This is a genomic window from Enterobacter sp. JMULE2 (assembly GCF_013337145.1).
Lineage (GTDB): Bacteria > Pseudomonadota > Gammaproteobacteria > Enterobacterales > Enterobacteriaceae > Enterobacter > Enterobacter mori.
Genome location: NZ_SGWD01000011.1, coordinates 338,861 through 396,531, shown reverse-complemented (window position 1 = coordinate 396,531; position 57,671 = coordinate 338,861). Strand labels below are relative to the sequence as shown.

At 55.5% G+C, this 57,671-nt stretch carries 51 protein-coding genes and 1 pseudogene (1 of these 52 cut by a window edge); 25 read left to right on the top strand and 27 right to left on the bottom strand.

The genetic code is table 11. The features are described 5' to 3' along the window. From EXW94_RS10545 to EXW94_RS10535, 3 genes are all read left to right on the top strand, one after another. A protein-coding gene (locus EXW94_RS10545; RefSeq protein ID WP_174340070.1) for a valine--tRNA ligase crosses the window boundary here: on the top strand, nucleotides 1-514 show its final stretch. 2,342 nt of this gene lie to the left of the window's left edge; the window shows 514 of its 2,856 coding nt (coding positions 2,343-2,856); its start codon lies beyond the left edge, outside the window; its stop codon occupies nucleotides 512-514. 123 nt (nucleotides 515-637) lie between these two features. After that, nucleotides 638-1,141: a GNAT family N-acetyltransferase gene (locus tag EXW94_RS10540; RefSeq protein WP_010436090.1), complete on the top strand. Its 504-nt coding sequence runs from the start codon at nucleotides 638-640 to the stop codon at nucleotides 1,139-1,141. 83 nt (nucleotides 1,142-1,224) lie between these two features. After that, the gene (locus EXW94_RS10535; RefSeq protein WP_029739607.1) at nucleotides 1,225-2,244 is read left to right on the top strand and encodes an NAD(P)-dependent alcohol dehydrogenase; all 1,020 of its coding nucleotides are present in this window, start codon (nucleotides 1,225-1,227) and stop codon (nucleotides 2,242-2,244) included. A 90-nt stretch (nucleotides 2,245-2,334) separates the two neighbouring features. Here the strand turns inward: EXW94_RS10535 and EXW94_RS10530 are convergent, their stop codons facing one another. Beyond that, nucleotides 2,335-3,972: a dihydroxyacetone kinase subunit DhaK gene (locus EXW94_RS10530; protein WP_174340069.1), complete on the bottom strand. Its 1,638-nt coding sequence runs from the start codon at nucleotides 3,970-3,972 to the stop codon at nucleotides 2,335-2,337. A 137-nt stretch (nucleotides 3,973-4,109) separates the two neighbouring features. On the opposite strand from EXW94_RS10530, the pseudogene EXW94_RS10525 reads away from it, so the two are divergent. Then, a pseudogene (locus EXW94_RS10525) lies at nucleotides 4,110-5,595 on the top strand (helicase HerA-like C-terminal domain-containing protein). On the opposite strand, the gene EXW94_RS10520 reads toward EXW94_RS10525, so the two are convergent. Further along, the gene (locus tag EXW94_RS10520) at nucleotides 5,575-6,516 is read right to left on the bottom strand and encodes a TIGR01212 family radical SAM protein (protein ID WP_120159725.1); all 942 of its coding nucleotides are present in this window, start codon (nucleotides 6,514-6,516) and stop codon (nucleotides 5,575-5,577) included. The pseudogene EXW94_RS10525 and the gene EXW94_RS10520 sit on opposite strands and share 21 nt — an antisense overlap. Before the next feature lie 687 nt (nucleotides 6,517-7,203). Between EXW94_RS10520 and gltB the strand changes: the two genes are divergently transcribed. Together gltB and gltD are read left to right on the top strand one after the other, a co-directional pair. After that, entirely contained in the window at nucleotides 7,204-11,664 is a 4,461-nt protein-coding gene (gltB, locus tag EXW94_RS10515; RefSeq protein ID WP_108416117.1) for a glutamate synthase large subunit, read from the top strand. A 9-nt stretch (nucleotides 11,665-11,673) separates the two neighbouring features. Next, nucleotides 11,674-13,092 carry a glutamate synthase subunit GltD gene (gene gltD, locus EXW94_RS10510; RefSeq protein ID WP_061716409.1) on the top strand — a complete coding sequence of 473 codons (1,419 nt, stop codon included), beginning with the start codon at nucleotides 11,674-11,676 and terminating at the stop codon, nucleotides 13,090-13,092. A 34-nt stretch (nucleotides 13,093-13,126) separates the two neighbouring features. Here gltD and nanQ read toward each other — a convergent pair whose 3' ends face one another. The 10 genes from nanQ to zapE form a co-directional block, all read right to left on the bottom strand. Then, complete coding sequence (nanQ, locus tag EXW94_RS10505; RefSeq protein WP_126815468.1) at nucleotides 13,127-13,594, bottom strand: N-acetylneuraminate anomerase; 468 nt, start codon at nucleotides 13,592-13,594, stop codon at nucleotides 13,127-13,129. Beyond that, a complete protein-coding gene (locus EXW94_RS10500) occupies nucleotides 13,591-14,451 on the bottom strand; it encodes an N-acetylmannosamine kinase (protein WP_174340068.1) in 861 nt (286 codons plus the stop codon). The genes nanQ and EXW94_RS10500 overlap by 4 nt, the downstream gene beginning before the upstream one ends. Further along, entirely contained in the window at nucleotides 14,448-15,932 is a 1,485-nt protein-coding gene (locus EXW94_RS10495; RefSeq protein WP_174340067.1) for an MFS transporter, read from the bottom strand. Before EXW94_RS10495 ends, EXW94_RS10500 begins: the two co-directional genes overlap by 4 nt. A 71-nt stretch (nucleotides 15,933-16,003) precedes the next feature. Beyond that, nucleotides 16,004-16,897 carry an N-acetylneuraminate lyase gene (nanA, locus tag EXW94_RS10490; protein ID WP_108416113.1) on the bottom strand — a complete coding sequence of 298 codons (894 nt, stop codon included), beginning with the start codon at nucleotides 16,895-16,897 and terminating at the stop codon, nucleotides 16,004-16,006. 122 nt (nucleotides 16,898-17,019) lie between these two features. Continuing rightward, on the bottom strand, nucleotides 17,020-17,802 hold the full coding sequence (gene nanR / locus EXW94_RS10485) for a transcriptional regulator NanR (RefSeq protein ID WP_120159704.1): 783 nt from the start codon (nucleotides 17,800-17,802) through the stop codon (nucleotides 17,020-17,022). Nucleotides 17,803-17,904: 102 nt separating this feature from the next. After that, complete coding sequence (gene sspB, locus EXW94_RS10480) at nucleotides 17,905-18,402, bottom strand: ClpXP protease specificity-enhancing factor (protein ID WP_108416522.1); 498 nt, start codon at nucleotides 18,400-18,402, stop codon at nucleotides 17,905-17,907. A gap of 5 nt (nucleotides 18,403-18,407) precedes the next feature. After that, the gene (gene sspA / locus EXW94_RS10475) at nucleotides 18,408-19,046 is read right to left on the bottom strand and encodes a stringent starvation protein SspA (protein WP_010436114.1); all 639 of its coding nucleotides are present in this window, start codon (nucleotides 19,044-19,046) and stop codon (nucleotides 18,408-18,410) included. Between the two features lie 306 nt (nucleotides 19,047-19,352). Next, the gene (gene rpsI / locus EXW94_RS10470; RefSeq protein ID WP_003860436.1) at nucleotides 19,353-19,745 is read right to left on the bottom strand and encodes a 30S ribosomal protein S9; all 393 of its coding nucleotides are present in this window, start codon (nucleotides 19,743-19,745) and stop codon (nucleotides 19,353-19,355) included. A 15-nt stretch (nucleotides 19,746-19,760) separates the two neighbouring features. Then, entirely contained in the window at nucleotides 19,761-20,189 is a 429-nt protein-coding gene (rplM, locus tag EXW94_RS10465) for a 50S ribosomal protein L13 (RefSeq protein ID WP_006178824.1), read from the bottom strand. 348 nt (nucleotides 20,190-20,537) lie between these two features. Next, nucleotides 20,538-21,662 carry a cell division protein ZapE gene (gene zapE / locus EXW94_RS10460; RefSeq protein WP_010436123.1) on the bottom strand — a complete coding sequence of 375 codons (1,125 nt, stop codon included), beginning with the start codon at nucleotides 21,660-21,662 and terminating at the stop codon, nucleotides 20,538-20,540. A gap of 189 nt (nucleotides 21,663-21,851) precedes the next feature. Between zapE and zapG the strand changes: the two genes are divergently transcribed. The 3 genes from zapG (at nucleotide 21,852) to degS (ending at nucleotide 24,948) form a co-directional block, all read left to right on the top strand. Continuing rightward, nucleotides 21,852-22,250: a Z-ring associated protein ZapG gene (zapG, locus tag EXW94_RS10455; RefSeq protein ID WP_010436126.1), complete on the top strand. Its 399-nt coding sequence runs from the start codon at nucleotides 21,852-21,854 to the stop codon at nucleotides 22,248-22,250. A 170-nt stretch (nucleotides 22,251-22,420) separates the two neighbouring features. Beyond that, entirely contained in the window at nucleotides 22,421-23,788 is a 1,368-nt protein-coding gene (gene degQ, locus EXW94_RS10450; protein WP_010436128.1) for a serine endoprotease DegQ, read from the top strand. A 92-nt stretch (nucleotides 23,789-23,880) separates the two neighbouring features. Further along, nucleotides 23,881-24,948 (top strand): outer membrane-stress sensor serine endopeptidase DegS, encoded by a 1,068-nt coding sequence (degS, locus tag EXW94_RS10445; protein WP_089598450.1) that lies wholly within the window; start codon nucleotides 23,881-23,883, stop codon nucleotides 24,946-24,948. Nucleotides 24,949-25,035: 87 nt separating this feature from the next. On the opposite strand, the gene mdh is transcribed toward degS, so the two are convergent. Continuing rightward, on the bottom strand, nucleotides 25,036-25,974 hold the full coding sequence (mdh, locus tag EXW94_RS10440) for a malate dehydrogenase (RefSeq protein WP_010436131.1): 939 nt from the start codon (nucleotides 25,972-25,974) through the stop codon (nucleotides 25,036-25,038). 398 nt (nucleotides 25,975-26,372) lie between these two features. On the opposite strand from mdh, the gene argR reads away from it, so the two are divergent. Both argR and yhcN read left to right on the top strand, forming a co-directional pair. Continuing rightward, nucleotides 26,373-26,843, top strand: coding sequence for a transcriptional regulator ArgR (argR, locus tag EXW94_RS10435; RefSeq protein ID WP_010436133.1), 471 nt, complete (start codon nucleotides 26,373-26,375; stop codon nucleotides 26,841-26,843). A gap of 374 nt (nucleotides 26,844-27,217) precedes the next feature. Next, on the top strand, nucleotides 27,218-27,481 hold the full coding sequence (gene yhcN / locus EXW94_RS10430) for a peroxide/acid stress response protein YhcN (RefSeq protein WP_010436136.1): 264 nt from the start codon (nucleotides 27,218-27,220) through the stop codon (nucleotides 27,479-27,481). A 57-nt stretch (nucleotides 27,482-27,538) separates the two neighbouring features. Here the strand turns inward: yhcN and EXW94_RS10425 are convergent, their stop codons facing one another. From EXW94_RS10425 to aaeX, 5 genes are all read right to left on the bottom strand, one after another. Continuing rightward, nucleotides 27,539-27,811 carry a barstar family protein gene (locus EXW94_RS10425; RefSeq protein ID WP_010436138.1) on the bottom strand — a complete coding sequence of 91 codons (273 nt, stop codon included), beginning with the start codon at nucleotides 27,809-27,811 and terminating at the stop codon, nucleotides 27,539-27,541. 45 nt (nucleotides 27,812-27,856) lie between these two features. After that, on the bottom strand, nucleotides 27,857-29,311 hold the full coding sequence (locus EXW94_RS10420; RefSeq protein ID WP_042715202.1) for an NAD-dependent succinate-semialdehyde dehydrogenase: 1,455 nt from the start codon (nucleotides 29,309-29,311) through the stop codon (nucleotides 27,857-27,859). An 88-nt stretch (nucleotides 29,312-29,399) separates the two neighbouring features. Then, nucleotides 29,400-31,367, bottom strand: a complete 1,968-nt coding sequence (aaeB, locus tag EXW94_RS10415; protein WP_126815464.1) for a p-hydroxybenzoic acid efflux pump subunit AaeB — start codon at nucleotides 31,365-31,367, stop codon at nucleotides 29,400-29,402. Nucleotides 31,368-31,372: 5 nt separating this feature from the next. Next, complete coding sequence (aaeA, locus tag EXW94_RS10410; protein ID WP_042715204.1) at nucleotides 31,373-32,305, bottom strand: p-hydroxybenzoic acid efflux pump subunit AaeA; 933 nt, start codon at nucleotides 32,303-32,305, stop codon at nucleotides 31,373-31,375. Nucleotides 32,306-32,312: 7 nt separating this feature from the next. After that, nucleotides 32,313-32,516, bottom strand: a complete 204-nt coding sequence (gene aaeX / locus EXW94_RS10405) for a p-hydroxybenzoic acid efflux pump operon protein AaeX (RefSeq protein WP_003860416.1) — start codon at nucleotides 32,514-32,516, stop codon at nucleotides 32,313-32,315. 180 nt (nucleotides 32,517-32,696) lie between these two features. On the opposite strand from aaeX, the gene aaeR reads away from it, so the two are divergent. Together aaeR and EXW94_RS10395 are read left to right on the top strand one after the other, a co-directional pair. Further along, entirely contained in the window at nucleotides 32,697-33,623 is a 927-nt protein-coding gene (aaeR, locus tag EXW94_RS10400; RefSeq protein ID WP_042715199.1) for an HTH-type transcriptional activator AaeR, read from the top strand. A gap of 219 nt (nucleotides 33,624-33,842) precedes the next feature. Next, a complete protein-coding gene (locus EXW94_RS10395; RefSeq protein WP_010436150.1) occupies nucleotides 33,843-34,457 on the top strand; it encodes a YagU family protein in 615 nt (204 codons plus the stop codon). Between the two features lie 46 nt (nucleotides 34,458-34,503). Here the strand turns inward: EXW94_RS10395 and tldD are convergent, their stop codons facing one another. The 8 genes from tldD to csrD all read right to left on the bottom strand — a co-directional run bounded on the left by tldD (nucleotide 34,504) and on the right by csrD (nucleotide 46,758). Next, on the bottom strand, nucleotides 34,504-35,949 hold the full coding sequence (gene tldD, locus EXW94_RS10390; protein ID WP_108416109.1) for a metalloprotease TldD: 1,446 nt from the start codon (nucleotides 35,947-35,949) through the stop codon (nucleotides 34,504-34,506). Between the two features lie 84 nt (nucleotides 35,950-36,033). Beyond that, the gene (yhdP, locus tag EXW94_RS10385; RefSeq protein WP_174340066.1) at nucleotides 36,034-39,834 is read right to left on the bottom strand and encodes an AsmA2 domain-containing protein YhdP; all 3,801 of its coding nucleotides are present in this window, start codon (nucleotides 39,832-39,834) and stop codon (nucleotides 36,034-36,036) included. A 42-nt stretch (nucleotides 39,835-39,876) separates the two neighbouring features. Continuing rightward, nucleotides 39,877-41,346 carry a ribonuclease G gene (gene rng, locus EXW94_RS10380; RefSeq protein ID WP_010436156.1) on the bottom strand — a complete coding sequence of 490 codons (1,470 nt, stop codon included), beginning with the start codon at nucleotides 41,344-41,346 and terminating at the stop codon, nucleotides 39,877-39,879. After that, nucleotides 41,336-41,929, bottom strand: a complete 594-nt coding sequence (locus EXW94_RS10375) for a nucleoside triphosphate pyrophosphatase (protein ID WP_089598445.1) — start codon at nucleotides 41,927-41,929, stop codon at nucleotides 41,336-41,338. Before EXW94_RS10375 ends, rng begins: the two co-directional genes overlap by 11 nt. Nucleotides 41,930-41,938: 9 nt before the next feature. Beyond that, complete coding sequence (mreD, locus tag EXW94_RS10370) at nucleotides 41,939-42,427, bottom strand: rod shape-determining protein MreD (protein WP_010436160.1); 489 nt, start codon at nucleotides 42,425-42,427, stop codon at nucleotides 41,939-41,941. Next, complete coding sequence (mreC, locus tag EXW94_RS10365) at nucleotides 42,427-43,431, bottom strand: rod shape-determining protein MreC (RefSeq protein WP_010436162.1); 1,005 nt, start codon at nucleotides 43,429-43,431, stop codon at nucleotides 42,427-42,429. Before mreC ends, mreD begins: the two co-directional genes overlap by 1 nt. 61 nt (nucleotides 43,432-43,492) lie before the next feature. Beyond that, the gene (gene mreB / locus EXW94_RS10360) at nucleotides 43,493-44,536 is read right to left on the bottom strand and encodes a rod shape-determining protein MreB (protein WP_000913396.1); all 1,044 of its coding nucleotides are present in this window, start codon (nucleotides 44,534-44,536) and stop codon (nucleotides 43,493-43,495) included. 281 nt (nucleotides 44,537-44,817) lie between these two features. Further along, nucleotides 44,818-46,758 (bottom strand): RNase E specificity factor CsrD, encoded by a 1,941-nt coding sequence (gene csrD, locus EXW94_RS10355; RefSeq protein ID WP_174340065.1) that lies wholly within the window; start codon nucleotides 46,756-46,758, stop codon nucleotides 44,818-44,820. Nucleotides 46,759-46,943: 185 nt separating this feature from the next. On the opposite strand from csrD, the gene EXW94_RS10350 reads away from it, so the two are divergent. The 12 genes from EXW94_RS10350 (at nucleotide 46,944) to fis (ending at nucleotide 57,305) form a co-directional block, all read left to right on the top strand. Next, entirely contained in the window at nucleotides 46,944-47,918 is a 975-nt protein-coding gene (locus tag EXW94_RS10350) for an MDR family oxidoreductase (RefSeq protein ID WP_126815460.1), read from the top strand. 77 nt (nucleotides 47,919-47,995) lie between these two features. Continuing rightward, nucleotides 47,996-48,997 carry a protein-methionine-sulfoxide reductase catalytic subunit MsrP gene (msrP, locus tag EXW94_RS10345; RefSeq protein ID WP_174340064.1) on the top strand — a complete coding sequence of 334 codons (1,002 nt, stop codon included), beginning with the start codon at nucleotides 47,996-47,998 and terminating at the stop codon, nucleotides 48,995-48,997. After that, nucleotides 48,998-49,597: a protein-methionine-sulfoxide reductase heme-binding subunit MsrQ gene (gene msrQ / locus EXW94_RS10340; RefSeq protein ID WP_126545360.1), complete on the top strand. Its 600-nt coding sequence runs from the start codon at nucleotides 48,998-49,000 to the stop codon at nucleotides 49,595-49,597. It begins immediately after the preceding gene. A gap of 233 nt (nucleotides 49,598-49,830) precedes the next feature. Further along, the gene (gene aroQ / locus EXW94_RS10335) at nucleotides 49,831-50,283 is read left to right on the top strand and encodes a type II 3-dehydroquinate dehydratase (protein ID WP_108416103.1); all 453 of its coding nucleotides are present in this window, start codon (nucleotides 49,831-49,833) and stop codon (nucleotides 50,281-50,283) included. Between the two features lie 21 nt (nucleotides 50,284-50,304). Next, the gene (gene accB, locus EXW94_RS10330) at nucleotides 50,305-50,766 is read left to right on the top strand and encodes an acetyl-CoA carboxylase biotin carboxyl carrier protein (protein WP_010436174.1); all 462 of its coding nucleotides are present in this window, start codon (nucleotides 50,305-50,307) and stop codon (nucleotides 50,764-50,766) included. Nucleotides 50,767-50,776: 10 nt separating this feature from the next. Further along, nucleotides 50,777-52,126 (top strand): acetyl-CoA carboxylase biotin carboxylase subunit, encoded by a 1,350-nt coding sequence (gene accC / locus EXW94_RS10325; protein ID WP_023333644.1) that lies wholly within the window; start codon nucleotides 50,777-50,779, stop codon nucleotides 52,124-52,126. A gap of 108 nt (nucleotides 52,127-52,234) precedes the next feature. Beyond that, nucleotides 52,235-52,477, top strand: coding sequence for a YhdT family protein (locus EXW94_RS10320; protein ID WP_006178860.1), 243 nt, complete (start codon nucleotides 52,235-52,237; stop codon nucleotides 52,475-52,477). Next, on the top strand, nucleotides 52,467-53,918 hold the full coding sequence (panF, locus tag EXW94_RS10315) for a sodium/pantothenate symporter (protein ID WP_126815556.1): 1,452 nt from the start codon (nucleotides 52,467-52,469) through the stop codon (nucleotides 53,916-53,918). Before EXW94_RS10320 ends, panF begins: the two co-directional genes overlap by 11 nt. Nucleotides 53,919-53,929: 11 nt before the next feature. Then, nucleotides 53,930-54,811 carry a 50S ribosomal protein L11 methyltransferase gene (gene prmA / locus EXW94_RS10310; protein ID WP_089598437.1) on the top strand — a complete coding sequence of 294 codons (882 nt, stop codon included), beginning with the start codon at nucleotides 53,930-53,932 and terminating at the stop codon, nucleotides 54,809-54,811. 137 nt (nucleotides 54,812-54,948) lie between these two features. Beyond that, a complete protein-coding gene (locus EXW94_RS10305; protein WP_174340063.1) occupies nucleotides 54,949-55,689 on the top strand; it encodes a carbonic anhydrase in 741 nt (246 codons plus the stop codon). 330 nt (nucleotides 55,690-56,019) lie between these two features. Next, on the top strand, nucleotides 56,020-56,985 hold the full coding sequence (dusB, locus tag EXW94_RS10300) for a tRNA dihydrouridine synthase DusB (RefSeq protein ID WP_010436190.1): 966 nt from the start codon (nucleotides 56,020-56,022) through the stop codon (nucleotides 56,983-56,985). Between the two features lie 23 nt (nucleotides 56,986-57,008). Beyond that, on the top strand, nucleotides 57,009-57,305 hold the full coding sequence (gene fis / locus EXW94_RS10295; protein ID WP_000462905.1) for a DNA-binding transcriptional regulator Fis: 297 nt from the start codon (nucleotides 57,009-57,011) through the stop codon (nucleotides 57,303-57,305). 112 nt (nucleotides 57,306-57,417) lie between these two features. On the opposite strand, the gene EXW94_RS10290 is transcribed toward fis, so the two are convergent. Continuing rightward, on the bottom strand, nucleotides 57,418-57,630 hold the full coding sequence (locus EXW94_RS10290) for a hypothetical protein (protein WP_174340062.1): 213 nt from the start codon (nucleotides 57,628-57,630) through the stop codon (nucleotides 57,418-57,420). Nucleotides 57,631-57,671: the final 41 nt, after the last annotated feature.

Genomic DNA, 57,671 nt, shown 5'->3' with positions numbered 1-57,671 from the left:
CCCGGAATTCGATGCGGCGAAGGTTGATGAAGCGGCGTCTGCGGACACCGAGTGGCTGAAACAGGCGATCGTTGCGGTACGTAACATCCGTGCTGAAATGAACATTGCCCCAGGCAAACCGCTGGAGCTGCTGCTGCGCGGCTGCAGCGAGGCTGCTGTGCGTCGCGTCAGCGAGAACAACACCTTCCTCAAGACCATGGCGCGTCTGGACAGCATCACCGTGCTGCCTGCTGATGAAAAAGGTCCGGTTTCCGTGACCAAAATCATCGACGGTGCCGAGCTGCTGATCCCGATGGCGGGCCTGATCGACAAAGACGCCGAACTGGCGCGTCTGGCGAAAGAAGTGGCGAAAGTCGACGTGGAAATTGGCAAAATCGAAAGCAAGCTGGCGAACGAAGGCTTTGTCGCCCGCGCGCCGGAAGCGGTCATCGCCAAAGAGCGTGAACGTCTGGTTGCTTTCGCCGATGCGAAGACCAAACTGATTGAGCAGCAGGCGGTTATTGCCGCTCTGTAATGCTTTTACCCCTTACGCTTCAGGGCGTAAGGGGTAACCTTCCTGAAAACTCCTCGCTTGCACTCCCCTTTCTGCGGTGCTATTAACAGCAGTTGTGTGTCAATTTTTGTCATGAGTAATGCTATGAGCGTGATTACCCCCGTCGCGACGACAATGCGTCGGATCACTGAGCAGGACAACCCGGCCATTGCCGCTGTTATCCGCACGGTTTCCGCCGAATATGGCCTGACAGCCGATAAAGGCTACACCGTGGCCGATCCTAATCTCGATGAGCTTTTCCATCTGTACAACCAGCCGGGCCATGCCTACTGGGTTATCGAGCAGAATGGCAAGGTCGTGGGCGGCGGCGGCGTGGCGCCACTGAGCTGCAGCGAGCCGGATATTTGTGAGCTGCAGAAAATGTATTTTCTGCCGTCGGTTCGCGGACAGGGTCTGGCGAAAAAGCTGGCGCTGGTCGCCCTGGAGCACGCGCGCACGCAGGGTTTCAAACGCTGTTACCTCGAAACCACCGCCTTCCTCAAAGAGGCCATCGGCCTGTATGAGCATCTTGGCTTTGAGCATATTGATGCGCCACTGGGCTGTACCGGCCACGTTGATTGCGAAGTCAGAATGCTGAAAAGTCTGTAACTTCCGTTCCTGCCCTCTTCTGTTAAGCGGCTGTAAACCGGATGCTCTACACTCACAGTTCACACCATAACAGGGGAAACACGATGTCGAAGATAAAAAGCTACGCCGCACCGCAGGCGGGTGCAGAACTTGAGCTGTACGAGTACGATGCGGGCGAACTAAAAGCAGAAGACGTCGAAGTACAGGTTGATTACTGCGGGATCTGCCACTCGGATCTCTCGATGATCGACAACGAATGGGGCTTCTCCAGCTACCCGCTGGTTGCCGGGCACGAAGTCATTGGCCGCGTCGTGGCGCTCGGTAGCGCCGCGCAGGACAAAGGGCTGAAGGTAGGCCAGCGCGTGGGCATTGGCTGGACGGCACGCAGCTGTGGTCACTGCGACGCCTGTATCAGCGGCAACCAGATCAACTGCCTCGAAGGCGCCGTTCCCACCATCCTGAATAAAGGCGGTTTTGCCGACAAGCTGCGCGCCGACTGGCAATGGGTCATCCCGCTGCCGGACAGCATTGATATCGAATCCGCCGGTCCGCTGCTGTGTGGCGGTATCACCGTCTTCAAACCGCTGCTGATGCACCATATCACCGCCACCAGTCGTGTGGGCGTGATCGGTATTGGCGGCCTGGGCCATATCGCCATCAAGCTGCTGCACGCGATGGGCTGCGAAGTGACGGCATTCAGTTCTAACCCGGCGAAAGAGAAAGAAGTGCTGGCGATGGGTGCGGATAAAGTGGTGAACAGCCGCGATCCGGAAGCACTGAACGCACTGGCGGGTCAGTTTGATCTGATCATCAACACCGTGAATGTCGATCTCGACTGGCAGCCGTACTTTGAAGCGCTGGCCTACGGCGGTAACTTCCACACCGTGGGTGCGGTAATGAAGCCGCTGCCGGTTCCGGCGTTTACCCTGATCGGCGGGGATCGCAGCGTGTCAGGCTCCGCGACCGGTACGCCGTTTGAGTTGCGCAAGCTGATGAAGTTTGCCGGACGCACCAAAGTGGCTCCGACCACCGAACTGTATCCGATGTCGAAAATCAACGAAGCGATCCAGCACGTGCGTGACGGCAAAGCCCGCTACCGCGTGGTGTTGAAAGCGGATTTCTGATGTGACAGTGCCGGGTGGCGGCTTCGCCTTACCCGGCCTGGATCTGATTTTGTAGGCCCGGTAAGCGCAGCGCCACCGGGCTATTCTCACCTATCGCACCAGTGCAGAAAACACCTCTGCCACCGCGACCGCCCCCGGGTCCATTACCCCGTCCAGGTTCTCTTTATTCACATACGACGAGCGCCCCGCGCCCGCTTTCATCATCTTCGCAGTCGCTTCAGCCCCCAGCTGTGCGGCCTTCGCCGCTGACTTGATATCGCCTTTCCGCAACGCCTCCAGCGCCGGCTGCAGCGCGTCGATCAGGGTACGGTCGCCGAGATCTGCGCCACCGTATTGCTTCATCTGCGCCAGCCCGCTGAGCAATGCCTCGGGCAGCGGCTGGCCATCGTGAAGCTTTTGACCGGCCGCGGTAAAGAAGATCGACATCAGCACGCCACTCGATCCGCCCATCACCGTGGCCAGACGCTCGCCCACCAGCAGCAGCAGCGTCGACACGTTATCAAGCGGGAGCTTATGCTCTTTCAGGCGCTGCGCAATATCCCGCGCGCCTTGCGCAAAGGTGGAGCCCGTATCACCGTCGCCCACTTTCGCATCCAGCGCGTTCAGGCGATTTTCAAGTTCGATCAGCGTCCCGGTTACCGAGGAGACATACTCACTCACCCGCGGGTTTTCCGACGGGGTGTATTCCACGCGATCGTGAATGGCACTATGCGCAACGGTACGTAAAGGTGCGAACGGCACGGGCTTCTGCCAGCCCAGCGTCTCGACCTCGGCGTGAATCGCCTTTTCGAAGAAATCGTTGAGCTTCAGCAGCGTCAGAGAAAAGCCTTTCATGTCCAGCGCGCTCACCAGCGGCGCCGGCCCAATCAGGTACGCAATGTTCTCTTTCAGCGCCGAATGCGCCAGCTCTTTGGTCAGCAGCGCCATTTCGAGCGCAGAAACGCCGCCGAGGTTGTTAATCAGTACCGCAAAGCGCCCCTCACCGGCCTGCGCCTTAAGCGGCGTGACCAGCGTGTCGATAATCGCTTTGCTGTTTTGCGTATCCACCACGGACGCCCCCGGCTCACCGTGAATGCCAAGACCCAGCTCGACGTGGCCTTGCTTAATCCGCCCCTCTTCCTCGTCGCTGCCGGGCAGGTTACAGGTTTGCATCGCAACGCCCAGGCTCCAGAGGTTGTCGCAGGCCTGTTGCGCAATATCCCGCACCTCACTCAACGATTTCCCGTGCTCCGCCGCATAGCCCGCAATCTTATGCACCAGCGCCGTACCGGCAATACCGCGCGGCTGCTTGTTGTCCGGCAGCGCGATATCGTCCGCCACAATCACCATCTCCACCTTCAGGCCGTAGCGTTTGGCCTTTTCTGCCGCCAGACCAAAATTCAGGCGGTCACCGGTGTAATTTTTGACGATCAGCAGGCAGCCGCGATCGCCCGTGACCGCCACAATGGCATTCAACACCGCATCCACACTCGGCGAGGCAAACAGGTCGCCACATACCGCCGCCGTGAGCATCCCTTTTCCGACAAACCCAGCGTGCGCCGGTTCGTGGCCGGACCCCCCACCGGAGATCACCGCTACGCGGCTTTTATCCCAGTCACCGCGCGCGACAATTCGAATGGCAGGATCAACATCAAGCTTGACGAGGTTTCCGTGCGGAGCAGAAATCAGAATGCCTTCAATAGCATCGTTGACCAGTTGTTTGCGATCATTAAAAAAGAATCTGGACATACATTCCCAAAATGTTGTGAACCGTATGAAAAAGCATAGTCCGCGCTGGATAATGCGCCGCAAAGTCAGGAATTTACTCAACCAAATTGCGGCCAGGTTGCCTATACTCCACCCAGGACAAAGAGAGGAAGCGCATCATGAGTACACCATTGTTAATTGCCCGGACGCTGGAAAAAGAGCTGTATTTACTGCCCGCGATGGCGAACCGCCACGGTCTGATCACCGGCGCGACCGGGACGGGGAAAACCGTCAGAGTCGCTTTCGGAGATTGGCGTACCGGTCTTTATGGCTGACGTGAAGGGCGATTTAACCGGTGTGGCTCAGGAAGGGACGGCCTCTGAAAAACTGCTCGAACGGCTGAAGAATATTGGCATCACGGACTGGACGCCGCACAGCAATCCGGTGGTGGTGTGGGATATCTTTGGTGAAAAAGGCCACCCGGTGCGCGCCACCGTCTCCGATCTCGGCCCGCTGCTGCTGGCCCGTCTGCTTAACCTCAACGACGTACAGTCCGGCGTGCTGAATATTATCTTCCGCATTGCCGACGATCAGGGACTGCTTCTGCTTGATTTCAAAGATCTGCGCGCCATTACCCAGTACATCGGCGATAACGCCAAATCTTTCCAGAACCAGTACGGCAATATCAGCAGCGCCTCGGTAGGGGCCATTCAGCGTGGGTTGCTGACCCTGGAGCAACAGGGGGCCGAACACTTCTTCGGCGAGCCGATGCTGGATATCAAAGACTGGATGCGCACCGACAGCAGCGGCAAAGGCATCATCAACATTCTGAGTTCAGAAAAGCTCTACCAGATGCCAAAGCTCTACGCCGCCAGCCTGCTGTGGATGCTCTCCGAACTGTACGAACAGTTACCCGAAGCGGGCGATCTGGAAAAACCGAAGCTGGTCTTCTTCTTTGACGAAGCGCACCTGCTATTTAACGACGCGCCGCAGGTATTGCTGGATAAAATTGAACAGGTCATTCGCCTGATCCGCTCCAAAGGCGTTGGCGTCTGGTTTGTGTCGCAAAACCCGTCGGATATCCCGGATAACGTGCTCGGTCAGCTTGGTAACCGCGTGCAGCACGCCCTGCGAGCCTTTACGCCAAAAGATCAGAAAGCGGTGAAAGCCGCCGCGCAAACCATGCGCGCCAATCCGGCCTTTGATACCGAAGCGGCGATTCAGGCGTTAGGCACCGGTGAAGCGCTGATCTCGTTCCTGGATGCGAAGGGCAGCCCGTCCGTGGTGGAACGCGCTATGGTGATCGCGCCCTGCTCGCGCATGGGGCCGGTTACCGACGATGAACGCAACGGCCTGATTAACCACTCTCCGGTTTACGGAAAGTACGAAGACGAAGTGGACCGGGAGTCCGCGTTCGAGATGCTGCAAAAAGGGGTTCAGGCGACAACGGAATCGCAGGATGCGCCTGCCGCAAAAGGGCAGTCTGTTGCCGTGGATGACGGTATTCTCGGGGGGCTCAAAGACATCCTGTTCGGCAGCACCGGGCCGCGCGGCGGCAAGCGCGACGGCGTTGTACAAACCATGGCGAAAAGCGCCGCACGACAGGTCACCAATCAGATAGTGCGCGGCATGCTGGGAAGCCTGTTAGGCGGCCGTCGCCGGTAGACGGGGAACCCACGGGCGGCCAAGCGCCGACCCCTGTACACCGTTCTCTTGTAGATAGCGGTCGATTTCCACCATCCCCGTCCAGCGGTTCTCACACCATAGCGGTGCCAGAAGCGTTGGACGGCGGGCGCTGGCGGAGATGCGGTGGTAGACAATTTCCGGCGGCGTGTGGCGAATCATCTCCCCTGCCGTCACCGTATAGTCGTCGAGCTCAATACCGCTTAACCGCCCTGCTTCCCAGGCTTTCGCCATAATGCTTCCCGTAACGATATGCAGCGGATGCAGCTTAATGCCGTCCACGCCGGTCTCAACCACCTTTTCCAGCGTTTCAAGACCATGCTGTTGACCTTCGCCGGGTAACCCAACAATCAGATGCGAACAGACTTTCAGCCCACGCTCACGGGCCAGCCGCGTGGTGTGCTGGTAGCAGGCGAAATCATGACCGCGATTGATGCGGTGCAGGGTTTTGTCGTGCGCGGTTTGCAAGCCCAGCTCCAGCCAGATCTCGTAGCCTTGTTCTTTGTACTCGCTGAGCAGGTCCAGCACCGCGTCCGGTACGCAGTCCGGGCGCGTCCCCACGCACAGCCCTACGATGTTAGCCTGGCTGACCGCCTGCTGATACATCGAGCGCAGCACCTGCACCTCCGCCCATGTGCTGGTGTAGGCCTGGAAATAGGCCAGATACTGCTTCGCGCGGTTCACCAGGCTCGCCTGATGCGCGAGCTGTTCCGCGATAGAGTGATGCTGCTGAGCTTCGTCAGCAAAGGACGCAACGTTACAGAAGGTGCAGCCGCCGCGCCCGATGGTACCATCGCGATTCGGGCAGCTAAACCCGCCGTGTAGCGTCAGCTTATGAACCTTTTGTCCGTATCGCTGCAAAAGATCCCCACCAAACATATTGACTAATTTCTGTAACTGCATAATCTGATAGACCGTCCCGGAGAAAGGGGACAAGCCTGCCATTTTTAGCCTCTGTCGGCGATGACCTGGATCAATCGCCCTGGACGGCCTTTATCCATATGAATAAATACTCAAGATTACTGCAATTTCATTCACGCCATTCGTGATTACTTTTCCTTATGTTCTGATTGTTTTTTTCATTTATAGCGCCACCACTGAAAAACAGTGGGTTTATTCGGGTTTGCAGTCATTGCCAGATTATTATTCTGCTATAAAACGGCTATTCAGCACGCTACATCGATAATACCGCTTTCATATAGTGAGTCAGATCACACTCCGCTGCGTCCTGCCAGGGCATACAATCAATGTAAAAATAGTTAAATACCCTTTAATTACAACCAGATAAACTCTCTTTAGCACATTTTTGTATAAATAAGATTGCCATTTGACCTGTGTACCAATTCCCGATAAGTTGGAAATCCGCTGGAAGCTTTCTGGATGAGCGGCCTGCTCATCATATTTATGCAGTAATTGAGATTCCCTCTGAAGCAAGTCCTCAAACTTGTTTACCTGCGCGAAAGGATGAAAAAGAGGGCGAATGCGAGGTCCGCGTATGAAACGCAAACCCCGTCGCCATGCTCTTTCTGTGCCTGTGCGCCACGGTAAAGTTCAGTGGGAAGCCCGACGAGCCTGGGGAGGTTCACTGATATGTTGTACGATAAATCCCTTGAGAAGGATAACTGTGGTTTCGGCCTGATCGCCCACATAGAAGGCGAACCTAGCCACAAGGTAGTGCGTACTGCTATTCACGCACTGGCCCGAATGCAGCACCGTGGCGCCATCCTTGCCGATGGTAAAACCGGCGACGGTTGCGGCCTGCTGCTGCAAAAACCGGATCGTTTCTTCCGTATCGTGGCGGAAGAGCGCGGCTGGCGTTTAGCCAAAAACTACGCTGTCGGCATGCTGTTCCTGAACCAGGATCCTGAAAAGGCTGCCGCCTCACGCCGCATCGTCGAAGAAGAACTTCAGCGTGAAACCCTGTCTATTGTCGGCTGGCGCAATGTGCCAACCAACGAAGGGGTGCTCGGTGAAATCGCCCTCTCCTCGCTGCCTCGTATTGAACAGATTTTCGTTAACGCGCCTGCGGGCTGGCGTCCGCGTGATATGGAACGCCGTCTGTTTATCGCCCGCCGCCGCATTGAAAAACGTCTCCAGGACGATAAAGAGTTCTACGTTTGTAGTCTCTCTAACCTTGTGAACATCTATAAAGGTCTGTGTATGCCGGCTGACCTGCCGCGCTTCTACCTGGACCTTGCGGACCTGCGTCTGGAATCGGCCATTTGCCTGTTCCACCAGCGCTTCTCCACCAACACCGTTCCTCGCTGGCCGCTGGCTCAGCCGTTCCGCTACCTGGCGCATAACGGCGAAATCAACACCATTACCGGTAACCGCCAGTGGGCCCGCGCCCGTACCTATAAGTTCCAGACGCCACTGATCCCTGACCTGCACGATGCCGCGCCGTTCGTGAACGAAACCGGCTCTGACTCCAGCTCCATGGATAACATGCTGGAACTGCTGCTGGCAGGCGGGATGGACATCGTGCGCGCCATGCGTCTGCTCGTGCCACCGGCGTGGCAGAACAACCCGGATATGGACCCTGAGCTGCGCGCGTTCTTCGACTTTAACTCCATGCACATGGAGCCGTGGGACGGCCCGGCGGGCATCGTGATGTCCGACGGCCGTTTTGCCGCCTGTAACCTGGACCGTAACGGTCTGCGTCCGGCGCGCTACGTCATCACCAAAGATAAGCTCATCACCTGCGCGTCTGAGGTCGGGATCTGGGATTACCAGCCTGACGAAGTGGTCGAGAAGGGCCGCGTCGGTCCGGGCGAGCTGATGGTTATCGACACCCGCGGTGGGCGTATCCTGCACTCCGCCGAAACCGACAACGATCTGAAAAGTCGCCATCCGTACAAAGAGTGGATGGAGAAAAACGTCCGTCGTCTGGTGCCGTTCGAAGATCTGCCGGACGAAGAAGTGGGCAGCCGCGAGCTGGACGACGATACCCTCGCAAGCTTCCAGAAGCAGTTTAACTACAGCGCGGAAGAGCTGGACTCCGTCATCCGCGTACTGGGTGAAAACGGTCAGGAAGCGGTCGGCTCCATGGGTGACGATACCCCGTTTGCCGTGCTCTCCAGCCAGCCGCGCATCATTTACGACTACTTCCGTCAGCAGTTCGCGCAGGTCACCAACCCGCCGATCGATCCGCTGCGTGAAGCGCACGTGATGTCGCTGGCAACCAGCATCGGCCGCGAGATGAACGTCTTCTGCGAAGCAGAAGGCCAGGCGCACCGTCTGACCTTTAAATCGCCGATCCTGCTGTACTCCGATTTCAAACAGCTCACTACGCTGAAAGAGGATCACTACCGCGCCGACACGCTCGATATTACGTTCGACGTGACCGAGGCGACCCTCGAAGAGACGGTGAATGCGCTGTGTGATAAAGCTGAACAGATGGTGCGTAACGGTACCGTTCTGCTGGTGCTGTCTGACCGCAATATCGCGAAAAACCGTCTGCCGGTACCCGCGCCAATGGCGGTGGGTGCTATCCAGACGCGTCTTGTCGATAAGAGCCTGCGCTGCGACGCCAACATCATTGTTGAAACCGCCAGCGCCCGCGACCCGCACCACTTTGCCGTGCTGTTAGGCTTTGGCGCGACGGCGATCTACCCGTATCTGGCCTACGAAACGCTGGCCCGTCTGGTGGATACCCGCGCGATCGACAAAGATTACCGCGCGGTAATGCTGAACTACCGCAACGGCATCAATAAAGGCCTGTACAAGATCATGTCCAAAATGGGCATCTCGACCATCGCCTCTTACCGCTGTTCGAAGCTGTTTGAAGCGGTCGGCCTGCATGACGATGTCGCAAATCTCTGCTTCCAGGGCGTGATCAGCCGTATCGGCGGCGCCGGTTTTGCTGACTTCCAGCAGGATCTGGTGAACCTGTCAAAACGCGCCTGGCTGGCACGTAAGCCGCTGGATCAGGGCGGTCTGCTGAAATACGTTCACGGTGGCGAATACCACGCCTATAACCCGGACGTGGTGCGCACGCTGCAGCAGGCGGTTCAGAGCGGCGAATACAGCGATTATCAGCAGTACGCTGAGCTGGTAAACAACCGTCCGGCGGCAACGCTGCGCGACCTCATTGCCCTGAACCCGGGTGACGAAGCCGTCAGCATCGACGACGTAGAACCTGCAACCGAGCTGTTCAAACGCTTCGATACCGCGGCGATGTCCATCGGCGCGCTAAGCCCGGAAGCCCACGAAGCGCTGGCGGAAGCCATGAACAGCATCGGCGGCAACTCCAACTCCGGCGAAGGCGGTGAAGACCCTGCGCGTTACGGCACCAACAAAGTGTCACGCATCAAGCAGGTGGCATCCGGTCGCTTTGGCGTGACGCCTGCGTACCTGGTCAACGCCGACGTGATTCAGATTAAAGTCGCTCAGGGTGCTAAACCGGGCGAAGGCGGTCAGCTGCCGGGTGATAAAGTTACCCCATACATCGCCAAACTGCGCTATTCCGTACCGGGCGTGACGCTGATCTCCCCGCCGCCGCACCACGATATCTACTCTATCGAGGACTTAGCGCAGCTGATTTTCGACCTGAAACAGGTCAACCCGAAAGCGATGATCTCCGTGAAGCTGGTTTCCGAACCGGGCGTCGGCACCATCGCTACCGGCGTGGCGAAAGCCTATGCTGACCTGATCACCATCGCCGGTTACGACGGCGGTACCGGCGCAAGCCCGCTCTCCTCCGTGAAATACGCGGGCTGCCCGTGGGAGCTTGGCCTGGTGGAAACCCAGCAGGCGCTGGTGGCGAACGGCCTGCGTCACAAGATCCGTCTGCAGGTGGACGGTGGTCTGAAAACTGGCCTCGACATTATCAAGGCGGCAATCCTCGGCGCGGAAAGCTTCGGCTTCGGTACCGGCCCGATGGTTGCGCTGGGCTGTAAATACCTGCGTATTTGCCACCTGAACAACTGCGCAACCGGCGTAGCTACCCAGGACGAGAAGTTGCGTAAGAACCACTATCACGGCCTGCCGTTCAAAGTGACCAACTACTTTGACTTCATCGCCCGTGAAACCCGCGAGCTGATGGCGCAGCTGGGCGTGAAACGCCTGGTGGACCTGATTGGCCGTACCGACCTGCTGAAAGAGCTGGAAGGCTTCACCGCGAAGCAGCAGAAGCTGGAGCTGTCTAAGCTGCTGGAAACCGCACAGCCGCATCCTGGCAAAGCGGTGTACTGCACCGAGAACAACCCGCCGTTCGATAACGGCGTGCTGAACGCGCAGCTGCTGCAGCAGGCGAAACCGTATGTGGACGACAAGCAGAGCAAAACGTTCTGGTTTGATATCCGCAACACCGACCGCTCCGTGGGTGCCTCCCTCTCCGGTTATATCGCGCAAACGCACGGTGACCAGGGGCTGGCGGCGGATCCGATTACTGCGCACTTCAGTGGTACCGCGGGTCAGAGCTTCGGCGTGTGGAACGCAGGCGGCGTTGAGCTGTACCTGACTGGTGATGCCAACGACTACGTCGGTAAAGGCATGGCGGGCGGTCTGCTGGCGGTGCGTCCTCCGGTCGGCTCAGCCTTCCGCAGCCATGAAGCGAGCATCATCGGTAACACCTGCCTGTACGGCGCGACCGGCGGTCGTCTGTTCGCAGCAGGTCGTGCGGGCGAGCGTTTTGCGGTGCGTAACTCTGGTGCTATCACCGTGGTGGAAGGCATTGGCGATAACGGTTGTGAATACATGACGGGCGGGATTGTTTGCGTAATGGGTAAAACCGGCGTGAACTTTGGCGCGGGCATGACGGGCGGTTTTGCGTACGTCCTGGACGAAGACGGTGAGTTCCGCAAACGCGTGAACCCGGAACTGGTGGAAGTGCTGGACGTTGAAACGCTGGCCATCCACGAAGAACACCTGCGCGGCTTGATTACCGAGCATGTGCAGCATACCGGTTCTTCGCGCGGTGAAGAGATCCTGGCGAACTGGCCTGCGTTCTCAGCGAAATTCGCGCTGGTTAAACCGAAGTCCAGCGATGTTAAAGCCCTGTTGGGTCACCGTAGTCGTAGCGCAGCAGAGCTGCGCGTGCAGGCGCAGTAAGGAATTCAGATGAGCCAGAACGTATACCAGTTTATCGACCTGCAGCGTGTTGATCCGCCAAAGAAACCGCTGAAGATCCGCAAAATTGAATTTGTAGAGATCTACGAGCCGTTTTCAGAAGGCCAGGCCAAAGCGCAGGCAGACCGCTGCCTGTCCTGCGGTAACCCTTACTGCGAATGGAAATGTCCGGTACACAACTACATCCCGAACTGGCTGAAGCTGGCCAACGAAGGGCGTATTTTTGAAGCCGCCGAGCTGTCTCACCAGACCAACACCCTGCCGGAAGTGTGCGGCCGCGTGTGTCCTCAGGACCGTCTGTGCGAAGGCTCCTGTACGCTGAACGACGAATTTGGCGCAGTGACCATCGGCAACATCGAGCGCTATATCAACGATAAAGCGTTCGAGATGGGCTGGCGCCCGGACATGACCGGCGTGCGTCAAACTGACAAGCGCGTGGCCATCATCGGCGCGGGCCCGGCGGGCCTGGCCTGTGCGGACGTGCTGACCCGCAACGGCGTGAAGGCGGTGGTCTTTGACCGTCATCCGGAAATCGGCGGTCTGCTGACCTTCGGCATCCCGGCCTTCAAGCTGGAAAAAGAGGTCATGACCCGTCGCCGTGAAATCTTCACCGGCATGGGCATTGAGTTCAAACTGAATGTGGAAGTGGGCCGCGACGTGCAGCTCGACGACCTGCTGAAGGATTACGACGCCGTGTTCCTCGGCGTGGGCACCTACCAGTCCATGCGCGGCGGTCTGGAGAACGAAGATGCACCAGGCGTTTATGATGCCCTGCCGTTCCTGATTGCCAACACCAAGCAGATCATGGGCTACGGCGAAACCGCCGATGAGCCGTTCGTCAGCATGGAAGGCAAACGCGTGGTGGTGCTGGGCGGCGGTGATACCGCGATGGACTGCGTGCGTACGTCTATTCGTCAGAACGCGGCACACGTGATCTGCGCCTATCGTCGTGACGAAGAGAACATGCCGGGCTCTAAACGCGAAGTGAAAAACGCGCGTGAAGAGGGCGTAGAGTTCCAGTTCAACATCCAGCCTCTGGGCATTGAAGTGAATGCCAACGGTAAAGTGAGCGGCGTGAAGATGGCGCGCACCGAGATGGGTGCACCAGATGCCAAGGGTCGTCGTCGCGCTGAGATCGTGGCAGGCTCCGAACATGTGATCCCGGCCGATGCCGTCGTCATGGCGTTTGGTTTCCGTCCTCACAGCATGGAATGGCTTGCGAAGCACAGCGTTGAGCTGGATTCACAGGGCCGCGTGATTGCACCTGAAGGCAGCGACAACGCATTCCAGACCAGCAACCCGAAAATCTTCGCCGGTGGCGATATCGTTCGCGGTTCGGACCTGGTGGTCACGGCGATTGCCGAAGGGCGTAAAGCCGCTGACGGTATACTGAACTACCTGGAAGTGTAAAAGATCGAGCCGGATGGAAAACCATCCGGCTTTTTTATGCGGTTAACAGGCTGGCGCGAACCTTCACCACGGCCTTTTTAATCTCTCCCGCCGAGTCGGTGATGCACCCTGGCTTATGCGGCTCCCCCGGCATAAACACCACAAACATCCCCGGTCTTAACGCTACCGACTGCTCCCCTTCGATGCGGCTGCAAAGCTGATAATCCTCGGCGCTATGCATTTCCTCGCACCCGCGCGCGGACTCCGCAACGCCAAACAGAATCCGCTCTTCACCGGCTAACAGGAGCTGGATATCAATATACTCCGCGTGCAGCTCTGCCTTTTTCAGCTCCGGGGCTTGTGTAGCAAACTGCATAACATTCATAAAGATAGCATCACCCTGCAGTTCGTACTGACCCGGCGCTTTCTCCTTTGGCCGGGCGGCAACCGCCAGCGTGAGAGCATTCACCAGTGCGGCGGGCAGGCCCGACGATGCCAGTGACTGCAGCTCTCCCATCATCATAACGCATCTCCTGTAGCTAACAGCGCCGCGCCCAATAGCCCGGCGTCGTGACGATAATGCGCCGCCCGAAGGGGCACCTGATACACTTCAGGCTCCTGCGATAAATAGGCTTTCACCAGAGGGAGATACCCTTCCGCCAGCCCCACGCTGCCGCCGACCACGATAACCTGACAGTCGGTAACGGCTTTAACGTCGGCGATCAGTCGCGCCAGCGCGTGTGCCGAATTTGCCACCAGCCTGCGAGCCTGCGGTGTATCCCGGCTGAATATCGCCTTTGCATCCAGCCCTGCCAGTTCGCCCTGCGCCTGAGCAGCAATGCCCCGGCCTGAGGCAATGGCTTCAACGCATCCTCTTCGTCCACAGCCACAAAGCGGCCCGGCGGGATCGGCCAGCGTATGCCCAAGATGCCCGGCCAGCCCCCCGCTGCCCGTCTGAAGTTTTCCATTGAGTACAACGCCGCCGCCCACGCCGGTTGAAACAGTCAGGAACACCATATCGTCCCTCCCGGGCAGCGCGCAAAACTCTGCCCATGCGGCGGACTGCGCGTCGTTAACCGCCGTGACCGGTAATTGCGTGGCAGCTTCCAAAAAGGCGACCAGCGGAAAGTGCTCCAGGCCACCCAGGTTGGCCGGATTGATGGAGGTGAGCACGCCGTTATGAATAATCCCTGTCGACGCCACCGCCACGCGCCCGGCATGCCTAACCAGAGGTAAAACCAGGGCACGTAGCGCCTCCTCAAGCGCGCCCGGCGTCTGGCTGCCGGGGGTCGGGCACGCCCTGCGCATCGACAGAACGTCCCCTTCAACCAGGGCGGCAGCGAGCTTCGTGCCGCCAATATCAATTGCCAGCGTCGTCATTTCATCACCTGCTCGCGTTTGACCGCGCCCGCAGGAAAGGCTCCGCTCAGCGGTTTACCGTCGATGGCGTCGTGAGTGCGCAGCGCTTCCGGCCTGATCCAGCGCTGAACGCGGGACGGCATATCGAGGCCGATCAACAGGATCACGACAAATGTCAGGCCAAAGGAGAGCGATCCCAGCGCGGTTCCCAGCTCCATCCGCTGGGACAGCAGAGCGCCGATCACTGGTGCAAGCGCCCCGCCCAGCGCGCCGACGTTATAGGTAAATCCAAGCCCGGCTGCCCGCTGGTCGGTATCGAAATAGCCGCCGATGAGCTTAGGTAAGATCCCGGAAATGCCCTGACCCAGCATCTGTTGGAAAAAGAGCAATAGCCCGAGCACCCAGATATTCGCGCCGCCGATCGCAAACACCGGAATAATAAGCAGCTGCGAGGCCAGCAGGCTGCAGACGTAAGCTTTACGTGTGCCCAGCCAGTCGCCAAGAAAACCGCCTACGCAGCAGCCCACCGCCGCGCCAAATCCGCTAAAGAACAGCACGCGGGCCACCGTAGCCGGATCGTAGGCCAGATCCGTTTTCAAATAGGTTGGCAGCAGCGCCTGAATCGGCCACGAATAGAGAAAGGCAAACAACACCACAACCATCAGCGTTACGCCAGTGGGCCAGCGTTTACCGCTGCTTTGCACCATAAAGCTGATAAAAACGACGGCGCACAGCAGCCCCAGAATGACCACCATCCCAACGTTGTTTAGCTCTCCGGCAAAGCAGAGCCACAGCGCCGCACCGGCAAACAGCGTCATGGCAATATTGATTACGCGGTACTTACCGCGATAAAGAATATCGACCATCGTGCGTACCGGCGCTTTGCCAGCGTGCTTCGCCTTCCAGTCCTCGGCTTCCGGGATGTTTTTGCGCAGCCACAGGGCAAAGACGATAGGCAAGATGCCGATTAAGAACAGCGCGCGCCAGCCCCAGACGGGGACCACGAGGCTGTAGACCTGCGCGGCGATGACGGCCCCCACGGAGAAACCGGAAATCAAAAAGCCGCTCGCCTTGTTGCGCAGCTGCTTTGGCCAGCTTTCGATCACGTAGGTTGCGCTGGAGCCGTATTCGCCCGCCATCCCCATGCCGATCACCATTCTGGCGATAAACATGGTGACGTAGCCCGGCGCAAACCCGCAGGCCAGGGTGCCGCAGGAGAAAAGAACAATGCTGGTAATCATCGCCAGCTTGCGGCCATAGCGATCGCCCATCGCCCCCAGCAGCAGGCCACCGAACCAGCGTGAGATAAAGGCCGCCGAAATCAGGCTCGCGGCTTCCACCGTCGTCAGGCCGAACTCGCTTTTCACTTCCGTCAGAACTAAGGCAATCAGTACAAAATCGAAGCCATCAAGCAAATATCCCAGCCAGGCAGCGGAGAAGGCGCGCCACTGCGGGCGGCTAAGATGGCGGTACCACGGGATGCTTTGGGTAGATATACTCATTTCACTCTCCCGACGATTTCTCTGTCGTTTTGCCGGACAGCGGCTGTGCCTTGCCCGGTCTACGTAATGCGTTAGCGTTTTTCCGCCATTAGCTGCTCTGCCAGGGCTTTTAGCGCGGGCACGAATTTTTCGTCCACGGGTGAAAACGGCTTGCGGCACAGCGGTACCGAGACCACGTCCATATAGTGCAGCACCGTTTTCAGACCACGGAAGACGCCAGCGCCAATCAGCAGGTCGATAACCTTGTTGCACTCGCCTTGCAGACGCTGCGCGGTGGCGTTATCCCCTTCCCGAACCGCTTTAGCGATTGCCTGATAGCGCCAGCCCATAATGTTGTACGTACTGCCGATCCCTCCGTCAGCGCCTGCCAGCAGGCCGGAAGCGAAGATCTCGTCGTAGCCGTTGTAGAGCACCAGATCCGGATGCGCGCGGCGGATCTGCTCCATCTGGAAGAGATCGCCAGAGGTTTGCTTCAGCGCGCCAACACCCGGCAGCGTCACCAGCGTGTTGATTTGGTCAAGGGTCAGTTTGACGCCGCTCAGCGCCGGGATGTTATAGACCACCATTGGCAAACCATCCGCGGAATCAATAATTGCACGGTAGTGGTCGCAGTGTTCTTCAAAGCTGAAGGGATAGTAGAACGGTGTGACGGCGGACACGGCGTCAAACCCAAAGCGGGCGGCAGCCGTTGCCAACTGTTGGCTTTCTGCGGTGCTGACACAGCCAACATGGGCAATGAGGGTGATTTTCCCCTTCGCCTCATCCGCCACGATCTCCATTACCTGCTCGCGTTCTGAAAGGCTTTGCACAAAAGCCTCTCCCGTTGAGCCACCCACATAAAGCCCGTCGATGCCCTGCTCAATATTGAACTGCACCAGACGGCGCAGGCTCTCTTTATCCAGCATTTGCTGCTGAGTAAACGGGGTCAGGAGTGCGGCCATTACGCCGCGTAATTGCGTTGCCATAGTTACCTCAATCGATCGTGTGTTTGTTATAACGATATACCTTTATACCTGTTATACCAGATCAATTAAGCAGCAGTGGAATACAGAACGCTTATATTGCGATCTGCTTCACTAAAGGATCGTTATTTTTTGGCTTTTGTATGTTGGCCGAAAGCGTGCCAGGTGGCAGAAACGCTGTTGAGGTGGGTCTGGAGCGCGCGATCGGCCTCATCCGGATCGCGGCGGCGGATCGCATCGACGATCGCAATATGCTGGCGATAGCTGACTTCATTATGCTTATACAGCTCGGCATCCGGCACTTTTGGACGCGCGGCGATCAGCCAGTCGAGCAGCGCAACGTGGATCGCGTTAAAGATCGGATTGCCGGGGATCTCCGCCAGCACGCGGTGGAAATCGACGTCGGATCGAATAAACAGGGCATTATCATCAAGAGACTGGCTGTTGATCTCCAGCGCTTTTGTCAGCTGAGCGATTTGATCGTCAGTGGCAAACTCAGCGGCAAATCGAACGAGGCTGGATTCAAAGAACAGGCGTAGCTGCTCAAAATGGGCAATGCCGCCGGGCTGTGTCAGGAAATCTTTCGCCATGCCAGAAAGTTCGCTGATGATGGTATCGGCTGAAGGCATGGAGACGCGGGCACGTTCACCGTTGTTGATCTGCACCAGCCCTTTGCGCTTTAGCGCCGCCAGCGCCTCACGCACCGAAGGGCGGCCCACGTTGAAGAACTCCATCAGCTCGCGTTCGGAGGGCAGTTGTTCTCCCTGGGCGAACTCCTTGCGGCGGATCATCTGCTCCAGCTCTTCTTCCACCATATCAGACAGCTTTTTGCGCGCCAGCGGACGACGATGCAGGCTGCGGCCAATAGTTTCATCAGAGTTTTCAGCTTTAAGATCGGTCGGTTTCATTGCAGTCCGGTGCCATAGAAGGAAAACGGCTCATCATAACACAGGAAATTAGAGGGGGCGAAAAGGGGCAGAAAGCAAAACAGGCCCGGAGGGCCTGTTTGATTATTTCACAACACGCAACGCCGGACGGCCACCGCGCGGAGGCGGATTGTCATCAGGATCGTTGTCGTCGTGATGATCGGGTTTATCGCCATCAATAATTGACATCACCGTGTCGCTTTCGCGCTCATCGGTAGCGTCATCATCGTTCAGGCTGGCAACATCTTCGTCATACGCCGCTTCCGGCTCAAACATGGTACCCGCACCGTTTTCACGCGCGTAGATAGCCAGTACGGCAGCCAGCGGCACAGAAACCTGACGCGGCACGCCGCCGAAACGCGCGTTAAAGCGCACTTCGTCGTTTGCCAGTTCCAGGTTACCCACCGCGCGCGGCGCAATGTTCAACACGATCTGTCCGTCACGTGCATATTCCATAGGAACCTGCACGTCCGGCAACGTCACATCCACAACCAGGTGCGGCGTGAGCTGGTTATCCAGCAGCCATTCATAGAAGGCGCGCAGCAGATACGGACGGCGTGGGGAAAGTTGTGACATTTCCACAGTCATTAGCCTCGGCCGAGACGCATTTCACGTTCCGGCTCAGTCAGAGAAGCCAGGAAAGAGTCGCGTTCAAATACGCGCGTCATGTAGCCTTTCAGCTCTTTCGCACCAGGACCGCTGAACTCAACACCCAGCGTAGGCAGACGCCACAGCAGCGGTGCAAGGTAGCAATCGACCAGGCTGAACTCATCGCTCAGGAAGAAAGGCTTCTGACCAAAGACTGGCGCGATTGCCAGCAGCTCTTCACGCAGTTGTTTACGTGCAGCATCCGCTTCAGACGACGTACCGTTAACGATAACGTTCATCAGCGTATACCAGTCTTTTTCGATACGCTGCATGTACAGGCGGCTTTCACCACGCGCAACAGGGTAAACAGGCATCAGTGGCGGATGCGGGAAACGCTCATCCAGGTATTCCATAATGATACGGGATTCCCACAGGGTCAGCTCGCGATCCACCAGCGTTGGTACGCTCTGGCTCGGGTTGAGATCGATCAGATCCTGAGGAGGGTTATCCTTTTCCACATGCTCGATCTCAAAACTGACACCCTTCTCGGCCAGCACGATACGAACCTGATGGCTATAAATGTCAGTAGGACCAGAAAACAGCGTCATTACCGAACGTTTGTTGGCAGCGACAGCCATGAAAACCTCCAGGTATATTCAGAATTTTACTGCTACCGGCCCACCAGGGCCAGCCAGATGATGTATTGCCCATCCCAGAGAAAACACATTGTTCAAGAATCGAACAAAAATCGAGTATTCACCGATATTTGGGCAGAAAATTGGATGATAGTTTACCAGATTTTGATGGCTTTGTGGTGAGGGGATTCTGGAAATGTGGAAAAAGAGGAGATATATCAACTCATGTTGTGGATAACCTACGCATTATCCATAAAAAAACCCGCCGAAGCGGGTTTTTCGCCAATCGTTCTGCGTAAGCAGAATGGATTAACGTTTGGAGAACTGTGGACGACGACGTGCTTTACGCAGACCCACTTTCTTACGTTCAACCTGACGCGCGTCACGAGTAACGAAGCCAGCTTTACGCAGTTCAGAACGCAGGGATTCGTCGTACTCCATCAGAGCGCGGGTGATACCGTGACGGATCGCACCTGCCTGACCGGAGATACCACCACCTTTAACGGTGATGTACAGATCCAGTTTTTCTACCATATCAACCAGTTCCAGCGGCTGGCGAACTACCATGCGGGCAGTTTCACGACCGAAGTACTGTTCCAGAGAACGTTGGTTGATTACGATTTTACCGCTGCCCGGTTTGATGAACACGCGAGCTGCGGAACTTTTGCGGCGACCAGTGCCGTAGTATTGATTTTCAGCCATTGCCTATAATCCCGATTAGATGTCAAGAACTTGCGGTTGCTGTGCCGCGTGGTTGTGCTCGTTGCCTGCGTAAACTTTCAGTTTACGGAACATAGCACGACCCAGCGGGCCTTTTGGCAGCATGCCTTTAACCGCGATTTCAATCACACGCTCAGGACGGCGAGCAATCATCTCTTCAAAGGTCGCTTCTTTGATACCACCGATGTGGCCAGTGTGGTGATAGTACACTTTGTCAGTACGCTTGTTGCCGGTTACAGCAACTTTATCAGCGTTCAGAACGATGATGTAATCACCGGTATCAACGTGCGGAGTGTATTCCGCTTTATGCTTACCGCGCAGGCGACGAGCCAGTTCAGTAGCCAGACGGCCCAGAGTTTTACCGGTCGCGTCAACAACATACCAGTCGCGCTGTACGGTTTCTGGTTTAGCTGTAAAAGTTTTCATTAAAAGCTTACCCAAATAATAAGTTACACGTTGGTGAACACCCAAACGTTTAGTCAGTTGAGGCTCACACGACAAAGTCCGGCAAACCTACCCCTTCGAATAGCACATGCCGACACATAGAAAGTTTCGGGAAAAAAACCTTCTCGTAACGTGGGGTCGCAAGATTATAGAGAAGTTGAGGTCAAAGATCGACCCTTAAATGCGATTTGGAATGGGTTTTTCGGGGGTGGGTATTGTGCGGTCTGGTGCCCTCACCCCCAGCCCCTCTCCCTGTGGGAGAGGGTGGCGTTTGTTAAGGCCTGATGCCCTCCCCCCAGCCCCTCTCCCATGGGGAGAGAGTGGCGTTTGTTATGGCATATGCTCCAGCTTGAGGTATTCCTCGCTCTGCATCTCCTGCAGGCGCGACAGGCAGCGCTGGAACTCAAACTTCAGCCGCTCACCCTGGTAAATCTCATATAAAGGAACCTCGGCGCTGACAACCAGCTTAACGTGGCGCTCGTAAAACTCGTCCACCAGCGCAATGAAGCGTCGCGCTTCGCTTTCCATCAGGCGCGTCATCACCGGCACATCCAGCACCATCACGGTGTGGAACAGGCGCGAAAGCGCGATGTAATCATGCTGGCTGCGGGCATCGACGCAGAGTGTCGCAAAGGAGACGGCCAGGGTTTGATTTTCTACGCCCTGAGTTTGTAAGGGACGATGGTTAATCTCGAGTTCCGGGGCGCGCTCACGTTTTGCCCCCGCCAGCGCCAGCCACAGTTTATCCATCTGATTTGTGGTTTCTGCGTTCAACGGCGAAAGCCACAAATGAGCCTGAGTCAGCGTGCGCAGGCGGTAATCCACGCCCGCGTCGACGTTCATGATGTCGCAATGCTGTTTTATCGCATCGATAGCGGGCAGGAAGCGCGCGCGCTGCAAACCATTGCGGTACAGCTCGTCCGGCGGGATGTTCGAGGTCGCCACGAGCGTAATCCCACGCGCAAACAGCGCTTTCATCAACCCGCCCAGCAGCATCGCATCCGTAATATCGGAAACAAAAAATTCGTCAAAGCAAAGTACGTCCGTCTCCGCCTTAAAACGGTCGGCCACAATCTCCAGCGGATCGCTTTTGCCCTGCAATGCCGTCAGCTCTTCGTGAACCCGCAGCATGAAACGGTGAAAATGCAGGCGCTGTTTACGCGTGCCCGGCAGGCTCTGGTAGAACATGTCCATCAGCCAGGTTTTACCGCGCCCGACGCCCCCCCACATATATAAGCCACGTACCGACGCGTTAACCTGAAGTTCTTTTTTTCCCAACAACCGACCGAATGCCGCCTTCAGCCCACCGCTTTGCACCGCCTCTGCGGGTTTCGCTGTGAGCTCCTGATAAATCGTATCCAGCCGATTAACCGCTTCACGCTGGACGTCATCCGGCTGATGTGAGCCCTCGTTCAGGGCCAGTTGGTAACGCGATGAGGGGGACAGGCTTTGCATAATCTTATTGTTATTCCTTCGGTTATGACTCATCAGCAGGCGCGACTGATGAAAAAAAGGCCGTTCTACACTACGCGATGATACGTCAGGATTCCACTTCTGAAGAAATAGCGGTTATAGTGGCAATATCAGGCACAGGCAGGAGCCGAGCCAACACCCTACGGAACAACAAGACAACGGGAGAAGTTCATGACCTGGGAATATGCGCTAATCGGTTTAGTCGTCGGCATCGTCATCGGTGCTGTGGCCATGCGTTTCGGTAATCGCAAATTGCGTCAGCAGCAGTCACTGCAGTACGAACTGGAAAAGAACAAAGCCGAACTGGAAGAGTATCGTGAAGAGCTGGTCAGCCACTTTGCCCGTAGCGCCGAGCTGCTGGACAACATGGCGACCGACTATCGCCAGCTGTATCAACACATGGCGAAAAGCTCCAGCAGCCTGCTGCCGGAAATGACTGCAGAAACGAACCCGTTCCGCAACCGTCTGGCAGACTCTGAAGCGGGTAACGATCAGGCTCCGGTTCAGATGCCACGCGACTATTCGGACGGCGCGTCCGGCCTGCTGCGCGGTGGCGCAAAACGCGATTAATCGCAAAACATGAATAAATTTTACGGGCGCATCTCTTGCGCCCGTCCTTTCTTCCCGTCCCCAGCTATTATTTAGTCAAACACCTCATTGTTCAGCGGTTGAAAATTCAATAACATCAAGATGTTTTTGGGCCGTTCTTCTTTCATTCCAGGATACGAGAGTCAGCATCAATGAAGAAAAAAAACCAGCTGTTGAGCGCTTTAGCGTTAAGTGTCGGGTTATCTCTCTCGGCGTCCTTCCCTGCCCACGCGGCACTGCCTTCGCAGGTGCCGGGACAGGCAGCCATTCCTAGCCTCGCGCCGATGCTGGAAAAAGTGCTGCCCGCCGTGGTCAGCGTCCAGGTCGAAGGCACCGCGCGGCAAAGCCAGCGCGTGCCGGAAGAACTGAAGAAATACTTCGGTGATGAATCTCCCGACCAGCAGGCGCAGCCATTTGAAGGACTGGGCTCTGGGGTGATCATTGATGCGGCCAAGGGCTATATCCTGACCAACAACCACGTGATCAGTCAGGCGGATAAGATCAGCGTCCAGCTCAATGATGGCCGCGAATTTGACGCCAAACTGATCGGCGGCGATGACCAGAGCGATATTGCGCTGCTGCAGATCCTCAAACCCAGCAACCTGACGCAGATTACCATTGCGGACTCCGACACGCTGCGCGTGGGCGATTTTGCCGTCGCCGTCGGTAACCCCTTCGGCCTGGGCCAGACTGCCACCTCCGGGATCGTCTCCGCACTTGGGCGCAGCGGCCTGAACCTGGAAGGGCTGGAAAACTTTATTCAAACCGACGCGTCTATTAACCGCGGTAACTCGGGTGGTGCCCTGCTCAACCTGAACGGTGAGCTTATTGGTATCAACACGGCGATCCTCGCGCCCGGCGGCGGCAGTATCGGGATTGGCTTTGCCATACCGAGCAATATGGCCAAAACCCTGTCTCAACAGCTCATTCAGTTTGGTGAAGTCAAACGTGGACTGCTGGGCATCAAAGGGATGGAGATGAGCGCGGATATCGCCAAAGCCTTTAACGTCAACGTCCAGCGCGGCGCGTTTGTCAGCGAAGTGCTGCCAAATTCCGGGTCGGCGAAAGCAGGCGTGAAATCCGGCGACGTCATCGTCAGCCTGAACGATAAACCGCTGAACAGCTTCGCAGAACTGCGTTCTCGCATTGCCACCACCGAGCCTGGCGCCAAAGTGAAACTCGGTTTGATTCGCGACGGCAAACCGCTGGACGTTGAAGTCACGCTGGATAAGAGCACCTCTTCTTCCGCCAGCGCGGAGCTTATCGCCCCGGCCCTGCAAGGCGCGACGTTAAGCGACGGCCAGCTTAAAGACGGCACGAAAGGCATTACTATTGATACCGTCGAGAAGAGCAGCCCTGCCGCACAGGCGGGATTGCATCAGGATGATGTCATCATCGGCGTGAACCGCACTCGCGTGCAATCTATTGCAGAAATGCGCAAGGTGCTGGAAAGTAAGCCAACGGTCATTGCCCTGCAGGTTATGCGTGGCAAAGAGACTATCTATATTTTATTGCGCTAAGCATTTGCGACCCCGGACATCACCGCTGCATGTGATGTCCGGAAAACTCATGTTATGCTGCAAACCGTTCATTTTTTAACGACACGCGCATCATGCTTTTAAAGCTCTTTCGTTCCATTGCTATCGGTTTGATCGTTGCTGGCCTGCTGTTGGTGGCTATGCCGTCTTTGCGTCAGTTCAACAAACTGACGGCCCCCCAGTTTGACAGTACGGATGAAACGCCTGCCACTTACAATCAGGCTGTTCGCCGTGCCGCACCCGCCGTGGTCAACGTTTATAACCGAGGACTGAATACCTCGGCCCATAACCAGCTGGAGATCCGCACGCTCGGCTCCGGCGTAATTATGGATGAACGTGGCTACATCATTACCAACAAGCACGTGATTAACGATGCCGACCAGATTATCGTCGCCTTGCAGGATGGTCGCGTATTTGAAGCGTTACTCGTGGGCTCGGACAGCCTCACCGACCTGGCGGTTCTGAAGATCAACGCCACGGGTGGCCTGCCCACCATTCCGATCAACCGTAAACGCACGCCACATATTGGCGACGTCGTGTTGGCGATTGGTAACCCGTACAACCTGGGCCAGACTATTACCCAGGGGATTATCAGCGCCACCGGTCGAATCGGCCTGAACCCGTCTGGGCGGCAGAATTTCCTTCAGACCGATGCCTCTATCAACCACGGTAACTCCGGCGGCGCGCTGGTGAACTCACTGGGTGAGCTCATGGGCATCAACACCCTCTCGTTCGATAAGAGTAACGATGGCGAGACGCCGGAAGGGATTGGTTTTGCGATTCCGTTCCAGCTGGCAACCAAGATCATGGACAAGCTCATTCGCGACGGGCGCGTGATCCGTGGCTACATTGGTATCGGTGGACGTGAAATTGCGCCGATGCATACCCAGGGCGGTGGGATCGACCAGATTCAGGGGATCGTGGTGAATGAAGTGTCGCCAGGTGGCCCGGCCGCGAATGCGGGTATTCAGGTTAATGATGTCATTGTGTCGGTTAATGGCACGCCAGCCGTTTCTGCTCTCGAAACGATGGATCAGGTGGCGGAAATCCGCCCTGGCTCAATCATCCCTGTTGAAGTCATGCGGAATGATAAGAAGCTGACGATTCAGGTGACGATTCAGGAATACCCGGCGACAAACTGATGTGTATAAAAAAACCGAAGCCTGTGCTTCGGTTTTTTTTGCCGGGTAGCGCTTACGCTTACCCGAACTACAAAGGGAGAGAACGTTTTACTTGTTAACGAACTCTTCGCCCAGAGTGATATCTTTCTTCAGCGTATCCAGCATGCCTTCCATCGCGTTTTGTTCAAACGCACTCAGCGTACCAATGGATTTACGCTCTTCAATACCGTTTTTGCCCAGCAGCAGCGGCTGAGAGAAGAAGCGAGCGTGTTCGCCGTCGCCTTCAACGTAAGCGCATTCAACAACATTTTTCTCGCCCTGCAGAGCACGAACCAGAGACAGACCGAAACGCGCCGCCGCCTGACCCATAGACAGTGTTGCGGATCCGCCACCCGCCTTCGCTTCCACCACTTCGGTGCCCGCGTTCTGGATGCGTTTAGTCAGGTCAGCCACTTCCTGCTCGGTGAAGCTCACGCCTGGGATCTGCGACAGCAGAGGCAGGATCGTCACGCCAGAGTGACCACCAATAACCGGCACTTCCACTTCCGTTGGCTGCTTGCCTTTCAGCTCAGCGACGAAGGTGTTGGAACGGATGATATCCAGCGTGGTCACGCCGAACAGTTTGTTCTTGTCGTAAACACCCGCTTTCTTCAGCACTTCTGCTGCGATAGCGACGGTGGTGTTCACCGGGTTAGTGATGATACCGATACAGGCTTTCGGGCAGATTTCAGCGATCTGCTGAACCAGGTTTTTCACGATGCCCGCGTTGACGTTAAACAGGTCAGAACGATCCATACCAGGTTTACGTGCCACACCCGCAGAGATCAGTACGACGTCAGCACCCTGCAGCGCAGGGCGCGCATCTTCACCGGAGAAGCCTTTGATTTTCACAGCGGTCGGGATGTGGCTCAGGTCAACCGCCACACCTGGGGTTACCGGAGCAATATCGTACAGGGAGAGTTCTGAGCCTGAAGGCAGTTGGGTTTTCAGTAGTAGGGCAAGCGCCTGGCCGATACCACCAGCAGCGCCGAGGACTGCAACTTTCATCCTAAACTCCTTATTATGGTTAACTTTAAGTATCTGTAACTCCGTTGCGGCGACCATAATTCAGCGAGTAAATAATTACAATTTTCGTAGCTAAAGAATTTGAGGTCGCGCGTCTTTCACCTTCGCCTGAATGCTATCGGGCAGCGGGCAGCAACGAAATAAGAGGTGGTTACAATACACCTTGCCACGCCACCAAAACAACATCATTTTGATAACATTTAATTTACTTTTAAGCTTATTTGCGCGGCGTGACCCAGGCATGTTTTCCGATAACGAAATCTGATAAAATCGCTCCCTTTCATAACATTATTTCAGCCTGGCACCAGGTAGATAGTTTGCATAAAAATTCATCCACATGCATAATAATGTTGTTTCTATCGTCATATTCCGGGTGACTTATGCGAAGCTCGTCTAAGCAAGAAGAATTAGTGAAGGCGTTTAAAGCGCTACTCAAAGAAGAGAAATTCAGTTCTCAGGGAGAAATTGTTCAGGCGTTGCAGGAACAAGGCTTCGAAAACATCAATCAATCGAAAGTCTCCCGTATGTTAACCAAGTTTGGCGCAGTGCGTACCCGCAATGCCAAAATGGAAATGGTCTATTGCCTGCCTGCTGAACTTGGCGTGCCGACCACCTCCAGCCCGCTGAAGAACCTGGTCCTCGACATCGACTATAACGATGCCGTGGTGGTTATCCACACCAGTCCGGGCGCGGCGCAGCTGATTGCTCGCCTGCTGGACTCATTAGGTAAAGCGGAAGGAATCCTCGGCACCATCGCTGGTGATGACACCATCTTTACCACCCCGGCAAACGGTTTTTCGGTGAAAGATCTCTACGAAGCGATTCTGGTCCTGTTCGAACAGGAACTGTAATCCTCCTCCCCGCGGCCTGCTGCGGGGATTGTTCTGCCCCCGTTACGTTATTCCCTCTTTTCTACTGCCCCTTACTTTGACAAATAGTGCTTTTTACCAGCCATTAACATTCATCTGGTGAATACTCAGGCGCAAAACCGCACAAAATATCAAAGTACTATATCCCTATGATTTTATTGACTTTAACATTATAAGTTGATGATAAAGCAACCATTTTTATGCATTTTGGTTATATAAATCTTATCCGTTAACACGTAATAACACATGAAACAATTAGTCTGGTATTAATTTATCGCGTTATTAGTGTATACTTGATTTTGTGATGAGGGTCACAAAGCAAGACCCCACTAAAAAATTCGACGAGGTAAAGAATCATGAAAATCAAAACTACTGTAGCGGCTCTGAGTATCCTGTCTGTCCTGTCATTCGGCGCTTTTGCGGCTGATTCCATCAACGCAGATCAGGCGCAATCCCGTGAGGCAATCGGCACGGTGTCTATTGGCGCGGTCGGTACGTCTCCGATGGATATGCATGAGATGCTGAACAAGAAAGCGGAAGAAAAAGGTGCATCCTCTTATCGCATCATTGAGGCGCGTAGCGGTGACACCTGGCACGCAACTGCTGAACTGTATAAATAAACCCTCGTCGTATCTGCGCATACGACTTGCCCCTGGCCTCACGGTCAGGGGCTTTTTTTAATGTCGCGCATTAAAACGCAACTGTCCTTCCAACTCTTCTTCGGCTTCATCAAACAGCAGGATCAGCGCGCCAAAGCGTCTGCGCAGCTTGTCGGGCAAATGAATGAACTCGATCTCCAGCGGTAAGGGCAACTGACTGCCGGTAACCACATCCCACAGCGTATCCAGATTGGTGACGCTTTCCCGCTCCAGGTTGAATACCCGGGTAAATTCTCGATAAAAGTCGTCCTGACTGTCGATTTCGTCAAAATCAAAGGTATACGTTTTCATTGCCAGCCACCCGGTACAGGCGGGCGGAATATGCCGCCCTGTCTATTATAATCCCCCGATATGCAGGGTTTTGACTTCCAGAAACTCTTCCAGCCCCAGCACGGAACCTTCGCGCCCCAGCCCGGACTCTTTTACGCCGCCAAACGGTCCCAGTTCGGTGGAGACGGCACACTCGTTAATCCCAATCATTCCGCTTTCAATCGCCTGTGAGACGCGGAACACGCGCGACAGGTTCTGAGTATAGAAATAGGCCGCCAGCCCGTAAGGCGTGTTGTTGGCGCGCATAATCACTTCATCTTCCGACGTAAACCGGAAGCAGGCTGCCACCGGGCCAAACGTCTCCTCTTCCGCCAGCTTCATTCCTTCATGACAATCACCGAGTACCGTGGGCACCCAGAAGTTGCCGCCGAGGGAATGCGCTTTGCCGCCTGCCAGCACCGTGGCGCCTTTTGCAACGGCATCTTCCACATGTTCGCGTACTTTATCGACGGCGGAACCGTCAATCAGCGGGCCGACAACGACGCCCTCTTCCAGACCGTTGCCGACTTTCAATGCGTTTACCGCATCGGCGAGCTGGTTCACAAACTTGTCATAGACCGTTTCCTGAATATAAAAACGGTTTACGCTGACGCAGACCTGCCCGGCATTGCGAAACTTGTTCGCAATCGCGCCCTTAACGGCTGCATCAATATCTGCATCCTCAAAAACGATATAGGGCGCATTGCCCCCCAGCTCCATTGACACTTTCTTCATCGTCTCGGCAGCGTTGCGCACCAGGGTTTTCCCCACAGAGGTTGACCCGGTGAACGAGATTTTGCGCACATCATGGCTTGCCATGATCGCGTCGCTGATTTCATGCGTATTGCCCGCCACCGCATTGAGTACGCCGTCTGGCACACCGGCCTGCTTCGCCAGTGTGAGCAGTGCAAAAGCGCTCAGCGGAGTATTGTTGGCGGGTTTGATCACGCCGGTACAGCCTGCGGCCAACGCCGGACCGAGCTTGCGGGTGAGCATCGCCATAGGGAAGTTCCACGGCGTAATGGCGGCAACCACGCCGATAGGTTCGCGGGTCGCCAGAATGCGGGAGCCGGGTTTAACCGGAGGGATAATTTCACCGTTCGCGCGCTTGGCCTGCTCAGCAAACCACTGGATAAAGCTGGCGGCATACTCCACTTCGCCCTCGGCTTCTTTCAGGGGCTTGCCCTGTTCAGTGGTCATTAGCCGTCCAAGCCAGCTTTTGTTTTCGATAATCAGCTCATACCAGCGGTAGAGGATCGTCGAACGCTCCTTCGCGGTTTTGGCGCGCCACGCGGGGAAGGCTTTGGTCGCGGCGGCAATCGCTTCTTCGGTTTCCGCTTTACCGGCTTTCGCCACTTTGGCGATCACCTCACCTGTCGCCGGGTTCAGCACGTCAAACGTGGTGTCGAGTGTTTTCCAGATGCCGTTAACAAGATATCCGTTTTGAAAAAGAATGTTGTCCTGGAGAGCCTGGGTAGTCATGTGTCCTCCCTTCCTGAATGTAAGAGCCTGCAGAACTAAGTATAGCCACAAAAAAACCGACGCTTTTGGCGTCGGTTTTTAATCTCACTTAATTGTCAGTCAGGACATTCTGGTAGCGATGGAGCATGAAGACCAATCGCCCAACCGGCTCGGTTACCTGAGGCGGCGCGTCCCAGACCTTAAGCTTCTCCTGGTAGATGTCTAACTCTTCAAGCAGCTGTTTAAAATAGCGACGCCGTTTGTCATCGCTGGACGCCGCGATCACATGGTCAGCCGTGTGGCGCAGCTGCCGGTGGAAGGCAGACAGATCGTCGTTAACCGGCACAGGCGCATTCCGCAGGCGCTGGTGCGCGATGATCATGGTTAACGCCAGACGGAACCTGGCAACGTCCCCCGGAAATTTATTGAGCAGCAGGAAAAGCTGCTGATAAAGCGCCGGAAGGTGGTTCTCTTTACGGCGTGCGGCGTTGGTTGTCATAGATGAAACGGCAGCCGAAACAAACTGATTCAACAGCACACGACCGGTCCGCGCCTGAGAGTTATCCCGCACCAGCAGAATCACCATCATCGCCAGGAAACAGCCCACCAGCTGACCTAACGCGCTGTCGAGGAACTGGCTGAAATGGAAGGTCATCGGGTTATCCAGCACAATAATGTTAATGGTACTGGCCAGCGCCCCCAGCGATCCCAGGCGGCGCTTCTGCACTTCTATCCCAATAAAGAATGCCATTACCGCCAGGCTAATACAGAGCAGAAGCATGCTTTGCTGCGTCGATGGGATAATCACCAGGAAGTAGAGCGCACCAATGGGCAGTGCGGCAATGGTGCCGTAGAGAAAATCGATAGCGACCATGCGCGGGTTGGGCAGACGCATCGCCAGTGCGGTAACGACGGCAATCATGACCATCGCACCGCTACCGGACGTCCAGCCGGTCCACAGCCAGAACAGCGTGCCGAGCATGCAGGCCAGCGTGGTACGCCAGAAGTTGACCATGGCATGATGGCGCTCGGCGGATTCCGGCTTGATCACCACTTCGCCCTGCAGCACCTCTTCTTCCGCCGCGCTGATTTTGGTATTACCCGTCACACCGCGCTTAAGGAGCAGGTAGCGCGTCGCAGCCCCAACCCAGGTATAAATCGTCACCGGCGTATCGCGCTCCCCCGTCCAGGCGATAACGCGACGCATGCGTTTGAGCTGTCGGTGCACGTCCTGCACCGTTTCGACCGGCTCGTCAAAGAGCTCACGGAACGTGTCCGTTACCACCTCCGGGCGGGTATTCTGAATCAGATAGGTTTCGCACGCCTGGGTGATCAGCGTTAAGGAAACGGTATTGATCGCTTTCAGGCGACGGTTGGCGCGTTCCCAGCGCGAAGACTCCATATTGAGGTTGCTGCGCATCCCCTCCAGCGCCTGCGTGCGGCGCACCAGGCCGCTCCACGCTTTATCGACCTCTTCGCTGTCACCGTGCTTGATGCACAACTGCATCAGCTGGTACTGGGCAACAATCAGCGCGTCGAGCTCACGGTCCACTTCCTGCTTGATGGAGCGCGGGGAGAAAAGCAGGTCCGCAACGATCGCGCAGACGATACCAATGACAATCTCGCTGCAGCGTTCAACCGCAAACTGCGGAGCAAGCAGCGGTTCGGACTGGATGGTGATGACAATGATCAGCGCGGTATAGCCCGCCAGCCCCCATGCGTAGGAGTTTTCAACTTTGACCAGCGACGAGACCCAGGTGCAGAACCCTGCCCAGATACAGCACACCATGATCATCAGCAGAGGGGTGCGGATCATCAAAATAATGATGGTGAGCGCGGCGAAACAGCCGATAAACGTCCCGACGATACGCAGCATACCGCGGTAGCGGATGGCGCCAGAATAGGGTTCACCGCCCGCGGCAAAGGCGGGGCCAGCCGCAACGATAGCGGCCGTCAGCACCGCCCAACGGGGCGTTTCCAGCTGGAAGTGAAAGCCGACAAACAGCGCCAGCACGATGGCACATGCCAGCTTCACGGCGAAGCGAATGTGCTGGCTGGCGATGGAGAAGATACCCATAACGATTAACCAAACTCGCGCAGGCGGTGGGCGATTTTACGGAAAATAGAGTCCTGGCTGGCATCGCGGTCTTTTTCCCCGGTGATGACCACCGTTGCCGTGGTGCCAGCAGGCCACAGGTTCCCCTGCTGCTCATCCAGATGGATACGTACCGGCACGCGCTGCGCCAGACGGACCCATTCCAGGTTAGAATCCACCGTCGCCATCCCTTTGGTATCGTTAGAGCTGCTGGAGTTGGTGACCCCTGCCGCGACGCTGTCGACGGTGCCTTTAAACACACGGTTGCTGCCGAGCGGCGTGATCTCCGCGCGATACCCTGGACGTACCCCTTCCAGCTTGGTCTCTTCCATATAGGCGAGCACGTAGAAAGAGTGCTGTTTAACCAGCGCTACGGCGGTAGAGCCACGGGTAATGAATTCCCCGGCATAGACGTTCAGGTTGGTGACCCAGCCATCGGACGGCGCGCGGATCACGGTGCGTTCGAGATCGAGCTTCGCCAGATCGCGCGTTGCTTGCGCTTTCGCCAGCTGGTGCAGCACGGTTTGCAGCACGTTGTTGGACTGGTCAATCTCTTCGCGGGACATTGCCTGAACACCCAGCTGGTTACGGCGACCGGCTTCACGGCGTTTCTCCGCAGCCAGCGCCTGGTAATAGGCCACGTCCGCTTCCGCTTCTTCTAACGCTTTTTGATAGCGGGGCTGGTCAATGGTGAACAGAACCTGATCTTTTTTCACCAGTTGGTTATCGTGGACGTTAACCGCGGTGATAAGACCGGCCACGTCGGGGGCAATCGCCACCACGTCAGCGCTGAAACGCGCATCACGCGTCCACGGTGATTCCGTGTAATAAACCCAGGCGCGGAAAATGGCGATAAACGCCAGAACGACCAGCGCCATGGTGATGGCAGTGCGGGAGACTTTTCTTATTAGCGTTTTCACATCAACCTCAGACAAACATGCGCGATATCAGATAGAACAGGCAGCAATACAGCGCGGTATTGAACAATGCAGGGTGCCAGACGAAATCGTAGATCCCGGTAGGGACCAGCACCTTGCGCACCAGCCAGAAGATCGCCAGTGATAAAAGAAGCTCGAAAAATATCGGTGGGAACGACAGACCGAACACCACGATTACAGGAAACAGACTCATGTTGACCTTGATAAGAGAGAGTGCAGGCTTCAGATTTTTTTTAGCGCACGCCATCGCAGGAGAGCAAGAAACGCCGGGCGAGAATGGCGCAGCCGTTATGTAATTAATAATATATTAACGTAACTGTTATGCTGTTATCTATAATATGTGATCTAAATCACTTTTAAGCCAGAGTGAACAATGGAACGTTTAAAACGCATGTCCGTCTTCGCCAAAGTGGTGGAGCTCGGCTCATTTACCGCCGCTGCGCGTCAATTGCAGATGAGTGTCTCTTCCATCAGCCAGACGGTGTCAAAACTGGAAGATGAGCTGCAGGTGAAGCTGCTCAACCGCAGTACCCGCAGCATTGGCCTGACAGAAGCCGGTAAAATTTATTACCAGGGCTGCCGCCGAATGATGCACGAAGTGCAGGATGTGCACGAACAGCTCTACGCCTTCAATAACACCCCCATCGGCACGCTGCGCATTGGGTGTTCTTCAACTATGGCACAAAATGTTCTCGCTGCCATGACGGCGGAAATGCTGAAAGAGTATCCGGGTTTAACGGTGAATCTGGTGACGGGCATCCCTGCGCCGGACCTGATCGCTGACGGATTAGATGTGGTGATCCGCGTCGGGGCGTTACAAGATTCAAGTCTCTTTTCGCGTCGGCTGGGGAGCATGCCGATGGTGGTCTGCGCCTCAAAAAGCTATCTGGCGCAGTACGGCGTTCCGGAGAAGCCTGCCGATCTCAGCAACCACTCGTGGCTGGAATACAGCGTGCGCCCGGACAACGAATTCGAACTGATTGCCCCGGAAGGTATCTCCACCAAACTGCTGCCGGAAGGCCGGTTCGTCACCAACGATCCGATGACGATCTCCCGCTGGCTGGTCGCCGGGGCCGGGATCGCTTACGTGCCGCTGATGTGGGTGATCAATGAGATCAACAGCGGCGTACTGGAGATCCTCTTCCCGCGTTACCAGTCCGATCCGCGTCCGGTCTACGCTCTGTATACCGAGAAGGACAAACTGCCTCTCAAAGTACAGGTGTGTATTAACTATCTGACCGAGTATTTTGTCGAAGTGGCGGAGCTGTTTCAGGGGATGCGCGGCAGAAGAAAGGAGTAATAAAGTAATCGCTATAATCATATCTGGCATGAATATTCCCCGGATGGTACTCACATTCATCCAGGAATATTTCCGCCCTCCTCTCAGGAATGGCTAATTGACACTCCCGCCACCCGCCATTTACCTTATATACAGTCTGAGCATCAGACTGTTATATATTTGTTACCAACATGAATAATAAAATGTATTTCGCAGGATGACGTTAAACAAGGAAAAGAAATGAATATATTCGAACAAACACCGCCTTCGCGCAGGCGCTATGGACTCGCCGCGTTCATTGGTTTGATTGCAGGGATTGTCTCCGCATTTGTCAAATGGGGAGCCGAGGTGCCGCTTCCGCCACGCAGTCCGACAGATTTATTTACCGGCGCATGCGGGCCAGAGCAATTATTACGGGCAGCAAGTCAGATTGACTGTTCCCGCAATTTTTTAAACCCACCTTATGTTTTTTTACGCGACTGGCTGGGCGTCGTCGATCCTAACGCGGCGGTTTATACATTTGCCGGACATATATTTAACTGGGTCGGCGTAACACATATTATTTTCTCAATCGTGTTCGCCGTAGGTTATTGCGTAGTTGCTGAAGTCTTCCCGAAAATTAAACTCTGGCAGGGTTTGCTGGCGGGTGCGTTAGCTCAGCTTTTTGTTCATATGATCTCCTTCCCGCTGATGGGGCTGACGCCACCGCTGTTTGAGCTGCCGTGGTATGAACACGTGTCAGAGATCGTGGGCCATCTGGTCTGGTTCTGGTCGATCGAAATCATTCGCCGTGATTTGCGTAATCGCATCACTCACGAGCCGGATCCGGAGATACCGCTGGGTAACTTACGTTAAAAAAAAGGCGCTACATCAGTAGCGCCTTTTTTTATGCATGGTCAGGTCAGGCTGTGCCGCCTACCGTCAGGTTGTCCACTTTCAGCGTTGGCTGGCCCACGCCAACCGGCAGGCTCTGGCCCTCTTTACCGCAGACGCCCACGCCGTTATCCAGCTTCAGATCGTTGCCGACCATGGAGATCTGCTGCATGGCTTCAATACCGGAGCCAATCAGCGTCGCGCCTTTCACCGCTTTGGTTACTTTGCCTTTCTCGATCAGATACGCTTCTGACGTGGAGAAAACAAACTTACCGGAGGTGATGTCCACCTGGCCGCCGCCAAAGTTTGGCGCGAAGATCCCGTAATCGACGGATTCGATAATCTCCTGCGGCGTGGACTGGCCCGGCAGCATATAGGTGTTGGTCATGCGCGGCATCGGTAGGTGCGCGTAAGATTCACGACGGCCGTTGCCCGTCGGCGCAACGCCCATCAGGCGCGCGTTGAGTTTGTCCTGCATGTAGCCTTTCAGCACACCGTTTTCAATCAGCACGTTGTACTGGCCTGGCGTACCTTCGTCGTCGATAGAAATCGAGCCGCGACGATCGAGCATGGTGCCATCATCCACGACGGTACACAGTTCAGAAGAGACGAGCTGCCCAATCTGACCGCTGAATACGGACGTTCCGCGACGATTAAAGTCGCCTTCCAGACCGTGGCCCACCGCCTCGTGCAACAGCACGCCCGGCCAGCCAGCGCCCAGAACAACCGGAAATGATCCTGCGGGAGCCGCGACAGCTGAGAGATTCACCATTGCCATACGCACGGCTTCTTTTGCCCACGCGTCAGCGCGTGCTTCACCGTCAACATCGCCAAGGAACCAGTCATAACCAAAACGACCGCCGCCACCGCTTGAGCCGCGCTCACGCTTGCCGTCGTCTTCGACCTGTACGCTAATGGAGAGACGCACCAGCGGACGCACATCAGCAGCCAGGGTTCCGTCAGTCGCTGCTACCAGAATAAGTTCATAGACGCCGCTCAGGCTGGCAGACACTTCTTGCACGCGTTTATCCGCAGCGCGCGCCACTTTGTCCACGCGACGCAGGATATCCAGCTTCTCTTCGCGGCTCATGCTCTGCAGCGGATCGATGCTGGTATACAGCGCAGCGTGCTGCACTTCGCCCAGGGTTTTCACGCGGCCATCACCCGTATCACGCACGATAGTACGCGCGGCCTGCGCGCTCTGCTCCAGGGCAGCCAGGCTAATCTGATCGGCATAGGCAAAACCGGTTTTTTCGCCGCTGACGGCACGCACGCCGACGCCCTGATCGATGTTATAAGAACCATCTTTAATGATGCTGTCTTCTAAAACCCAGGATTCGTGATAGCTCGACTGGAAATAGAGATCGCCGTAGTCGAGACGGCGTTCGGTCAGTTGACCAAGAATGGAGAACAGGTCCTGATGGCTCAGGCCGTTCGCTGCGAGCAAATGTTCACTTACCAGGTTCAGACTCATCGTATTGCTACTCGTTCGTTGCCGCCCGTGGCGGTAAAAAGATCGTATTTATTGAGAGTGAGGCAATTACCTGCCCACGTCAAATCATTGCTGTGCATCTTTGCGCGGCTGGCGCAGCACCTCGTTAATCTGCGGTTTATCGATCGGACCGGTGATGCGGTAGCGCAGAATCGAGACCTTGCTCCACAGTGGCCCCAGCACTTTACTGGCGGCAAACACCGCCGCACCGACAATCGGGTTCACCACAAAGGCCGCCGCAACGCCCACGCTTGCGGAAATTTCCGGCGCCACCACGGCTTCCATATCCAGCTCGCGACGCACGAGGTTCACCGAGCCTTTCATGGCGATATCCGCTTCCAGGCCATCGACCAGCGTGTCGTCAGTGTGCAGAACGCCGTCCTTGATCCACGCCGTACTGCGAATGGAGTCATAGTAGAAACCTTCGCTGAAGGTGTCGCTAAAATCGAAGCGCAGCTTGCGCAGCAGGGCATCAAAACTCAGCAGGCGCAGGATCTGCCCGGCGCGCCCGGTACTCACATCGGCAATTTCACCTTTGCCGAAGTGCGTTTTCAAGATGCCGTTTAGCGACGCTTCATCTGGCTTCCACGGTGCCGCGCGCCAGTGCAGATCGTAATTGACGTCAAATGACGAGCCGCGAAGCGGTGTGCTGATGCCAAAGAAGTTAGCCGCTGCGTCCAGCTTGTTGCCTTTGATGTCGCCTTTCAGCGAGGTGCGCTGCTCGCCTGGGTTATTGACCCATTCGCCCGCAGCCGTCAGGCGGCCAAAGCCGGTATCGACCAGCCCACCGGTCAGGCTCAACGTATTGCCTTTGATGGCAACATCTCCGTCAATGCGTCCGTACTTTTGCCCCCACAGCCAGCATTCCGCGCAGCGTAGCTGCAGATCGGGCCAGCCGCTGAAATCAATGCGGGAAGCGTTACTGAACGGCGACGGGCCTGCGGCCTGGTCTTGACTGCTCGCGACTGTCGGGTTGTAGTAGAGGTAGCGGATCGCGGCCAGCCACGGCGCGTTATCGCGCATATTTAACGTGGCGTTAATTTCCCTGCCCTGAGCCTCTACCTTTGTCCCGTTGCTCGTCGGCTGAGAGACAATGCTCAGGTTGTTCCACCGCTGTCCGCCCAGCGTCAGCGCAGGCGTGCGCAGGGTAACGGTCTGCGGGAACTGAGCGGTCTCGTCTACGTTCTGCCCCACGCCTTTCTGGAACAGCGCCAGCCATTCGGCACCATCCATCGCCGGAAGGTTAAGTTCAATGCCTGCCTGTTCAGGCAGCGGCGGCGTGGTGCGGCTGTCAGTCGTCCAGATGGCCCTGTCGAGCGTAAGCTTGCGGTTAAGCAGCCAGCGGCTGTTGAAGTGGTTTGTCTCGCCTGCGCTGCCGGTCAGCGCGAAGCTATTGAGGTTGCCATCAACGTTGAGCTTCACTGGCAGCGCCTGCCCGGCGTGTTTATCCAGCGGCGCGGGAAGCTGGCTGCTGATGTTTTTCAGGTCGCCAGTGATATCGACCTTATAGCGGGCGCCGGCGTGATAAGGCAGATCGATAGCGACCTTACCGTTCCAGGAAACGGCGCCCTCCACCGATTGCGCGATTGGCTTCGGCAAAACATCCATTCTGGCAGGCTGCCAGTTAGCATCCAGATTAACCGCCACCTGATAGGCCTTTTCCCCTTCAGTGGTTGAGAAATCAATATTGACGGGCTGATTGAACCAGTTCGCCTTAAGTGGCTCACTCTTCAGGTTGCCGTTCACGAAGCTGAACTGCCCCGTGAGGTTTTTCAGCGTGCTGTCGAGCGGTTTGATGTACAGGCTGTTGTTGTTCAGACGAACATCGCCTTTCGCGGTGGTCATCTCGCCGTCCAGCGGGATATCCAGATGTAAGCGAGCACTTACATCGCCATCCAACTGTAGCTCCTGAAGCGTGGCTCCCAGTGAATCATCCAACGGCGTATCCTCAAAATACGGCCCAACCGCCTTGCCCGGGCCATTGATATCCGCATCAATAAGCAGCTTCTCTTTGGAATAGTCCGGGATATTTGCCGTCAGATTGCTGGCCGTCACGCCACCCAGCGCAACGCTGTCTGACTTCATCCACAATCCGTCATTGAGGAAGTTGAGTTCAATATCCAGATTTTTCAGCGCAGGCCAACCCGGCTGGAAGGCGAAAGTGGCGTTGTGCAGCGGCACCAGCACCTGGAACTGGCCTTCATTATGCTTGTAAGGGAACAGATGCGGATTACCGCCATAGGCCAGCGTGGCGTTATCCGCCTGCCCGCCCTGGATCGCGCCGCTCAGGTAATCCACCAGCGCTTTGCCCATCAGGTTCTCCGGGAAGTAGCGCCAGGCCTGCGAGCCGTCGCTAGTGCTGATCCCTGCAAGAATACCCAGCCACGGCTCATCGCCTTCGGGCTTCAGATAGCGGAAATCCCCGCGTGCATGTACGGCTTTGGCTTTGACATCAATATCGCGGCCATCAAGCTGAAAACCTTTGTCATTTTTAAGCCAGCTCAGCGTAGCGTTGCCATGCTCGATTTCCAGCGGGGCGCGGAAGACGGTTTCATACGGCATTTTGGCGTCGTGCATATCGACCGTCAGCCTGCCGTTTTCCACGCTACCTTCCAGTTTGCCGCTGAAGTGTTCTGCGCCTGGCAGCAGTTTCCACTGCTTCCAGGCAAGGTCTTTCCATGTGGCCTGGAAGCGCGTTTTCTCCGTAGCCTGAAGCGGGATGTCTAGCCCCAGGGCGTCGATCGTCCCGCTCGGCTGCGTGGCCAGCCAGATCTCACCAAGGTCAGGCGAGAGTTTTGCGGCCATCGAGCGCAGCCCTTCGATGGCGGTCAGATCCAGATTGCTGGCTCGAATACGTAGCTCGTCACTGCGTTTGCTGCTTGCCCCGCCGACATCCTGTTCCGGCATCCAGGCCAGCGTCAGCGCACCGCGTGGCCACGGCTTGTTGTCCATGGTGATGCGCGTATCGGGAATAGCAAACTGCCAGCCTTCTTTCTCCTGAGTCACGTGCGCAGTGAGATTATCCACGGAAAGCTGATGCTGCTGGTTCTCCGCTTTCCAGCTCGCGCCCCCCTGCTTCAGCCAGATGTCGCCGCTGGCGAATTCCCCGTTTGTCAGCGTCATCCAGCCTTCAAGGCTGAAACGAGCGGTTTCCAGCTGCATGTTTTGCTGCAGCCAGTCACCCAGCCAGGGTTTCACATCGACGTCATCGGCCTGCAGCCAAACCTTACCGTTGTTCAGTAACCCATTGTCGTCACGCAGATCCATACGCACCTGCATCACGCCATGCTGCCCATTAAGGCTGGAGAGATTCACCTGTCCCTCGGCACGATGACGGTCTTTACCGTTCAGCCAGGTCAGCAGTGGGATCGCCAGCTCGGCACGCTGCCCCGAAAGGGTAATAAAGCTCACCTCGCTGTCGCGGAGATCAAAGTGATCGAACTGACGCAGGAAGAGATCGCTGATGCGGTTGGTTTCCAGTCCCTGATCGCCATCACCGCTGCGCAGCGGCGTATTGGTCAGGAACTGGAGTTGCCAGAAGGTGAGATCGCGAAACTGCCAGCGCAGATGCAGCAGGCTTTGCCAGACATCCAGCGCCAGCGTTACGCGTTTAATTTTCAGATGGCCGCCGTCTTTCAGGCTGGCATTGATATCCCGCGCATCGAGCGTTGGACCGAAGTTCTGCCAGCTCGCACTGATCTGGCTTACGTCCACCGGCACGCCGATGGCGGATTCGATTTTCGCCAGCACCTGCGGGCGCCAGCTATCCAGATGCGGCAGAACGAGGCGTAGCCCGCTCACGAGCAACGCGACAATCACGACCAGCGTTGCCCCTGTAAGCAGTAAAATCCCCGGCAATCGCCTCACGCATCTCTCCTTGTCAGCTTTGGTCTCGCAGCGAACTGCGGTTTACATCATCACGACGTCAAACTGCTCCTGGTTATAGAGCGGTTCGATTTGTACTTTTACCTGCTTGCCGACAAAGATTTCCACTTCCGCCAGCGCGTGCGACTCTTCGCCTTTCAGGGCTTCCGCCACCGCAGGGGAAGCATAGACCAGAAAACGGTCTGAGTCGTAGGCATGATGGACACGCACGATTTCTCGCATGATTTCATAACAGACGGTCTCAACCGTCTTTACCGTACCGCGTCCGTGGCAGGTTGGACACTCGTTACACAGCACATGTTCCACGCTTTCGCGGGTCCGTTTCCGGGTCATTTCCACCAGACCCAGCTGAGAGAAGCCATTGATGCTGGTTTTCACGCGATCTTTACTCAGTGCCTGCTCAAGCGAGTGCAGCACGCGACGGCGATGGTCTTCATTACTCATATCGATAAAGTCGATGATGATAATGCCGCCCAGATTGCGCAGACGAAGCTGGCGAGCAATGGCCTGCGTGGCTTCGATATTGGTGTTGAAGATGGTGTCATCCAGATTGCGATGGCCGACAAACGCCCCGGTGTTGATATCCACGGTCGTCATCGCTTCGGTCTGATCGATGATCAGATAGCCACCGGATTTCAGCTCGACCTTACGCTCCAGCGCGCGCTGGATTTCGTTTTCGACATCATAGAGATCGAAAATCGGCTGGCGGCCAGAGTAATGCTCCAGCAGGCCTGGCATTTCCGGGATGTACTCGGCGGTAAATTCCAACAGCGCTTCATAGGTCAGGCGGGAATCCACGCGAATGCGGTCAAGCTGCGCGTCGGCGAAATCACGCAGAACACGCTGCGCGAGCGCCAGCTCACCGTACAGCTGATAGCGGGTCTGGTTGCGTTTTTTACGCTCCATCACTTTGGTCCAGACGCGCTTGAGGTAGGCCGCATCGGATGCCAGGTCTTCTTCGCTGATCCCTTCCGCGGCGGTACGGATGATAAACCCGCCCTGTTCATCGCAGTAGGCGCTGACGACTTTTTTCAGACGTTCACGTTCGGTTTCGCTCTCAATACGTTGGGAAACCCCCACGTGCGAGGCACCCGGCATAAAGACCAGGTAACGGGAAGGTAACGTGATGTCGGTGGTCAGGCGGGCACCTTTAGTACCCAGCGGATCTTTCACCACCTGCACCATCAGATCCTGGCCTTGACGCACCAGCTCGGAGATGTCGCGGACGGCAAACTGTTTTTGCTCTTCACCTGCCACACACTCGGTGTGCGGCATGATATCGGAAGCATGAAGAAATGCCGCCTTATCGAGCCCAATATCTACAAAAGCCGCCTGCATACCCGGTAGTACACGACTGACACGACCTTTGTAGATATTGCCTACGATTCCGCGTCGCGCTTCACGCTCAATATGAATTTCCTGAAGAATGCCACCATCAATGTAGGCCACACGGGTTTCCGAGGGCGTTACGTTTACCAACAATTCAGCCGTCATAATTATCCCTTCCCTCACGCAGTGAGTTAAAATTGCTCAGCAACTCATACGTTTCCACCAGCGGTAAGCCGACTACGGCGTGATAGCTGCCATTAATCTTCCTGACAAAACAGCCACCCAACCCTTGAATACCGTATGCACCTGCTTTATCCATCGGTTCACCGCTGGCAATGTAAGCGGCGATCTCGTCGTCGGTAAGCACTCTGAACGTCACGTCCGTCACGACCAGGCAATCCAGCACGTTTTGACTGTCCGCCAGCGCAACGGCCGTCATCACCTGATGCGTTTGCCCGGACATTTTACGTAGCATTCGCGCTGCATGGTCAGCGTCATGCGGTTTCTCCAGCACTTCACCGTTAAGGATAACGATGGTATCCGCCCCCAGAACCGGAAGGTCACGTGGCGTTTGCACCACGCCAGCCTGCGCTTTTTCACGTGCCAGACGGGAAACATACTGCTGAGCACTTTCACCCTCAGCACGTTTCTCTTCAATACCCGTAACGATACGTTCAAAGGAGACGCCCAACTGAGTGAGCAACTCCTGACGACGCGGAGAACCAGAGGCAAGATAGATAGACGTCATAGAAACCTTTTACTGCACGGCAAACTGCTGGCGAATTTTACGCATCAGCAGGAACAGCCATGGCCAGAGCACACCGTTTACTACACTACTCCAGAACACTTCCGGTCGGAAAGAGACGTTGATCACTAAAAACTCTGCCCAGAAAACAACGATATCCGCAGCAAGTGACAACAACATCACCACCAGCGCCTGTTGCCAGAGCGCGAGGTTACGAAAGAGCTGGAATTTGAGTGCGACGAGGTACGCAATTATGCTCATGGATAACGCGCGTACGCCAAGCGTAGAGCCGCTAATGAGATCCAGTATGGCACCCATCACAAAACCTGTGCCCACATTTACGCGGTGCGGCAGGGCGAGGATCCAGTAGAGCAAAATGAGCAATACCCAGTTTGGCCGGAAAACGAGGATGTCGTCCGGCCAGGGCATGATTTGCAGCAACAATGCGATAAGAAATGAGAGCCAGATAACCCAGCGTCCCTGGCTACGATAACTTGCCACTACTGCCCTCCACCCGACACTTGAGGTGGCGGTGGCGGCTGCGTTAATCCCGTAGCAGGAGCCGGTACAGGCGCAGGCGGCCCCATCGCGTCTGGCGCAGGAAGAACCTGAGGCATCATCTGCATCAGACGCTCATTTGCCACGCGATGCACATCTTCAGGCGTCATCGGATTGGCGCCGTTACGATCGGCCCCCCACAGCAGCAGCAGGTAGCGCAGACGCTGTAAACCGGCGGTCGGACGCGCCTGGATGACGGTATACGCACGTTGCGTATCCAGCTTCACGGAAGAGACAACCGCAACGGGATAGCCTTCAGGGAAGCGTCCGCCCAGACCTGACGTCACCAGTACGTCACCCACACGGATGTCCGTGTTGGCAGGCAGATGTTCGAGTTGCAGATCGTCCGTACAGCCGTTACCGGCCGCAATCACGCGAATGTCGTTACGCAGAACCTGAATCGGCAGCGCATGGGTGGCATCACAAATCAGCAGCACGCGGCTGGTCAGTTTGGCAACCGCCACGACCTGACCCACAACGCCTTTATCACTGATAACAGGCTGGCCTTCGTATACACCGTTGACGCTGCCTTTGTCGATCACCACCTGATCGCTGTAAGGATCGTTGACGGTAGAGATCACTTGCGTGACCATTTTCTGCTCATCCTGACGCAGCGGCGAGCCAAGCAGCTCGCGCAGACGCGCGTTTTCCTGCTTGTACTGTCCCAGCATCAGCAGTTCGCTGTTTTTCAGCAGCAGTTCCTGACGTAATGCCCGGTTTTCGAGTTCGAGTTGGTCGCGTGAAGACAGCGTTTGAGAAACGGAGTCGAGCAGTTCACGGGGACCATTTGATACAAAGTAGAAAGGACTGACGGCGGTATCCATGTACGTTCTGATCTGGCTGAACGTACCGAGGCGGCTATCGGCAATAATGACCCCAAGCGCAACCAGAACCGCCAGGATAAGGCGAAACTGTAGCGATGGACCACGGCTAAAAATTGGCTTCATAGGCTATGCGTATTCTCGCGTCAGAGAGAAAGGGTAGCAATGCGCTACCCTTTCACAATGACTACTCTTCGCTGAACAAGTCGCCGCCGTGCATGTCGATCATTTCCAGCGCCTTGCCACCACCACGGGCTACGCAAGTCAGTGGATCTTCTGCAACTACGACAGGAATTCCTGTCTCTTCCATTAACAGGCGGTCGAGGTTACGCAGCAGCGCACCACCACCGGTCAGAACCATACCGCGCTCGGAGATATCGGACGCCAGCTCTGGCGGGCACTGTTCCAGCGCAACCATTACCGCGCTCACAATACCGGTCAGCGGCTCTTGCAACGCTTCCAGGATTTCGTTGGAGTTCAGGGTAAAGCCGCGTGGAACGCCTTCAGCCAGGTTACGACCGCGAACTTCGATTTCGCGAACTTCATCGCCTGGGTAAGCAGAACCGATTTCGTGCTTAATACGCTCTGCGGTGGCTTCACCAATCAGAGAGCCGTAGTTACGGCGCACGTAATTAATGATGGCTTCGTCGAAACGGTCACCACCGATACGCACAGAAGAGGAGTACACCACGCCGTTCAGGGAGATAACGGCCACTTCAGTGGTACCACCACCGATATCCACCACCATAGAACCGGTCGCTTCGGAAACAGGCAGACCCGCACCGATTGCCGCAGCCATTGGTTCTTCAATCAGGAACACTTCACGTGCACCGGCACCCTGTGCGGATTCACGGATTGCGCGACGTTCAACCTGAGTCGCGCCAACGGGCACACACACCAGCACACGCGGGCTTGGGCGCATGAAGCTGTTGCTGTGAACCTGCTTAATGAAGTGCTGAAGCATTTTTTCAGTCACGAAGAAGTCAGCGATAACGCCGTCTTTCATTGGGCGGATTGCGGCAATGTTGCCAGGGGTACGACCCAGCATCTGCTTCGCGTCATGACCCACTGCGGCCACGCTTTTTGGCGAGCCAGCACGATCCTGACGAATGGCCACAACAGAAGGCTCATTCAATACGATGCCTTGTCCTTTTACATAAATAAGGGTATTCGCGGTACCCAGGTCAATGGACAGGTCATTGGAAAACATGCCACGAAATTTTTTCAACATACTAAGGGATAATCCTGAAAGCTGGGGCGGAAAACAAAATCCGCTTACTTTACCAACCACACGCAGCAGCGACAAGGCGCAAAAATCATCTGCAGCGGTGAAAATTTGTGCAGTACGTTTCCTTTGTTACAAATGCATCCCCGGATTCCCTCAGGGCTGAGTAAACAGCAGCGTCCCTCATGTTCATTTGTAACCCGTTAAAGGTCGTTCACTGGCGTTTTGCTCGTCATACTCAAAGCTACAGGCGCGATATTCTACGTGAAAACAAATTAAACGGCAGGTCAAACAGAGTATCTTTGCAAATATTTTTTCACATTGGTGTCAAGCGGCTGAGAGGCGGCAAAAAAATCCCCCTGACCTCCTGTTACACCGCGCTCTGTCAACATCTGCCATTCACTTCGCGAACGCACGCCCGCGGCAAATACTTGCGTTTGCGTTCCTTTGCATGCTTCCACCAGACTCTGTACCAGCAGCTGGTTTTCCGTGCGCTTTTCGATATTCCTTACCAGACCTGGATGTAACTTTAATAACTCAACATCCAGCTCCTTGATCCAACGGGTACTGACCAGCGTTAAACCGGCCTGCGTGACCGCTACTCGCGCACCCAACGCATTGATCAAACGCACCACCGGACGCAACCGGCTGATGTGTTGACCTACATCCGCCTCAGCAAGTTCAAAAATAATGCGTTTGCGTTGCGATTTTTCGCATTGCATTAAAGTATCGCGCAGCCAGCGTTGAAAACGCGGGCGTATTAACGACTCTACGGTAACCTGTAATGCCAGGTTTTCTTCCGGCCAAAACGATAAAAACGGAATCACCCGGGTTATCTGCTGGCGGTCATACTCTTCGGATAATCCAAATTGCAGCACCATCGGCAGGTATTCAGCAGAAATAACCTCTTCCGAGCCGTCAAAAATACGGCACATCAACTCGCGGTGGTGCACATTTCCATTTTTCAGGACCGCCGGTTTTTGATAGATCCGTGGCCCGCCACGACTGAGCATTTGCTCAATCAAAGTACGCCAGCGCACGTTTCCGCGTCCTTTTTCCGGCAGCGAATCGTCGTAAACCGCCCATCCGTTTGCGCCCTGCAATACGGCGTTGCGGGTAGCGGCTTCCGCATGCTCCATCACCTGCTCAGTCGATTGCCCACCGCGCCAGGCACAGATCCCCATATGAACCATATCGTCTCTGTCGAGCATTTTGCTTTGCGGCAGCGAATCGACGGCTTTCAGCAGCTGGCTGGCGATACTTTCCGCCTCTTTCAACGTGCGGTGCGGCAATAACACGGCAAAGTCGCTCCGGTGATAACGTGCCAGCAGCGCCCCGGGGTAGCGCATGATAAAAGTAGACAGGAGATTGATCAGCGTAAAGAGGTTCTCTTCCGCCACACGCTGTCCCCAGGTGTCGCGCAGCAGATCGAAATCAGGCAAGCGGACCATCATGACTACGCCGTGGGTACCCACCTTTTCGGAGTCATCCAACAACGTCGCCAGCTGATTATCAAAAAAGAGACGGTTATTCAGACCGGTTTTATTATCCTGTGCCGCGTAAGAGCGGATTAGCGTGTCCATGCGGCTACGCTGGTCGCTGGCGAACTGGATTTCTGAGAGCAACACATCCAGTGCGCTACTGGTGCGCGTCGGCCATTCATAGACCGAGCCCCGCACCTGCGGGCCACGCTCGCCGTTCAGGATCCTTACGGAGCGTGTTTCAAGCAATTCTTGTCCGGCAAGCTGACGGCGTAACCAACGAACCGACAGAAAAATAAGCAGCACGATAAAAGCAACAGCAATGGTGAGAGGCGCGGTGGTCATCAACGAGTGAAAATAGTTGGCCATCGGATCCTGATAGACCATGCGAATGGTCATACCCGGATGTTTAAGTGAATCAACCGTGACGACCCGATACTGACTGACCGTACCGGCTGGACGGTAGCTCCCTCGCCGGGTGTGACTGAACACTGTCTGCTTTCCCTGGACGATATCGACCCGAACAATATCAACCGGCACCATCAGCTCATCCAGCTCTGGCGACAGTGCCGGGAATGAAGTTGTAATCAAACGCGTATCAATAACCGATGCAACCGACTCTACCCGATTAACCAGCTTGTCCTGGATGGCATTATAAAAACTTAAGGAGCAGCCAATCAGGGTGACAAAAATCGTTAACCCCGTTAGCAGGGTGATAAAAGCCGAGAACTTCGTCGTTAATCGCATCCTTGAGATTACTCCGTGGGTTGATGGGGTAGCGAGTAAGCGCTAACTTGCATTTGAGATGCGGCATACTACCAAATCGGGTGTATCTGGCAATTTATTGCGTTAAATCGGCATAGCATTGCACTGAGCGAGTATAGTCTTCGGACGTTATTTTCCAATCATCTTAATCGTAATGGGGACCCTGTATGCAGGCTTTGATCTTAGAACAGCAGGACGGCAAAACGCTTGCCTCGGTGCAAGCCATTGAAGAGAGTCGACTGCCCGAAGGCGAAGTAACCGTCGATATCGACTGGTCCAGTTTAAATTACAAAGATGCCCTGGCAATTACCGGTAAGGGTAAAATCATCCGAAATTTCCCGATGGTGCCAGGGATCGATTTTGCGGGCCGCGTGCATACCAGCGAAGATCCTCGCTTCCATGCGGGTCAGCAAGTACTGCTCACGGGCTGGGGCGTGGGAGAAAATCACTGGGGCGGGCTGGCCTCACAAGCCCGCGTGAAAGGTGACTGGCTGGTACCGCTGCCAAAAGGTCTGGATGGTCGCAAAGCGATGATCATCGGTACCGCAGGGTTTACCGCCATGCTGTGCGTGATGGCGCTGGAAGATGCCGGTATTCGTCCAGAGTCCGGTGAGATTGTCGTGACCGGTGCCAGCGGTGGCGTGGGTAGCACGGCGGTGACGCTGCTGCACAAGTTGGGTTATCAGGTTGCTGCCGTGTCTGGCCGCGAAAGCACCCATGACTATCTGCGTCAACTCGGTGCCAACCGAATTCTGGGCCGCGAAGAGTTTGCCGAAACTCGCCCGCTGGAAAAACAGATCTGGGCGGGAGCAGTGGATACCGTCGGTGACAAAGTCCTGGCGAAAGTGCTGGCGCAGATGAACTACGGCGGCTGCGTGGCGGCCTGTGGCCTGGCGGGCGGTTTTGCCCTGCCAACCACCGTGATGCCATTCATTCTGCGTAACGTTCGCCTGCAGGGTGTAGATTCCGTGATGACGCCGTCTGCGCGTCGTGCAGAAGCCTGGGAACGTCTGGCGCGCGACCTCCCTGAATCATTCTATACCCAGAGCGCCACCGAGATTACGCTCAGCCAGGCACCTGAATATGCCAGTAAAATCATGGACAACCAGTTCCACGGTCGTGCGCTGGTAAAAATTGCCTAATCTTCAATTTTTCGTGACATATTCGCGCTAACGCTTCTCCTCCGTCATGCTTAGAAAAACGCATGACGGAGGATGCCATGAAAAACCGAAAACTGACGGAAGCCGACGTAACGTCAGAATCTGTCTTTATGTTACAGCGCCGCCAGATCCTGAAAATGCTTGGCATCAGCGCCACTGCGCTGGCCCTTACTCCTGCGGCTCATGCCGATCTGCTCGACTGGTTTAAAGGCAACGATCGTCCGAAAGCCCCTTCCGGTGCCCCGCTCACCTTTACGAAACCGGCCGAATGGCAAAACAAACTGACGCTCACGCCGGAAGATAAAGTTACCGGCTATAACAACTTCTACGAATTTGGTCTGGATAAGGCCGATCCTGCCGCCAATGCAGGCAGCATGAAAACCGATCCGTGGACCCTGAAAATCGACGGTGAGGTAGCAAAGCCCCTCACGCTGGATCATCACGACCTCACCACACGTTTCCCGCTCGAAGAACGTATCTATCGCATGCGCTGCGTGGAGGCCTGGTCGATGGTGGTGCCCTGGGTCGGCTTCCCGCTGCACAAGCTGCTGGCGCTGGTTGAACCCACCAGCAATGCAAAATACGTCTCCTTCCAGACGCGCTACGCCCCGGACGAGATGCCAGGCCAGAAGGACCGGTTCATCGGCGGCGGGCTTGAGTATCCTTATGTGGAGGGGTTACGCCTCGACGAAGCCATGCATCCGCTCACCCTGCTGACCGTTGGGGTTTACGGCAAAGCGCTTCCGCCGCAAAACGGCGCGCCTGTTCGCCTGACCGTACCGTGGAAATACGGTTTTAAGGGGATTAAATCTATCGTCAGCATTAAGCTTACCCGCGAACGTCCGCCAACCACCTGGAACCTGGCGGCCCCCGGCGAGTACGGTTTTTTTGCTAACGTGAACCCCCATGTTGACCATCCGCGCTGGTCGCAGGCCACCGAGCGGTTTATCGGCTCTGGCGGCGCATTGGATGTGAAGCGTCAGCCTACGCTGCTGTTTAACGGCTACGCGGATGAAGTGGCATCGCTCTATCGCGGGCTGAATTTACGGGAGAACTTCTGAGTGCGTTTAACCGTTAAGCATATCACCTGGCTCAAAGTGTTATTGCACCTGGCCGGGCTGCTTCCTTTTATCTGGCTGTTCTGGGCGGTCAGTCACGGCGCATTCAGCGCCGATCCAGCGAAAGATATTCAACATTTTACCGGTAGGATGGCTCTGAAATTTTTACTGGCAACCTTGCTGATATCGCCGCTGGCACGCTACGCTAAACAGCCACTTTTGATACGCACCCGTCGGCTGCTGGGGTTATGGTGTTTTGCCTGGGCGACACTGCACCTCACCAGCTACGCACTTCTGGAATTGGGCATTAATAATCTGGCACTGTTAGGCCGCGAACTGGTTACGCGCCCGTATTTGACGCTGGGTATCGTCAGCTGGCTGGTGTTGCTGGCATTAGCGCTGACCTCCACGCAATATGCCCAGCGAAAACTGGGGAGGCGCTGGCAACTCTTGCATAACTTCGTCTATCTTGTCGCGATCCTCGCGCCCATCCACTACCTGTGGTCAGTGAAGATTTTATCACCGCAGCCGGTCATCTATGCCCTGCTGGCACTGGCGCTTTTAGCGTGGCGTTACAAGAAGTTCCGCCAGTGGTTGCGATAGTTCGCGAAACTGTGCGTTTTCCCGCAGATTACTTATCGACCGTGAATCTTTTTCCGATAGCGGTTGATAATCTTCCCTGATAAGACCAGTATTTAGCTGCCAAATGCTACGAAATCGTTATAATGTGCGACTTTGGTTTTCCTGATGGAGTTTTCAGACTCTGATTAGGTGACAATCGCGCATCGAAGGTATATTTTGTTTTTTACCGGAAATTCGCAGGAGATAGCGGCACAATGGCGGATAAATTCCAGATCTTAGTTTTGAACGGACCGAACCTGAACATGCTCGGCACCCGTGAGCCAGAGAAGTACGGCACGCTAACATTGAGTGAAATTGTTAACCGTCTGATGACGGAAGCAGCTTCGCTGAATGTCGATTTGGACCATTTTCAGTCAAATGCGGAGTACGCAATCATCGACCGTATTCATCAGGCTAAAGACAATGTGGACTATATCCTGATCAATCCGGCCGCGTTTACGCACACCAGTGTAGCTATTCGCGACGCACTGCTCGCGGTGAGTATCCCGTTTATCGAGATTCACCTGAGTAACGTGCACGCCCGAGAGCCGTTCCGCCACCATTCCTATCTGTCAGATATCGCTGCTGGCGTGATCTGTGGTCTGGGTGCAGACGGTTATTCATACGCTTTACAGACAGCGGTAAAACGCTTGTCACAATCAAACTAAACAAGAGTACGGAACCCACTCATGGATATTCGTAAGATTAAAAAACTGATCGAGCTGGTTGAAGAATCAGGCATCTCCGAACTGGAAATTTCTGAAGGCGAAGAGTCTGTACGCATCAGCCGTGCAGCCCCAGCCGCTAGCTTCCCGGTAATGCAGCAAGCTTATGCTGCGCCAGTGCAGCAGCCTGCGCTTTCCGCAGCCGTTGCGCCAGCCGCAGAAGCCGCACCTGCAGCAGCTGCAGAAATCAGTGGTCACATCGTACGTTCCCCAATGGTTGGTACTTTCTACCGCACCCCGAGCCCGGACGCGAAGGCGTTCATCGAAGTGGGTCAGAAAGTCAACGTAGGCGATACCCTGTGCATCGTTGAAGCGATGAAAATGATGAACCAGATCGAAGCTGACAAGTCAGGTACTGTGAAAGCGATTCTGGTCGAAAGTGGTCAGCCGGTAGAATTTGACGAGCCGCTGGTCGTCATCGAGTAACGAGGCGAACATGCTGGATAAAATTGTTATCGCCAACCGTGGCGAGATTGCACTGCGTATTCTTCGTGCCTGTAAAGAACTGGGCATCAAGACCGTGGCCGTGCACTCAAGCGCGGATCGCGATTTAAAACACGTATTGCTGGCGGATGAGACGGTCTGTATTGGCCCGGCTCCGTCCGTAAAAAGCTATCTGAACATCCCGGCTATCATCAGCGCCGCTGAAATCACCGGCGCGGTGGCAATTCATCCGGGTTACGGCTTCCTCTCTGAGAACGCCAACTTTGCTGAGCAGGTTGAACGCTCTGGCTTTATCTTCATCGGCCCGAAAGCCGACACTATCCGCCTGATGGGCGACAAGGTGTCTGCAATCACCGCCATGAAAAAAGCCGGTGTTCCAACCGTACCCGGCTCTGACGGCCCTCTGACCGACGACATGGATGCTAACCGTGCTCATGCTAAACGCATTGGCTACCCGGTTATCATCAAGGCGTCCGGCGGCGGCGGCGGTCGCGGTATGCGCGTTGTGCGCAGCGATGCTGAACTGGCTCAGTCCATCTCCATGACCAAAGCAGAAGCGAAAGCCGCTTTCAGCAATGACATGGTGTACATGGAAAAATACCTGGAAAACCCACGTCACATCGAAATTCAGGTGCTGGCTGACGGTCAGGGTAACGCCATCTATCTGGCAGAACGTGACTGCTCCATGCAGCGTCGTCACCAGAAAGTGGTCGAAGAAGCGCCAGCACCGGGCATTACCCCGGAACTGCGTCGCTACATCGGCGAGCGTTGCTCTAAAGCGTGTGTCGATATCGGCTATCGCGGTGCAGGTACCTTTGAGTTCCTGTTCGAAAACGGCGAGTTCTATTTCATCGAAATGAACACCCGTATTCAGGTTGAACACCCTGTGACAGAAATGATCACCGGCGTTGACCTGATCAAAGAACAGCTGCGTATCGCAGCCGGTCAGCCTCTGTCCATCAAACAGGAAGAAGTTGTGGTGAAAGGCCATGCGGTGGAATGCCGTATCAACGCCGAAGACCCGAATACCTTCCTGCCAAGCCCGGGTAAAATCACGCGTTTCCACGCGCCGGGTGGCTTTGGTGTGCGTTGGGAGTCTCATATCTACGCCGGTTACACCGTACCGCCGTACTATGACTCAATGATCGGTAAGCTTATCTGCTACGGCGAAAACCGTGACGTGGCGATTGCCCGCATGAAGAACGCCCTGCAGGAGCTGATCATCGACGGTATCAAAACCAACGTCGATCTGCAGATGCGCATCATGAGCGACGAGCACTTCCAGAATGGTGGGACTAACATCCACTATCTTGAGAAGAAACTCGGTCTGAACGAGAAGTAATACAGCATCTTTGCGAAAAGGCCGGATTATCCGGCCTTTTTTATTTCTGGGGCCTGGAAAGCCTCATCATGTACAATCCCCGCTTTCTTCATCCACAAGGGACAAACAATGGACAAGCGTTTTGTTCAGGCCCATAAAGAAGCGCGCTGGGCGCTGTGGCTGACCCTTCTCTATCTTGCCGCATGGTTAGTAACTGCTTACTTACCTGACTCCGCTATTGGCATCACCGGCCTGCCGCACTGGTTTGAAATGGCCTGCCTGCTGGTACCGCTGGTCTTTATCCTGCTGTGCTGGGCAATGGTGAAATTCATTTATCGTGATATTCCGCTGGAGGACGATGATGCAGCTTGAAGTCATTCTGCCGCTTATCGCGTACTTGTTAGTGGTGTTTGGTTTATCCGTTTACGCCATGCGGAAACGCACGACAGGTAGCTTCCTGAACGAGTATTTCCTCGGTAGCCGCTCGATGGGCGGCGTGGTGCTGGCCATGACGCTGACCGCGACCTACATCAGCGCCAGTTCATTTATCGGTGGACCCGGTGCCGCCTATAAATACGGGTTAGGCTGGGTCCTGCTGGCAATGATCCAGCTTCCTGCCGTCTGGCTCTCGCTCGGCATACTGGGCAAAAAATTTGCCATTCTGGCGCGCCGTTATAATGCCGTGACGCTCAACGATATGCTGTTTGCTCGCTACCAGAGCCGTTTACTGGTCTGGCTGGCCAGCTTAAGCCTGCTGGTGGCCTTTATTGGCGCGATGACGGTACAGTTTATCGGTGGGGCGCGCCTGCTGGAAACGGCTGCCGGGATCCCCTACGAGACAGGCCTGATCATTTTCGGGGTCAGCATTGCGCTGTATACCGCGTTTGGTGGATTCCGCGCCAGCGTGCTGAACGACACGATGCAGGGCATGGTTATGCTTATCGGCACTATCGTCCTGCTGGTCGGCATCGTCCACGCCGCGGGCGGCCTGAGCCATGCGGTTGAAACGCTCGAGGCGATCGATCCAAAACTGGTTTCGCCGCAGGGCGCCGATGACATCCTTTCTCCAGCATTTATGACCTCGTTCTGGGTATTAGTGTGCTTTGGGGTTATCGGTCTGCCGCATACGGCTGTGCGCTGTATCTCTTATAAAGACAGCAAAGCCGTGCACCGGGGTATCATTATCGGCACTATCGTTGTCGCGATCCTGATGTTTGGTATGCACCTGGCGGGCGCATTAGGGCGCGCGGTGATCCCCGATCTCACCGTGCCGGATCTGGTGATCCCAACGCTGATGGTCAAAGTGCTTCCGCCGTTCGCTGCCGGGATTTTCCTTGCCGCACCGATGGCCGCCATCATGTCGACAATCAACGCTCAGCTGCTGCAAAGTTCCGCTACGATCATTAAAGATCTTTATCTGAACCTGCGCCCGGAGCAGGTCGAAAATGAGCGACGCCTGAAGCGCATGTCGGCCGTTATTACGCTGGTGTTAGGCGCATTGCTGCTGTTAGCCGCATGGCGCCCACCGGAGATGATCATCTGGCTGAATCTGCTGGCATTTGGTGGACTTGAAGCCGTCTTCCTGTGGCCGCTGGTGTTAGGGCTCTACTGGGAGCGCGCGAATGCCGCCGGTGCGCTGAGCGCCATGATTGTCGGCGGCGTGCTTTACGCCGTGCTTGCAACATTTAAAATTCAGTATCTGGGCTTCCATCCGATTGTGCCTTCGTTACTGCTAAGTTTACTGGCGTTTGTGGTGGGGAACCGTTTCGGTCAGCCCGTTCCACAACCCGCTATGATTTCTACTGATAAATAAAGAGTTTTGCCATGCCGTGGATCCAACTAAAACTGAACACAACCGGCGCTAACGCCGAGGAACTGAGCGATGCGCTGATGGAGGCCGGTTCGGTCTCAATCACCTTCCAGGACACGCATGACACGCCGGTCTTTGAGCCGCTGCCGGGCGAAACCCGCCTGTGGGGTGATACCGACGTTATCGGCCTGTTCGATGCGGAAACCGATATGAAAGAGGTGGTTGCCCTTCTGGAAAACCATCCGCTGCTGGGCGCAGGCTTTGTGCATAAAATCGAACAGCTGGAAGACAAAGACTGGGAACGCGAGTGGATGGATAACTTCCACCCGATGCAGTTCGGCAAGCGTCTGTGGATTTGCCCAAGCTGGCGCGACGTGCCGGACGCGAATGCGGTCAACGTGATGCTCGATCCGGGTCTGGCGTTTGGGACCGGCACCCATCCAACAACCTCACTCTGTTTGCAGTGGCTGGACGGACTGGATCTGGAAGGCAAGACGGTGATCGACTTCGGCTGCGGTTCCGGGATCCTTGCGATTGCTGCCCTGAAACTGGGCGCGGCAAAAGCCATCGGGATCGATATCGATCCGCAGGCGATTCAGGCCAGCCGCGATAATGCCGAGCGTAACGGCGTTTCCGACCGTCTGGAGCTGTATCTGCCTGATGCTCAACCTGAGGCCATGAAAGCCGACGTGGTAGTGGCAAACATCCTGGCTGGCCCATTACGTGAACTGGCACCGTTAATCAGCGTGCTGCCCGTTGAGGGCGGTCTGCTGGGGCTTTCTGGTATTCTGGCAAGCCAGGCTGACAGCGTCTGTGAAGCCTATGCCGATCTCTTCGCGCTCGACCCGGTGGTTGAGAAAGAAGAGTGGTGCCGCATTACCGGTCGTAAAAAATAAGCCTTTGGCGTGGTCCTCTGACCACGCCTTTTTCCCTCTGATATTTCTCCCGCCTTTCACCTGTCTCCGCTAAAATAACCACACAAATCATGTGTTTTAATTTTGATTTGAATAATAAAATTCACAGGAAGAATGTAATGAAACACGTTTATGGCAAGGCAGCACTGCTGGCGCTGAGCATGGTCTCGGCTTCCGCTATCGCATCACACTGGAGTTATCAAGGAGAAGGCGCACCGGAGCACTGGGGCGAGCTGGACGAGGCGTACAAGACCTGTAAAAGCGGGATGAACCAGTCTCCCATTAACATCGATTCCACCGCGAAAGCACATCTCTCCCCGCTGGAAACACACTATATTGACGGCCCCGTTACGCTGACAAACAACGGACACACTATTCAGGCCGTTGAAAAGGCGGACACCCGCGACAGCATTACCCTCGATAACCAAACCTGGACCTTACAGCAGTTCCACTTCCACGCGCCGAGTGAAAACACGGTGCACGGTAAGGCGTCCGCAATGGAAATGCATCTGGTGCATAAGAACGAGAAGGGTGAGCTGGTGGTGGTTGCCGTGATGTTTAATAAAGGCGCCGCTAATGCTGAGCTGGATAAACTCTGGGGCGTGATGCCGGGCCAGGTTGACCAGAACGTCAGCATCAAGCCAAACCTCGACATGAACCAGTTGCTGCCAAAAGATAAGACGTACTGGCGCTTTAGCGGGTCACTCACCACCCCACCGTGCTCCGAGGGCGTCACCTGGATTGTGCTCAAGCATCCGCTGACCGTCTCAGCAGAACAGTTGGGTAAATTCACCCACACCATGCATCACGATAATAACCGTCCGGTACAGTCACTTCATGGCCGCGTCGTCGTTGAATAATGTGCATTTTTCGCGCTGAGATGATGTTCTAAAATGCGACGCAGATCGCAAAGAAGCGGGATAATCTGCTGTTAAAAACAGCAGATTATCCCGCTGATGTGATTCATTTATTCATAAATGATGAGAAGTTACGGGAAATTGTAAGCGCCCATAAAATAACCATTAATGCATAACACAATGATTTAAATAGTGAATAATTTTCCCCGAATAGTCTTAGCGGCGATTCCTTGATCTACAGCAGTGGATTGTTCAAAGTTTGGCCTTTCATCTCGTGCAAAAAATGCGTAATATACGCCGCCTTGCAGTCACAGTATGGTCATTTCTTAACTCATGCGCATCGGACACCACCAGCTCAGAAATCGCCTGATCGCAGCGCCAATGGCAGGTATTACCGACCGGCCGTTCAGGACGTTGTGCTACGAGATGGGAGCAGGATTAACCGTTTCCGAGATGATGTCGTCTAACCCACAAGTGTGGGAAAGCGATAAGTCCCGTTTGCGGATGGTGCATGTGGATGAGCCAGGTATTCGCACCGTGCAAATTGCCGGAAGCGTGCCTGAAGAGATGGCAGATGCCGCGCGTATCAACGTGGAAAGTGGTGCCCAAATTATTGATATCAATATGGGTTGCCCGGCCAAGAAAGTGAATCGCAAGCTTGCAGGTTCAGCCCTTCTGCAATACCCCGACCAGGTGAAGTCAATCCTGACGGCGGTTGTCAGCGCAGTGGACGTTCCTGTTACGTTAAAGATTCGCACGGGTTGGTCGCCGGAACACCGTAACTGTGTAGAGATTGCCCAACTGGCCGAAGACTGTGGCATTCAGGCCCTGACCATTCATGGACGCACTCGCGCCTGTTTGTTCAACGGTGAAGCTGAATACGACAGCATTCGGGCAGTTAAGCAGAAAGTTTCCATTCCGATTATCGCGAATGGTGACATTACTGACCCGCTTAAAGCCAGAGCTGTGCTCGACTATACGGGAGCTGATGCTCTGATGATAGGACGTGCCGCTCAGGGAAGACCCTGGATCTTTCGGGAAATCCAGCATTATCTGGACACTGGGGAGCTGCTTGCTCCGCTGCCACTGGCAGAGGTCAAGCGCTTGCTTTGTTCGCATGTTCGGGAATTGCATGACCACTACGGTCAGGCAAAAGGGTACCGAATTGCGCGTAAACACGTCTCCTGGTATCTCCAGGAGCACGCTCCAAATGACCAGTTTCGGCGCACATTCAACGCCATAGAGGATGCCAGCGTACAGCTGGAGGCGTTGGAGGCATACTTCGAAAATCTTGCGTAATGAAATAAAGAGCTGACAGAACTATGTTCGAACAACGCGTAAATTCTGACGTACTGACCGTATCTACCGTTAACTCCCAGGACCAGGTAACTCAAAAGCCCCTGCGTGACTCGGTTAAACAGGCACTGAAGAACTATTTTGCTCAACTGAACGGTCAGGATGTTAATGACCTGTATGAGCTGGTACTGGCTGAAGTTGAACAGCCACTGTTGGACATGGTGATGCAATACACCCGCGGTAACCAGACCCGCGCTGCGCTGATGATGGGTATCAACCGTGGTACTCTGCGTAAGAAATTGAAAAAATACGGCATGAACTGATACTAATCAGTTAAGTGTTTGTTTAAAAAGGCGCAATCCGGAATGGGAAAGCGCCTTTTTTATTGCGAGTGATACACCGAGTGATACACCGATTCATGAACGAGCGCGAACGTTAGCGTGACGATTGAGATCGGCGCGGTTCCGGCTTGCTCCACTTGTAAGAAGGCGATCTGAGTTTCTGCATGAATCGTTCACGGTTGGCAGTGTGGCTGTTGATGAGGCGTATCATCTCCCGGCGCTCAAACGACGATACAGCGTCAACCGCTGATCCGGTATCAGTACCGGACAGAAAGGCCGCTGCAAGCTGTTTTTTATTAACGTTCATTCTGATTCCTCAAAAAAATACAGAATGGACATGTTGACGTG

Bases quoted from the DNA above. Each gene is read 5' to 3' on its own strand.
- EXW94_RS10540 (WP_010436090.1), top strand. From the start codon at position 638: ATGAGCGTGATTACCCCCGTCGCGACGACAATGCGTCGGATCACTGAG.
- EXW94_RS10535 (WP_029739607.1), top strand. From the start codon at position 1,225: ATGTCGAAGATAAAAAGCTACGCCGCACCGCAGGCGGGTGCAGAACTT.
- EXW94_RS10530 (WP_174340069.1), bottom strand. From the start codon at position 3,972: ATGTCCAGATTCTTTTTTAATGATCGCAAACAACTGGTCAACGATGCT.
- EXW94_RS10520 (WP_120159725.1), bottom strand. From the start codon at position 6,516: ATGCAGTTACAGAAATTAGTCAATATGTTTGGTGGGGATCTTTTGCAG.
- gltB (WP_108416117.1), top strand. From the start codon at position 7,204: ATGTTGTACGATAAATCCCTTGAGAAGGATAACTGTGGTTTCGGCCTG.
- gltD (WP_061716409.1), top strand. From the start codon at position 11,674: ATGAGCCAGAACGTATACCAGTTTATCGACCTGCAGCGTGTTGATCCG.
- nanQ (WP_126815468.1), bottom strand. From the start codon at position 13,594: ATGATGATGGGAGAGCTGCAGTCACTGGCATCGTCGGGCCTGCCCGCC.
- EXW94_RS10500 (WP_174340068.1), bottom strand. From the start codon at position 14,451: ATGACGACGCTGGCAATTGATATTGGCGGCACGAAGCTCGCTGCCGCC.
- EXW94_RS10495 (WP_174340067.1), bottom strand. From the start codon at position 15,932: ATGAGTATATCTACCCAAAGCATCCCGTGGTACCGCCATCTTAGCCGC.
- nanA (WP_108416113.1), bottom strand. From the start codon at position 16,897: ATGGCAACGCAATTACGCGGCGTAATGGCCGCACTCCTGACCCCGTTT.
- nanR (WP_120159704.1), bottom strand. From the start codon at position 17,802: ATGAAACCGACCGATCTTAAAGCTGAAAACTCTGATGAAACTATTGGC.
- sspA (WP_010436114.1), bottom strand. From the start codon at position 19,046: ATGGCTGTCGCTGCCAACAAACGTTCGGTAATGACGCTGTTTTCTGGT.
- rpsI (WP_003860436.1), bottom strand. From the start codon at position 19,745: ATGGCTGAAAATCAATACTACGGCACTGGTCGCCGCAAAAGTTCCGCA.
- rplM (WP_006178824.1), bottom strand. From the start codon at position 20,189: ATGAAAACTTTTACAGCTAAACCAGAAACCGTACAGCGCGACTGGTAT.
- zapE (WP_010436123.1), bottom strand. From the start codon at position 21,662: ATGCAAAGCCTGTCCCCCTCATCGCGTTACCAACTGGCCCTGAACGAG.
- zapG (WP_010436126.1), top strand. From the start codon at position 21,852: ATGACCTGGGAATATGCGCTAATCGGTTTAGTCGTCGGCATCGTCATC.
- degQ (WP_010436128.1), top strand. From the start codon at position 22,421: ATGAAGAAAAAAAACCAGCTGTTGAGCGCTTTAGCGTTAAGTGTCGGG.
- degS (WP_089598450.1), top strand. From the start codon at position 23,881: ATGCTTTTAAAGCTCTTTCGTTCCATTGCTATCGGTTTGATCGTTGCT.
- mdh (WP_010436131.1), bottom strand. From the start codon at position 25,974: ATGAAAGTTGCAGTCCTCGGCGCTGCTGGTGGTATCGGCCAGGCGCTT.
- argR (WP_010436133.1), top strand. From the start codon at position 26,373: ATGCGAAGCTCGTCTAAGCAAGAAGAATTAGTGAAGGCGTTTAAAGCG.
- yhcN (WP_010436136.1), top strand. From the start codon at position 27,218: ATGAAAATCAAAACTACTGTAGCGGCTCTGAGTATCCTGTCTGTCCTG.
- EXW94_RS10425 (WP_010436138.1), bottom strand. From the start codon at position 27,811: ATGAAAACGTATACCTTTGATTTTGACGAAATCGACAGTCAGGACGAC.
- EXW94_RS10420 (WP_042715202.1), bottom strand. From the start codon at position 29,311: ATGACTACCCAGGCTCTCCAGGACAACATTCTTTTTCAAAACGGATAT.
- aaeB (WP_126815464.1), bottom strand. From the start codon at position 31,367: ATGGGTATCTTCTCCATCGCCAGCCAGCACATTCGCTTCGCCGTGAAG.
- aaeX (WP_003860416.1), bottom strand. From the start codon at position 32,516: ATGAGTCTGTTTCCTGTAATCGTGGTGTTCGGTCTGTCGTTCCCACCG.
- aaeR (WP_042715199.1), top strand. From the start codon at position 32,697: ATGGAACGTTTAAAACGCATGTCCGTCTTCGCCAAAGTGGTGGAGCTC.
- EXW94_RS10395 (WP_010436150.1), top strand. From the start codon at position 33,843: ATGAATATATTCGAACAAACACCGCCTTCGCGCAGGCGCTATGGACTC.
- tldD (WP_108416109.1), bottom strand. From the start codon at position 35,949: ATGAGTCTGAACCTGGTAAGTGAACATTTGCTCGCAGCGAACGGCCTG.
- rng (WP_010436156.1), bottom strand. From the start codon at position 41,346: ATGACGGCTGAATTGTTGGTAAACGTAACGCCCTCGGAAACCCGTGTG.
- EXW94_RS10375 (WP_089598445.1), bottom strand. From the start codon at position 41,929: ATGACGTCTATCTATCTTGCCTCTGGTTCTCCGCGTCGTCAGGAGTTG.
- mreC (WP_010436162.1), bottom strand. From the start codon at position 43,431: ATGAAGCCAATTTTTAGCCGTGGTCCATCGCTACAGTTTCGCCTTATC.
- mreB (WP_000913396.1), bottom strand. From the start codon at position 44,536: ATGTTGAAAAAATTTCGTGGCATGTTTTCCAATGACCTGTCCATTGAC.
- csrD (WP_174340065.1), bottom strand. From the start codon at position 46,758: ATGCGATTAACGACGAAGTTCTCGGCTTTTATCACCCTGCTAACGGGG.
- EXW94_RS10350 (WP_126815460.1), top strand. From the start codon at position 46,944: ATGCAGGCTTTGATCTTAGAACAGCAGGACGGCAAAACGCTTGCCTCG.
- msrP (WP_174340064.1), top strand. From the start codon at position 47,996: ATGAAAAACCGAAAACTGACGGAAGCCGACGTAACGTCAGAATCTGTC.
- aroQ (WP_108416103.1), top strand. From the start codon at position 49,831: ATGGCGGATAAATTCCAGATCTTAGTTTTGAACGGACCGAACCTGAAC.
- accB (WP_010436174.1), top strand. From the start codon at position 50,305: ATGGATATTCGTAAGATTAAAAAACTGATCGAGCTGGTTGAAGAATCA.
- accC (WP_023333644.1), top strand. From the start codon at position 50,777: ATGCTGGATAAAATTGTTATCGCCAACCGTGGCGAGATTGCACTGCGT.
- EXW94_RS10320 (WP_006178860.1), top strand. From the start codon at position 52,235: ATGGACAAGCGTTTTGTTCAGGCCCATAAAGAAGCGCGCTGGGCGCTG.
- panF (WP_126815556.1), top strand. From the start codon at position 52,467: ATGCAGCTTGAAGTCATTCTGCCGCTTATCGCGTACTTGTTAGTGGTG.
- prmA (WP_089598437.1), top strand. From the start codon at position 53,930: ATGCCGTGGATCCAACTAAAACTGAACACAACCGGCGCTAACGCCGAG.
- EXW94_RS10305 (WP_174340063.1), top strand. From the start codon at position 54,949: ATGAAACACGTTTATGGCAAGGCAGCACTGCTGGCGCTGAGCATGGTC.
- dusB (WP_010436190.1), top strand. From the start codon at position 56,020: ATGCGCATCGGACACCACCAGCTCAGAAATCGCCTGATCGCAGCGCCA.
- fis (WP_000462905.1), top strand. From the start codon at position 57,009: ATGTTCGAACAACGCGTAAATTCTGACGTACTGACCGTATCTACCGTT.
- EXW94_RS10290 (WP_174340062.1), bottom strand. From the start codon at position 57,630: ATGAACGTTAATAAAAAACAGCTTGCAGCGGCCTTTCTGTCCGGTACT.